43 protein-coding genes, 4 tRNA genes, 1 pseudogene and 1 other annotated feature are annotated in these 49,501 nt (G+C 44.2%); of the genes and pseudogenes, 32 read left to right on the top strand and 16 right to left on the bottom strand.

What is annotated here, in order from left to right; translation table 11 throughout:
- Window positions 1–48 precede the first annotated feature (48 nt).
- Both AB6C75_RS08710 and AB6C75_RS08705 read left to right on the top strand, forming a co-directional pair.
- A pseudogene (locus AB6C75_RS08710) lies at window positions 49–342 on the top strand (NfeD family protein); the annotation flags it as partial.
- An 82-nt stretch (window positions 343–424) separates the two neighbouring features.
- Entirely contained in the window at window positions 425–1,222 is a 798-nt protein-coding gene (locus AB6C75_RS08705) for a slipin family protein (protein WP_012604343.1), read from the top strand.
- A 116-nt stretch (window positions 1,223–1,338) separates the two neighbouring features.
- Here the strand turns inward: AB6C75_RS08705 and trpA are convergent, their stop codons facing one another.
- The 7 genes from trpA to AB6C75_RS08670 all read right to left on the bottom strand — a co-directional run bounded on the left by trpA (window position 1,339) and on the right by AB6C75_RS08670 (window position 8,491).
- A complete protein-coding gene (trpA, locus tag AB6C75_RS08700) occupies window positions 1,339–2,145 on the bottom strand; it encodes a tryptophan synthase subunit alpha (RefSeq protein ID WP_017080965.1) in 807 nt (268 codons plus the stop codon).
- Window positions 2,145–3,335 carry a tryptophan synthase subunit beta gene (trpB, locus tag AB6C75_RS08695; protein ID WP_009848758.1) on the bottom strand — a complete coding sequence of 397 codons (1,191 nt, stop codon included), beginning with the start codon at window positions 3,333–3,335 and terminating at the stop codon, window positions 2,145–2,147. Before trpB ends, trpA begins: the two co-directional genes overlap by 1 nt.
- 130 nt (window positions 3,336–3,465) lie before the next feature.
- Window positions 3,466–4,917 (bottom strand): bifunctional indole-3-glycerol-phosphate synthase TrpC/phosphoribosylanthranilate isomerase TrpF, encoded by a 1,452-nt coding sequence (gene trpCF / locus AB6C75_RS08690; protein WP_372107575.1) that lies wholly within the window; start codon window positions 4,915–4,917, stop codon window positions 3,466–3,468.
- A 20-nt stretch (window positions 4,918–4,937) separates the two neighbouring features.
- Window positions 4,938–5,933 (bottom strand): anthranilate phosphoribosyltransferase, encoded by a 996-nt coding sequence (trpD, locus tag AB6C75_RS08685; RefSeq protein WP_102332468.1) that lies wholly within the window; start codon window positions 5,931–5,933, stop codon window positions 4,938–4,940.
- Between the two features lie 9 nt (window positions 5,934–5,942).
- Entirely contained in the window at window positions 5,943–6,587 is a 645-nt protein-coding gene (locus AB6C75_RS08680) for an aminodeoxychorismate/anthranilate synthase component II (RefSeq protein WP_102507490.1), read from the bottom strand.
- 2 nt (window positions 6,588–6,589) lie between these two features.
- Window positions 6,590–8,179: an anthranilate synthase component 1 gene (locus AB6C75_RS08675; RefSeq protein ID WP_372047566.1), complete on the bottom strand. Its 1,590-nt coding sequence runs from the start codon at window positions 8,177–8,179 to the stop codon at window positions 6,590–6,592.
- Between the two features lie 125 nt (window positions 8,180–8,304).
- Window positions 8,305–8,419 (bottom strand) — a sequence feature (Trp leader region).
- The gene (locus AB6C75_RS08670) at window positions 8,366–8,491 is read right to left on the bottom strand and encodes a trp operon leader peptide (RefSeq protein ID WP_009848753.1); all 126 of its coding nucleotides are present in this window, start codon (window positions 8,489–8,491) and stop codon (window positions 8,366–8,368) included. (Overlaps the previous feature by 54 nt.)
- A 120-nt stretch (window positions 8,492–8,611) precedes the next feature.
- Here AB6C75_RS08670 and rnm point away from each other — a divergent pair, with 120 nt between their 5' ends.
- The 3 genes from rnm (at window position 8,612) to rluB (ending at window position 11,337) form a co-directional block, all read left to right on the top strand.
- Entirely contained in the window at window positions 8,612–9,466 is an 855-nt protein-coding gene (gene rnm / locus AB6C75_RS08665; RefSeq protein WP_009848752.1) for an RNase RNM, read from the top strand.
- Between the two features lie 62 nt (window positions 9,467–9,528).
- Window positions 9,529–10,149 carry an L-threonylcarbamoyladenylate synthase gene (locus AB6C75_RS08660; protein WP_371727286.1) on the top strand — a complete coding sequence of 207 codons (621 nt, stop codon included), beginning with the start codon at window positions 9,529–9,531 and terminating at the stop codon, window positions 10,147–10,149.
- 159 nt (window positions 10,150–10,308) lie between these two features.
- Window positions 10,309–11,337: a 23S rRNA pseudouridine(2605) synthase RluB gene (rluB, locus tag AB6C75_RS08655; RefSeq protein ID WP_017104066.1), complete on the top strand. Its 1,029-nt coding sequence runs from the start codon at window positions 10,309–10,311 to the stop codon at window positions 11,335–11,337.
- 181 nt (window positions 11,338–11,518) lie between these two features.
- On the opposite strand, the gene AB6C75_RS08650 is transcribed toward rluB, so the two are convergent.
- The 3 genes from AB6C75_RS08650 to yeiP form a co-directional block, all read right to left on the bottom strand.
- On the bottom strand, window positions 11,519–12,010 hold the full coding sequence (locus AB6C75_RS08650) for an RNA methyltransferase (RefSeq protein ID WP_004729783.1): 492 nt from the start codon (window positions 12,008–12,010) through the stop codon (window positions 11,519–11,521).
- An 89-nt stretch (window positions 12,011–12,099) separates the two neighbouring features.
- A complete protein-coding gene (locus tag AB6C75_RS08645) occupies window positions 12,100–12,429 on the bottom strand; it encodes an HI1450 family dsDNA-mimic protein (protein ID WP_372047565.1) in 330 nt (109 codons plus the stop codon).
- A gap of 10 nt (window positions 12,430–12,439) precedes the next feature.
- Entirely contained in the window at window positions 12,440–13,009 is a 570-nt protein-coding gene (yeiP, locus tag AB6C75_RS08640) for an elongation factor P-like protein YeiP (RefSeq protein WP_372047564.1), read from the bottom strand.
- A gap of 137 nt (window positions 13,010–13,146) precedes the next feature.
- Here yeiP and AB6C75_RS08635 point away from each other — a divergent pair, with 137 nt between their 5' ends.
- Window positions 13,147–13,914, top strand: coding sequence for a nucleotidyltransferase domain-containing protein (locus AB6C75_RS08635; protein WP_372047563.1), 768 nt, complete (start codon window positions 13,147–13,149; stop codon window positions 13,912–13,914).
- Window positions 13,915–14,047: 133 nt separating this feature from the next.
- On the opposite strand, the gene AB6C75_RS08630 is transcribed toward AB6C75_RS08635, so the two are convergent.
- Window positions 14,048–16,411: a DNA polymerase II gene (locus AB6C75_RS08630; RefSeq protein WP_372107574.1), complete on the bottom strand. Its 2,364-nt coding sequence runs from the start codon at window positions 16,409–16,411 to the stop codon at window positions 14,048–14,050.
- A 426-nt stretch (window positions 16,412–16,837) separates the two neighbouring features.
- Here AB6C75_RS08630 and uvrY point away from each other — a divergent pair, with 426 nt between their 5' ends.
- The 7 genes from uvrY (at window position 16,838) to AB6C75_RS08595 (ending at window position 20,683) form a co-directional block, all read left to right on the top strand.
- Window positions 16,838–17,482: a UvrY/SirA/GacA family response regulator transcription factor gene (gene uvrY / locus AB6C75_RS08625; RefSeq protein WP_004729778.1), complete on the top strand. Its 645-nt coding sequence runs from the start codon at window positions 16,838–16,840 to the stop codon at window positions 17,480–17,482.
- A gap of 15 nt (window positions 17,483–17,497) precedes the next feature.
- Window positions 17,498–19,330 (top strand): excinuclease ABC subunit UvrC, encoded by a 1,833-nt coding sequence (gene uvrC, locus AB6C75_RS08620; protein ID WP_141678316.1) that lies wholly within the window; start codon window positions 17,498–17,500, stop codon window positions 19,328–19,330.
- Window positions 19,331–19,376: 46 nt separating this feature from the next.
- Window positions 19,377–19,934, top strand: a complete 558-nt coding sequence (gene pgsA, locus AB6C75_RS08615; protein WP_012604331.1) for a CDP-diacylglycerol--glycerol-3-phosphate 3-phosphatidyltransferase — start codon at window positions 19,377–19,379, stop codon at window positions 19,932–19,934.
- A gap of 266 nt (window positions 19,935–20,200) precedes the next feature.
- Window positions 20,201–20,274, top strand: a tRNA-Cys gene (locus tag AB6C75_RS08610).
- Between the two features lie 27 nt (window positions 20,275–20,301).
- Window positions 20,302–20,377 (top strand) — tRNA-Gly (locus AB6C75_RS08605).
- An 80-nt stretch (window positions 20,378–20,457) separates the two neighbouring features.
- Window positions 20,458–20,544 (top strand) — tRNA-Leu (locus AB6C75_RS08600).
- Between the two features lie 65 nt (window positions 20,545–20,609).
- Window positions 20,610–20,683: transfer RNA gene (locus AB6C75_RS08595), tRNA-Cys, on the top strand.
- A 79-nt stretch (window positions 20,684–20,762) separates the two neighbouring features.
- On the opposite strand, the gene AB6C75_RS08590 is transcribed toward AB6C75_RS08595, so the two are convergent.
- Complete coding sequence (locus tag AB6C75_RS08590; RefSeq protein WP_372107573.1) at window positions 20,763–21,950, bottom strand: hypothetical protein; 1,188 nt, start codon at window positions 21,948–21,950, stop codon at window positions 20,763–20,765.
- 206 nt (window positions 21,951–22,156) lie between these two features.
- On the bottom strand, window positions 22,157–24,160 hold the full coding sequence (locus tag AB6C75_RS08585; RefSeq protein ID WP_372107572.1) for a hypothetical protein: 2,004 nt from the start codon (window positions 24,158–24,160) through the stop codon (window positions 22,157–22,159).
- Between the two features lie 134 nt (window positions 24,161–24,294).
- Between AB6C75_RS08585 and AB6C75_RS08580 the strand changes: the two genes are divergently transcribed.
- From AB6C75_RS08580 to AB6C75_RS08560, 5 genes are read left to right on the top strand one after another with little or no spacing between them, the layout of a single operon-like run.
- Window positions 24,295–25,368: a cytochrome-c peroxidase gene (locus AB6C75_RS08580; protein WP_371726773.1), complete on the top strand. Its 1,074-nt coding sequence runs from the start codon at window positions 24,295–24,297 to the stop codon at window positions 25,366–25,368.
- Entirely contained in the window at window positions 25,355–26,521 is a 1,167-nt protein-coding gene (locus AB6C75_RS08575) for a cytochrome-c peroxidase (RefSeq protein ID WP_372107571.1), read from the top strand. Before AB6C75_RS08580 ends, AB6C75_RS08575 begins: the two co-directional genes overlap by 14 nt.
- Window positions 26,518–27,102, top strand: a complete 585-nt coding sequence (locus tag AB6C75_RS08570) for an arsenate reductase (azurin) small subunit (RefSeq protein WP_372107570.1) — start codon at window positions 26,518–26,520, stop codon at window positions 27,100–27,102. The genes AB6C75_RS08575 and AB6C75_RS08570 overlap by 4 nt, the downstream gene beginning before the upstream one ends.
- Window positions 27,103–29,829 (top strand): molybdopterin-dependent oxidoreductase, encoded by a 2,727-nt coding sequence (locus AB6C75_RS08565; RefSeq protein WP_372107569.1) that lies wholly within the window; start codon window positions 27,103–27,105, stop codon window positions 29,827–29,829.
- Window positions 29,830–29,838: 9 nt separating this feature from the next.
- Entirely contained in the window at window positions 29,839–30,282 is a 444-nt protein-coding gene (locus AB6C75_RS08560) for a CopD family protein (RefSeq protein ID WP_372107568.1), read from the top strand.
- 180 nt (window positions 30,283–30,462) lie between these two features.
- Here the strand turns inward: AB6C75_RS08560 and AB6C75_RS08555 are convergent, their stop codons facing one another.
- The gene (locus AB6C75_RS08555) at window positions 30,463–30,918 is read right to left on the bottom strand and encodes a plastocyanin/azurin family copper-binding protein (RefSeq protein ID WP_102249622.1); all 456 of its coding nucleotides are present in this window, start codon (window positions 30,916–30,918) and stop codon (window positions 30,463–30,465) included.
- A 566-nt stretch (window positions 30,919–31,484) separates the two neighbouring features.
- Here AB6C75_RS08555 and nirB point away from each other — a divergent pair.
- The 4 genes from nirB (at window position 31,485) to cobA (ending at window position 36,414) form a co-directional block, all read left to right on the top strand.
- A complete protein-coding gene (gene nirB, locus AB6C75_RS08550; protein ID WP_372107567.1) occupies window positions 31,485–34,043 on the top strand; it encodes a nitrite reductase large subunit NirB in 2,559 nt (852 codons plus the stop codon).
- Window positions 34,044–34,058: 15 nt separating this feature from the next.
- Window positions 34,059–34,382 carry a nitrite reductase small subunit NirD gene (gene nirD, locus AB6C75_RS08545; protein ID WP_372107566.1) on the top strand — a complete coding sequence of 108 codons (324 nt, stop codon included), beginning with the start codon at window positions 34,059–34,061 and terminating at the stop codon, window positions 34,380–34,382.
- A gap of 123 nt (window positions 34,383–34,505) precedes the next feature.
- Window positions 34,506–35,321 (top strand): formate/nitrite transporter family protein, encoded by an 816-nt coding sequence (locus AB6C75_RS08540; protein ID WP_012600575.1) that lies wholly within the window; start codon window positions 34,506–34,508, stop codon window positions 35,319–35,321.
- A 316-nt stretch (window positions 35,322–35,637) separates the two neighbouring features.
- Window positions 35,638–36,414, top strand: a complete 777-nt coding sequence (gene cobA / locus AB6C75_RS08535) for a uroporphyrinogen-III C-methyltransferase (RefSeq protein ID WP_012600576.1) — start codon at window positions 35,638–35,640, stop codon at window positions 36,412–36,414.
- A gap of 120 nt (window positions 36,415–36,534) precedes the next feature.
- Here cobA and AB6C75_RS08530 read toward each other — a convergent pair whose 3' ends face one another.
- Entirely contained in the window at window positions 36,535–37,086 is a 552-nt protein-coding gene (locus AB6C75_RS08530; RefSeq protein ID WP_372107565.1) for a DUF4174 domain-containing protein, read from the bottom strand.
- 150 nt (window positions 37,087–37,236) lie between these two features.
- On the opposite strand from AB6C75_RS08530, the gene AB6C75_RS08525 reads away from it, so the two are divergent.
- From AB6C75_RS08525 to AB6C75_RS08515, 3 genes are all read left to right on the top strand, one after another.
- Window positions 37,237–37,710 carry an NYN domain-containing protein gene (locus AB6C75_RS08525; RefSeq protein ID WP_009845414.1) on the top strand — a complete coding sequence of 158 codons (474 nt, stop codon included), beginning with the start codon at window positions 37,237–37,239 and terminating at the stop codon, window positions 37,708–37,710.
- Window positions 37,711–37,790: 80 nt separating this feature from the next.
- Complete coding sequence (locus AB6C75_RS08520) at window positions 37,791–38,456, top strand: response regulator transcription factor (protein ID WP_009845413.1); 666 nt, start codon at window positions 37,791–37,793, stop codon at window positions 38,454–38,456.
- A complete protein-coding gene (locus AB6C75_RS08515; protein ID WP_009845412.1) occupies window positions 38,453–39,838 on the top strand; it encodes a sensor histidine kinase in 1,386 nt (461 codons plus the stop codon). The genes AB6C75_RS08520 and AB6C75_RS08515 overlap by 4 nt, the downstream gene beginning before the upstream one ends.
- 200 nt (window positions 39,839–40,038) lie before the next feature.
- Here the strand turns inward: AB6C75_RS08515 and AB6C75_RS08510 are convergent, their stop codons facing one another.
- On the bottom strand, window positions 40,039–41,343 hold the full coding sequence (locus AB6C75_RS08510) for a dicarboxylate/amino acid:cation symporter (protein ID WP_372107564.1): 1,305 nt from the start codon (window positions 41,341–41,343) through the stop codon (window positions 40,039–40,041).
- 559 nt (window positions 41,344–41,902) lie between these two features.
- On the opposite strand from AB6C75_RS08510, the gene AB6C75_RS08505 reads away from it, so the two are divergent.
- From AB6C75_RS08505 to AB6C75_RS08475, 7 genes are all read left to right on the top strand, one after another.
- Window positions 41,903–44,032 (top strand): TonB-dependent siderophore receptor, encoded by a 2,130-nt coding sequence (locus tag AB6C75_RS08505; protein ID WP_372107563.1) that lies wholly within the window; start codon window positions 41,903–41,905, stop codon window positions 44,030–44,032.
- Window positions 44,033–44,210: 178 nt separating this feature from the next.
- Window positions 44,211–44,978, top strand: coding sequence for a DUF3450 domain-containing protein (locus AB6C75_RS08500; protein WP_017102102.1), 768 nt, complete (start codon window positions 44,211–44,213; stop codon window positions 44,976–44,978).
- A complete protein-coding gene (locus tag AB6C75_RS08495) occupies window positions 44,978–46,354 on the top strand; it encodes a MotA/TolQ/ExbB proton channel family protein (RefSeq protein ID WP_102257988.1) in 1,377 nt (458 codons plus the stop codon). Before AB6C75_RS08500 ends, AB6C75_RS08495 begins: the two co-directional genes overlap by 1 nt.
- Entirely contained in the window at window positions 46,354–46,914 is a 561-nt protein-coding gene (locus AB6C75_RS08490; protein ID WP_372107562.1) for a MotA/TolQ/ExbB proton channel family protein, read from the top strand. The genes AB6C75_RS08495 and AB6C75_RS08490 overlap by 1 nt, the downstream gene beginning before the upstream one ends.
- Window positions 46,911–47,315 (top strand): ExbD/TolR family protein, encoded by a 405-nt coding sequence (locus AB6C75_RS08485; RefSeq protein ID WP_371726765.1) that lies wholly within the window; start codon window positions 46,911–46,913, stop codon window positions 47,313–47,315. Before AB6C75_RS08490 ends, AB6C75_RS08485 begins: the two co-directional genes overlap by 4 nt.
- A 19-nt stretch (window positions 47,316–47,334) precedes the next feature.
- Window positions 47,335–47,955, top strand: coding sequence for an energy transducer TonB (locus tag AB6C75_RS08480; protein WP_009845405.1), 621 nt, complete (start codon window positions 47,335–47,337; stop codon window positions 47,953–47,955).
- Window positions 47,952–49,130, top strand: coding sequence for a tetratricopeptide repeat protein (locus AB6C75_RS08475; protein WP_372107561.1), 1,179 nt, complete (start codon window positions 47,952–47,954; stop codon window positions 49,128–49,130). Before AB6C75_RS08480 ends, AB6C75_RS08475 begins: the two co-directional genes overlap by 4 nt.
- Window positions 49,131–49,501 lie beyond the last annotated feature (371 nt).

Here is a 49,501-nt window from a genome sequence, read left to right as displayed (position 1 = left end):
CCCTTAGAGGGCGTCACCCAATAAGCCTCCGGCTCCGCCGGAGGTCATTTAACTATCGGGATCAGTTTGTTCTCTGTTGCCTTTATCGTCGTAACAATATCAATGCTAGTCCGAGTGAGAAACAAACCAGTGACTACGGGGATGGAAGCGGTAGTAGGCGACACGGGCAAAGTTGTAAGCGGTTTCCCCGGTGTGGGGCGTGTGCTAGTCGAAGGTGAGATCTGGCAAGCCAAATGTGCGAGTGAATTGCAAGTGGGGCAGATCATCAGAGTGACCAAGCTGACGGGGCTATCTTTGGATGTTGAAGCGCTGCCCGATGATACATCATCGAAATCTAGCTAGCGCGGACTGTTAGCGTGGAATGCTAGAACAAACGTTATTGAATTATTAATTGCTTAACCATCGTTACCATTAGGGGGCGGTTATGTTTATACACACTATAGGTATTGTCATTGTGCTCGTTATCTTGTTGATAGCCAGCATGTTCAGAGTACTGCGCGAATATGAACGTGCAGTGGTGTTTTTCCTTGGGCGCTTTTACGGAGTGAAAGGACCGGGGTTAATTATCATCATTCCTTTCATCCAACAAATTGTGCGAGTGGATCTACGAACTATCGTGTTGGACGTGCCGACGCAAGATTTGATCACACGCGATAACGTGTCAGTGAAGGTGAATGCAGTGGTGTATTTCCGAGTGCTGGATCCGAAGATGGCGATCAACAACGTTGAGAATTACCTTGAAGCGACCAGCCAACTTTCACAAACAACGCTGCGTTCGGTGCTTGGGCAACATGAGTTGGACGAGCTATTGTCTGAGCGAGAAGAGCTCAATAGAGACTTACAAGCGATACTGGATCAACACACCGATAACTGGGGGATCAAGATTGCCAATGTCGAGATCAAGCATGTTGATCTGGATGACAGTATGGTGCGAGCCCTTGCTAAACAAGCGGAAGCCGAGCGTTCTCGTCGAGCTAAGGTAATACATGCAACAGGTGAGCTTGAAGCATCTTCAAAGTTACGTGAAGCGGCCGAAGTGCTGAATCAAGCGCCCAATGCCATTCAATTGCGATATATGCAAACGTTAACCGAGGTGGCCAACGAAAGAACCTCCACCATCATCTTTCCAATGCCCATCGATCTAGTGGAGAAGATAACCGACCCGATCAAAGCGACGCTCAATGAGGCTGCGATTAAGAAAGCGATGAAAGCTGATGAGTAGTTAGCGTGAATGACGAGTTATAAAAAAGGCTCCACAGTTGTGGAGCCTTTTAGTATTTGAATCGCTGGTTTTATTTAACGACCATTGATTACGAACGTCTATTTAATGACCGTCGATTATTTCTGCGTTGCCGCTTTCATTGGCGTAACAAACTCCGCAAGTGCTTTAAGCATTGCTTCTGGTTGTTCAACGTTGTTTTCAATGATTTTCACAACCGCTGAGCCAGAGATAGCACCTGCAGCGCCCGCTACAATCGCTTCTTTCACTTGTTCAGGAGCAGAGATACCGAAACCAAGCAGTGCTGGTGGCGCATCAAACTTGTTCAAACGATCAAGTAGGGCAGTTACAGGCATGTTTGCTTTTGTTTCTGCACCCGTTACGCCTGAGCGAGAAAGTAGGTATGTGTAACCGCCACCTAGCTCAGAAACTGATTGAAGTGTTTCATCGCTTGCTGTTGGCGGAGCAATAAAGATTGGGTGAACTCCAAACTTCTTCGCAGCAGCAACAAATTCGCCGCTTTCATTGGTTGGTACATCAGCAATCAATACTGAATCGATACCTGCTTTTGCGCAGCGTTCGTAGAAGTTCTCAATACCACGTGCGTAAACCAAGTTCGCGTACATCAGTAGGCCGATTGGCAGCTCTGGGTATTTAGCGCGAATTTGACCAATAAGATCAAAACACACATCTGGCGTTACTTTAGAATCTAAAGCACGAATGTTTGCGCCTTGGATTGTTGGGCCATCTGCAAGCGGATCAGAGAATGGAATACCAAGCTCAAGTGCATCTGCACCCGCTTCAACCAAGGTTTCCATGATCTTAAGTGATTGCTCAGGGTTAGGATCGCCAACCGTTACGAATGGTACAAATGCGCCCTGATTCTTTTCAGCTAAGCGAGTGAAGAGTGATTGATAGCGATCCATTATAATGCTCCTTTCTCTTTAAGAATGTCGTGTACAGAGAAAATGTCTTTGTCACCGCGACCAGATAAGTTAACGACTAATAGCTGTTCTTTCTCTGGGTCGTCGTGAGCCATTTTAACAGCATGAGCCAAAGCATGAGATGACTCTAGCGCTGCAATTATACCTTCTTTACGTGCAATCAATTGGAACGCTTCTAGCGCTTCGTCATCGGTCACGTTGTCGTATTCAGCACGGCCAATCGCATTTAGGTGCGCGTGTTGAGGACCAACTGATGGGAAATCTAGACCCGCAGATACAGAGTAAGACTCTTCTACTTGGCCGTTCTCATCTTGCATCAGTGGGGCTTTCATACCGAAGAAAATACCGGTTTTACCGTGTTTAAGCGGCGCGCCGTGTTGGTCAGTATCAATACCTTTACCAGCAGGCTCTACACCGATTAGGCGAACAGACTCTTCTTCAATGAAATCAGCGAACATGCCGATAGCGTTTGAACCACCGCCAACACAAGCGATAACGGCATCAGGAAGGCGACCTTCACGAGCTAGAATTTGGTTTTTCGTTTCTTCACCAATCATGCGTTGGAAATCACGAACAATCGTTGGGAATGGGTGAGGACCCGCTGCAGTACCCAATAGGTAGTGCGCGTCTTCATAAGTTGCAGACCAGTCACGTAGCGCTTCGTTACATGCATCTTTTAGCGTTGAAGAGCCAGAATGAACAGGGATAACCTCTGCGCCCATCAACTTCATGCGGAATACGTTCGGGCTTTGACGCTCAACGTCTTTTGCTCCCATGTAAACGCGACACTTAAGGCCTAATAGAGCACACGCTAGAGCCGTGGCAACACCGTGTTGGCCAGCTCCTGTTTCAGCGATGATTTCTTGCTTACCCATACGTTTTGCTAGCAGCGCTTGGCCAAGTACTTGGTTTGTTTTGTGAGCACCGCCGTGAAGTAGATCTTCACGCTTTAGGTACAGTTTGGTTTTTGTACCTTTAGTCAGGTTACGCGTTAGCGTTAGTGCCGTTGGACGGCCTGCGTACTCTTGCAGAAGCGTCATGAATTCACTGCGGAACTCAGGATCGGCTTGTGCATCGATAAATGCTTGTTCTAGTTGGTCTAGTGCTGGCACTAGGATCTGCGGTACGTATTGACCACCGTATTCACCGAAGTAGGCATCGAGTTTAGCCATTGTGTTATTCCTTCAATTCTATTGATGTGTCTTCACACCAAGTCATTTAATCTTGCTTGAGCTTCGCAAAAGGCAAAGCCCACAAATATGTTTTTAGTTTCTGCTTTCTAATTTCTAGCGCGAGCTTGTGCTAGTAATTACGAATCGCTGCAAAAGCGCGTTGCAGTTTGTCTGCGTCTTTTTTGCCCGGAGCAGATTCAACGCCAGAGTTTAGGTCTAATCCTAAGCAGCCCAACTTAGCTGCTTGGTTAGCATTTTCTGGGCTTAGGCCACCTGCCAACATGATTGCGCTTTGGTTGTTGATTAGGCTCCAATCGAACGCTTGGCCTGTACCGCCAGTTTGAGAACCCACTTTAGTATCTAGCAGGTGACGAGTCACGTTGCTTTTCAGTAATTCAGGTAGCGTAATTTGAGCGCCGTTTTCAGCAATGCAAGCCACACCGTAAGCTTTCCAAATCTCAACGTGTTCAGGTAGTGATTGTTTTAGTTCATCGACAAATGCTTGAGATTCGTCACCGTGCAGTTGCACCGCAAATAAACCTAGCTCAGAAACCGTTTTCGCAACGTCTGCTACGCTGTGGTTTTGGAACACACCCACGTAGTTCAAAGGTGCGCCGCTCATGGTTAAACGAGCTGCTTCGATATCCACATGACGCTTAGATGCTTCAACGAAAATCAGACCACCGAATACCGCACCGGCTTGATAAGCCTTTGCTGCATCGTCAGAGTGAGTTAAACCACACACCTTGTTTTCACCGAGCGTCACTTTACGCACTGCGAGTTCAAGGTTCTTCTCTGCCATTAAAGAGCTGCCGATTAGGAAGCCGTCTGCAAACGTTGAAAGGTCACGCACTTGTTGATGTGTGTAGATGCCAGACTCTGAAATCACGACTGCGTTTGTAGCCAGTTCGCGAATCAGCGGAGCCAACTCTTTGGTACGGTTCAAATCAGTCGAAAGGTCACGCAGGTTACGGTTATTAATGCCGATCACTTTTGCTTTTAAAGCGACTGCGCGGTGAAGCTCTTCTTCGTTGCTGACTTCGGTAAGTACACCCATGTTGAGTGAGTGAGCGACTTCCGCCAGTGCTTGGTACTCTTCGTCATCTAATACCGATAGCATCAACAAGATAGCATCAGCAGAGTAGTGACGAGCTAGGTAAACTTGGTAAGTATCAACCATGAAGTCTTTACACAGAATCGGTTGCTTAGCAATGCTGCGAACCTTTGGTAAAAACTCAAAGTCACCTTGGAAGTATTTCTCGTCGGTCAGAACTGAAATTGCATTTGCGTGGTTGTTGTACACCGATGCAATGTAGTCCAAATCAAACTCGTCACGGATCAACCCTTTTGACGGAGATGCCTTCTTACATTCAGTGATGAAAACCGTTTGTTCGCCGCTCAGTGCATCATAAAAGCTACGGTCTGTTGCGGTTAACGCTGCTTTAAACTCGTCCAATGGTTGAGTTTGCTTACGCGCTTCAACCCATTGGTATTTGTCACGAACGATTTTTGCTAATACTTCCGCCATTTCAGCTTCTTTGACTGAAACGTGGGTCGACAGTTTATCGGTAGTCTGTGTCATGTTCTTTGTCTCGTCGTTCGTTAGGCGTGTGCAGCAAGCTTTTGTACAAGCTCGTACGCTTTACCAGAGTTCATCGCGTCAATCGCTTGCTGTGCGTTGGCTTTTAGATCTTCGTGACCAAATAGACGCATCAATAGAGCAACGTTCACGGCTACTGCGCCAACTTGGGCATCAGTGCCTTTACCCGTTAGGATATCTGTTGTGATGGCTTTGTTTTCTTCTGGCTCGCCACCCTTGATTGCTTCAAGAGGGTGAGTGTTCAAACCAAAGTCAGCCGGTGTCACTGTGTACTCGTGAATTTTGCCATCTTTAATTTCAGCAACGATGGTTTCGCCATGAATCGCCACTTCATCAAGGCCACTACCATGCACAACGGCAGCACGCTTCATACCCATTTGCAGCATGGTTTCCGCGATAGGGCGGACGAGCTCTTTGCTGTAAACACCCATTAACTCGATATTAGGGCGAGCAGGGTTAATCAGTGGACCAAGGATGTTGAAGATAGTGCGCGTTTTCATCGTCTGACGAACAGGCATCGCGTGACGTACACCGACGTGATATTGCGGAGCAAATAGGAATGCTACGCCAAGCTCGTCGACTGCAGTACGAGTGTCTTCTGCTGTCATCGCTAGGTTAATACCGAACGAATCCAGTAAGTCAGAAGAGCCTGATTTGCTCGATACACTGCGGTTACCGTGTTTCGCGACTTTTAAGCCACACGCTGCTGCTACAAATGCAGAAGTTGTAGAAATGTTGATGGTGTTGTGACCATCGCCACCTGTACCTACGATGTCAGCGAAATCGTAATCAGGGCGTGGGAACGGGTTTGCATTGGCAAGCAGTGCTTTTGCCGCGCCAGCGATTTCGTCTGGCGTCTCGCCTTTGATCTTAAGTGCAGTCAGTGCAGAAGCCATCAGGATTGGGTCTAGTTCGCCCTTGATGATGACATCAAATAATTGTTGGCTTTCTTCTTGAGTAAGAGACTGCTGTTCGTAAAGTTTATTAATCTGTTCCATGATCGTTTCCTAGTTAGTCTTTTGGTCAAGAGTCGCTGTCTTCTCAAGGGGAGAGCTTTTCTCTAAATGAATAGGTTTCTCAAGAGCCCATTCGATAGCGTTCGCCAGAAGCGTTGCACCGTAGGTCGTCATAATTGATTCAGGGTGGAATTGGAATCCACAAACCTTGTCTTGTTCTTGAACCACAGACATTACCAAATCATCGACTTCAGCTGTCACTGTTAAGCTATCAGATACATGCGTTGCTACTAAAGAGTGGTAGCGAGCGATAGCCAGCGGCGAAGGTAAGCCTTGGTAAGTCGCATGATTTTGGTGTTCCATCATCGACACCTTACCATGAATGATTTCGCCAGCGCCTGCAACGGTGCCACCGTAGGCTTCAACAATCGCTTGGTGGCCTAAGCAAATACCAATCATTGGCACTTTGCCTTTTAGTAGCTGAATCAGCTCAGGCATACAGCCCGCATCAGCCGGAGCGCCAGGGCCTGGCGAAAGCAGTGCAACAGGGTTGTCTAGTTCGTTGATCGCCGCTTCAACAACCTTTGCAGGAATGTTGTTACGGTAAATTTTCACGCTGTGACCTAATGAACGGAACTGGTCTACAAGGTTGTAAGTGAATGAGTCGAAGTTATCGATGAATACAATATCAGCCATGATTACGACTCCTTCTTATTTGAGATGTTCTTAGTATGTGCAGCTTGAATCGCAGAGATGACCGCTTGAGCTTTGCCGCGAGTTTCATCTGCTTCTGCTTGTGGGTCTGAGTCGAATACCACACCTGCGCCCGCTTGTACTTGTGCCACGCCATCTTCAACGTAAGCAGAGCGAATCACGATACAAGTATCTAACGTGCCTTCACCAGTTAGGTAACCAACTGCACCGCCGTAGCTACCACGACGTGTTTTTTCTACGTCACGAATAAGCTGCATTGCACGGATTTTTGGTGCGCCTGTTAGCGTACCCATGTTCATACAAGCTTGGTAAGCGTGCAGGGCATCTAAGTCTTCACGTAGTTGACCAACAACACGAGAAACCAAGTGCATCACATGACTGTAGCGATCAACTTTCAGCAAGTCTGCTACGTGGCGAGTGCCAGCTTCTGCAATACGTGCCACATCGTTACGTGCTAGGTCGACCAGCATCATGTGTTCAGCGTTTTCTTTCTTGTCGGTACGCAGTTCAAGTTCGATACGGCTATCTAGGTCGAAATCAATTTGCCCATTCGGGCGCTTACCACGACGACGAGTACCAGCAATTGGGTAAATCTCGATTTGGTTGGTTTCAGTTTCGTACTTCAGCGCGCTTTCTGGAGAAGCACCAAACAGAGTAAACAGCTCATCTTGCATGTAGAACATGTAAGGGCTTGGGTTACTTTGCTTGAGTTCTTTGTAAGCCGCCAGTGGAGCAGGGCAAGGTAGCGTAAAGCGACGTGAAGGTACCACTTGGAATACATCGCCTTTAACGACGTATTCTTTTAAATCACGAACCGTTTGGCAGAAGTCTTCATCTGAAACACTCGGTACAGCGTCAACGTTGTCGAGTGGCGTAACTTCTGTGATGGCTTTCAATGACTGACACTGTGTTTGAATGTCGGCTAGGCGCTCTGTTAATTGCGCTTTGATGCTTTCATCTTGAGCAAACAAGCTCGCGTGAAGTAGGCCTTCGTTTTCTTGGTGGTCGAAACGTAATAGAGTCTCGGCAACGTAGAAAACAAAGTCAGGGCAGTTGTTGGTCGCTTCAGCATCGCCTAGCGGTTCAAAGTTCGCCACGATGTCGTAAGCGAATAGGCCAGCCATGAATAACGCATGTTTGTTATCCGCGTCTTGCTCAAAGCTATGCTGAACCAAACGCAGTGCATCGAATGAAGACGCTTCTCTTAACCGTGAGTCTTCGTCTAATTCGTTACTTGGCTCAACAAAAGTCAGTGTCAATACGTTATCCTCAAGGTCAGATTTGATCTCTGTTTTAACGTTTTGAGCTAGGTGTTCGATTAGCGCTTGACCATTTTGAGTCAACGCCTGAAAGGTTACTTCATGTCCGCGACATACGATGCGAACAGCAGAGTCGATAAGGAGTAGGCTTGTCAGGTTCTGTTTAGATTCAATCTCAGCCGATTCCAACAGCAAACTGTCTGTTTTGTTTTCACACAGAGTATGAAAAACGCTGGTTGGATCTTGCGAGTAAGGAACGGAAGAATTGATGACCTCAATGGTTCCCAGCTTTTTGATTTCAATGGCCTTGTTCACAAGACCTCCTTTATGATTCTTTAAATTTCCTGCCGTACATAGTCGCATAAAGATACCTTTCACCCAATCTAGAATATGGTCAATTCGTTGATTTGTTAGTCAGTTGAATGTGAGATGTTCGACAAATTAAAAAGCCCGCTATGAAAGCGGGCTTAGTGATAACTTTTTTATAAACAAACTGTTTAATTAGAAGTACACGTTGGCCCACCAAGAACTTGTCCAAGTGCGCCACCAATTAAGCTCTGAACTTGCTTCTACTGAAGAAAGTTCTAAAACTTTATCTTTATGGTTTTGGTTAAATTCTTGTAACATAGTGAACCTATCAAATGTGATATTTCGTATTTGCGTACTAGTTAACTAGTTTTGCGCTTGCAGGTCAAGTGCGTTGACACAAATATAACGATAAAAATTGAAAACAATGAAAAAGAATATATGAGAATTGATCTACATAGTCATACAACAGCCTCAGATGGCCGGCTTACTCCACCTGAACTGATTGACCGAGCGCTAGGCTTTAACATCGAAGCGTTAGCGATTACAGATCATGATACGACTGATGGGCTTGCAGAAGCACGCAGCTATATTGCTGATAACAATCTTCCTATTCAGTTGATTAACGGCATCGAGATCTCAACTGTTTGGCAAAACAAAGATATCCATATTGTTGGGTTAAACGTCGATCCTGAATCACCAGAATTGAAAGCGTTAATTGAACAACAGAAGCAACACCGTGTCGGACGTGCAGAGATGATTGCTCAACGTCTTGAGAAAGCGACTCGTGAAGGTGTGTTAGAAGAGGTTAAGTTGATTGCAGGTGATGCACCAATTACTCGAGCTCACTTTGCGAAATGGTTAGTCGACAATGGCTACGCGAAAACCATGCAGCAGGTGTTTAAAAAGTTTCTTACGCGCAATAACCCAGGCTATGTGCCGCCAACATGGTGCTCAATGAGTGATGCTGTCACGGCTATTCATGCTGCTGGTGGTCAAGCGGTATTAGCTCACCCTGCGCGATATGGCCTTACTGCCAAGTGGGTTAAACGCCTTCTCGCTGCATTTGTTGAAGCAAATGGTGACGCTATGGAAGTGGCTCAACCTCAGCAAGCACAACAAGAAAGACGCACACTTGCGGATTATGCTATACAATACAAACTATTAGCCTCCCAAGGCAGCGACTTCCATTACCCATCCCCATGGATGGAACTTGGACGTAATCTCTGGCTACCTTCTGGGGTCGAAGAAGTATGGAAAGATTGGGAGTTTCAAACGGTTTCACCATCTGAATAGTCTTTAGGTGAACCAGCTCCTTCTGATGATAGAGTCGAGAGATTCGATAACGAGGATCAACAATGAGCCAGTTTTTTTATGTACACCCAGATAACCCACAAGCGCGCTTAATTACTCAAGCGGTTGCGATTATTCGCAATGGCGGCGTTGTGGTTTATCCAACAGATTCAGGTTATGCACTGGGTTGTCAGCTTGAAAATAAACAAGCACTCGAACGCATCTGTAAAATTCGTCGAATCGATGATAAGCACAATTTCACTTTGTTATGCCGTGACCTTTCTGAGTTGTCACTGTATGCACGAGTAGATAACGTGGCTTTCCGTTTACTTAAGGCGCACACGCCAGGTGCTTACACGTTTATTTTCAAAGCAACAAAAGAAGTGCCAAAGCGTTTGATGAACGCTAAGCGTAGAACGATCGGTATTCGTGTACCGGACAACAAAATTGCCCTAGATCTTCTAGAAGCAATGGGCGAGCCATTGATGTCGACGTCTCTGATTCTTCCGGGTAACGAGACCACTGAATCGGATCCTGAAGAAATTCGTGACAGCCTAGAGCATGCGGTTGATGTCATTTTGAATGGCGGCTACTTAGGTGAACAACCAACCACGGTTATTGACTTCAGTGACGATGACGCCGTTGTTTTACGTCGTGGTGCCGGTGATCCAGCACCGTTTGAATAATAGCGTTACTGATTAACAGTCTGTAACGAAACAGCAAACCTGCCAGAGTAAATAACAAGTGCTTTTTGGCAGGTTATTTGCGATAATACGCGACCGCGATTTGGTCGCGAAAAATTCATTCGACGTCTGTGAAGACGACAATTAGGTAGAAAAGAGTAAATGAGCGAAAAATTACAGAAGGTTTTAGCGCGAGCTGGTCACGGTTCTCGTCGTGAACTAGAAGGTTTAATCAAATCTGGTCGTGTAAGTGTTAACGGTCAAGTTGCGAAATTGGGTGAGCGTCTTGAAGACGAGAACTCAGTGATCCGTATCGATGGCCACACTATTACAGGCAAAGCCTCTGAAGAAGTGGTTTGTCGTGTACTTGCTTACTACAAACCTGAAGGTGAGCTTTGTACTCGTCACGATCCTGAAGGTCGCCGTACTGTTTTCGATCGTCTACCTAAGATCCGTGGTTCTCGTTGGATTTCAGTTGGTCGTCTTGATGCAAACACATCTGGCCTACTGTTGTTCACAACCGATGGTGAACTAGCTAACCGTCTAATGCACCCAAGCCGTCAGGTTGAGCGTGAGTACCTAGTACGTGTATTTGGTGAAGTAACCGAGCAAAAAGTTAAGAACGTGACTCGTGGCGTTCAACTTGAAGATGGTATGGCTCGTTTCGAAGATGTGGTTTACGCTGGCGGTGAAGGTATGAACCATACTTTCTACGTAGCAATTAACGAAGGTCGTAACCGTGAGGTTCGTCGTCTTTGGGAATCACAAGAAACAACAGTAAGCCGTCTGAAACGTGTACGTTACGGTGATATCTACCTTGATAAGAAACTGCCTCGTGGCGGTTGGAAAGAGCTAGATCTTCAAGAAGTAAACTACTTGCGTGAGCTTGTTGAACTTCAGCCAGAAAAAGAGACTCTGTTGGATCTTGATCCTGCAAACACTTCTCGTAAGCGTGAGCGTTCTCGTAGCCAGAAAATTCGTCGTGCTGTTAAGCGTCACGAAGAGCGCGCAAATGCTCCTAAAGGCCGTAGTAACCAGACTAAGCGTAAGAAGCCTGCAACTCGCGGTACAACAACACCTGATTCAGGTCGTAGTGCTCCAGCGACCAATGGCAAACCTCAGTCTACCAAAAAGCCTAAACTGAACAACGGACGCCCGGCTAAACCGGCTAAGCCAAGATCACGTAAGTAATTACACCAGTAGTTGCTACAGTTCTTAAGCTTAAAGCTTAATCCAACGTTTCGAATACAAAAAAACCTGCTAACTTAGCAGGTTTTTTTTATGTCTTGAATATAGCGCAGTTCAAATCATGTGGAAGTGCTTGATCAGGTAGAAGTGCTTAGCCAGCTCGGCTGACTCGCTACGATTGATATTAGGTCACTTTCAAATGATTCGAGAAGTTGTCACCCTTCGCCATGCGGTCATACAAAATAACATTAACCGCAGCAGCAAGGTTCATGCAGCCATTAGTCGGAACGTAGATGGTTTCACGACAAAAATCCGTGATCTCTTTTTTCAGAGTCCCATCTTCAGGGCCGAAGATATAAAAAGCACGAGGTGGGTGCTTATAATCAGGCAGAGGCTTAGCGCCTTCTATCAAATCAACCGCGATGGGCACGCAGCCAACAGGAATAATATCTTTAAGATCTTCAACACCAATCAAAGGCAACTCAAGATGCTTTTCTTTGGTGTCGGTATGAAACTGTCGAGCGTGGTCATAACGGGTGCCAGTATAAAATACAGAGTTTGCTCCGTAGCAACCAGCTGCTCGCATTACTGAGCCAACATTTTCAGGGGTTTTGGGATTTACTAATCCAACACAGGCATAGCCTTTGGATAGGGTATCTGTCTTTGCTTTGGTCATAATTTTGTAGAGTTGCAGTTTGGTAAAGTGATGAGGCTATGAAGTCGTAAGAAAACCAGCTCAGTACTCTGAGCTGGTTTAAGAAGAGCCTAGTCGCGTTTCCACAAGATGTGACAGAACTTGTGTTCAGGGTCACGGCTGATCAGCAGACGAGCGAATACGTCATCTAAGACATCATCAACTTCATTTACAAGACCAATGCGTACTTCAGCGTAGATCTCTTTGTCGACTTCAAAGCCAACATGTTCAACCCAATCGTCACCAGTTTCAACGAGCTCTGCAGCGCCACGATCTTCAAACTGAGCAGTGAATAGGATCACGTCTGCTGGTTCAAGGTTATCAGGAGCCATCTCTAGAAAGATGTCGTATGCAGTGTCAATTGCGTCGTCGTAAGACATTAGGTCGTTAGCTTCGGTCATAATAAATATCTTAGCTTGCGCGGTTCATGTATTTACGTTCAGCAGTGTTTACAACTACTTTATCGCCAGTCGCGATGTACTCAGGTACTTGGATAGTAAGACCTGTAGAAAGACGAGCGGGCTTAGTACGAGCAGACGCTGATGCACCTTTGATGGAAGGGTCAGTCTCTTCGATAACTAGTTCAACAGATGTTGGTAGCTCAAGAGTTGCTGCGTTGCCGTCGATAAGGATAGCGTACATGCCTTGAGTGTCTTCGTTGATGAACAGCAGTTCGTCTTCGATAGTTTCTCCGTTGAAGATGAACTGTGAGTAATCTTCGTTATCCATGAAGATGTACTCGTTGCCGTCAACGTAAGAGAACATTACTGCTCGCTTAGTTACGTCGATAGTTTCAACGATTTCGTCAGCCTTGTGGCGAACTTCTGTTTTAACGCCAGTTGCTACATCGTGACCACGGAAGCGGTAAATCTTTTGACCGCCACGGCCACCTGGTGTTGTCACTTCGATATCTTTTACTAGTACTGTTTTGCCATCAACATTGATCGCAAAACCTTTTTTAATCTCACTTGCTCTAGGCATTTTGTGTTTGTCCTTATTGGGTCTATCCGTTGATTATATCTCGTAGACGCTATAAATAGGAATAGCTTGAATCATAAAGTCACCTAAGCGATCATAGAGAGACAGTTAAATCATTATTTTATTTACCGAAACGACCTATGCAGCTACCTGTTATTGACCCAACACAGCCATTTCAACCTGAATTTCAACCTGTGGTTAACGATCTGATTACCTTTCTAAAAGGTGGGTTAGGTTCTAATCTGCACAGTGTCTATGTTTATGGCAGTGTGGCACGCAAGCAAGCCGTTGTCGGTCGCTCGAATCTAGATGTGGTTGTGGTTACTCATCGTTCTTTCCCAGACCAACGAACCACGCTGCTGAATACCATTAAATGGCGCTTCCAAAAGAGCTTCCCTCAGGTCACACAAGTGGCGATCAAAACTACCTTGGTGAGCGAGATAGTTGATTTCGACAACATCTTTACGTGGGGCTTTATGCTCAAGCATTTAGCTGTGTGCGTGCATGGTGAAGACTTATCTGATTGTTATGGTGATTTTGAAACAAGTTGGGAAATCGCTAAGCACTGGAATATGGATGCGGAAAACTGGTTAGCGGTGTATCGCAATAAGATCGCCCGAGCAACAACACCAGAGCAGCAAGTCGCCGCGCAGGTGATTATTGCCAAGAAGCTTCTGCGAGCCTGTTATTCTTTGGTTATGTACCGAGACAAGAACTGGTTCGATGCGCCTATGGAGTGCGGTCAACAGTTCTTGAGATATCATCCAGAGAAAGAAGTCGAGATTCAAAGATTGGGTATTTTGCTGTCTGGGCGTGCGATTCCTAAACGTTCAGTAATAGGGATTCTTGATGGCTTTGGTGAATGGCTGGTTAAGCAGTATCAGAAAACTGAGTTTCGAATCGGATAGGGCTTCGTAAGCTATCCGTTGATATGAAAAAGCAGAGCGAGTTAAGAACTCCTCTGCTTTTTTCGTTTTGATGTCCGGTTCGAGTTTTAATAGATATCTCGAGTCTAATGTCGCCTCGAAAAGAGAATTAAATCTAGAACAGGCCTAGTTGCTGCCCGCTAACTCTTTCAAAATCTAAACCAATGAAGGGCAAAATCGCTTCTGCGACCGGTTTAATCTGCTTGTCGATGTAATGTTGATAATCGATGCCACTCTTTAAGTACTCCTTGGGCTCAGGACCACTCAGCGTAATCAAATATTCAATACGTCCTTTGTTTTGGTATTGAAGTGGGCGACCGAGCTGAGCATTGATCTCATCGGCTAATCTTGCTGCGCGAACCTGTGGCGGAATGTTCTTCTGGTATTCATGCAATTTACGGCGCAAGCGCTTTTGATAAACCAGTAGGTCATCGTGTTTGCCTGCGGATGTTTCATCGACAAACTGTCTAACATAATCACTTGGATCTTGGTCGTGAAAGACCATCTCATACAAGGTTTGTTGGAACTGTTGTGCGAGAGGCGTCCAATCGGTTCGTGCACTTTCAAGGCCTTTAAAAATGATCTTCTCTTGGTCACCTTGATTGATTAAGCCTGCATAACGTTTCTTCGATCCTGTCTCAGAGCCCCGAATTGTCGGCATTAGAAACTTGCGGTAATGGGTCTCGTATTCCAATTCAAGTATCGAGGTGAGGTTGTAGACCTCTTTCAGGTGATTCGTCCACCAGTCGTTGATGTAAGCCACAAGAGAGTGACCAATCTCGTCTGCTTGTTCTTGCTCAAAACTGCCATTAAGAGACACGAAAGTTGAATCGGTATCTCCGTAAATTACTTGATACCCTTTATCTTCGATCAGAACCTTGGTTTGCTTCATGATCTCATGACCACGCATGGTGATCGATGACGCCAATCGAGTATCAAAGAAACGACAACCAGAAGAACCCAGCACGCCATAGAAAGAGTTCATGATGATCTTAATCGCCTGAGAAAAAGCTTTCTCGTTGTTTTTCTTTGCGACATCACGCGCTGCCCAGAGATTTTCGATCATCTCTGGTAGAAAGTGCTTAGAGCGGTGGAATTGACCGCCACGAAATCCAGCCACTGCTTGGTCTTCTTCAGAGCCTAACTCTAACTTTAGCCCTTCAATTAACCCCATCGGGTCAATTAAGAAAGAACGAATGATCGATGGGTAAAGGCTCTTAAAATCGAGTACCAACACAGAGTCATAAAGGTTGGGAATCGAATCCATCACATAACCACCGGGGCTAGCGATCCAGTTCTCAGGCTCTAAGTTCGGCGCGACGTAACCTGCTCGGTGTATCTGAGGCATGTATAAGTTAGTAAACGCAGCGACAGAGCCGCCAACGCGATCAAGTTCAACACCGGTTAATCGAGAGCGCTCAATCGCGAAGTCGAGTAGGTGAGTGTGTTCGAAGATGCGATTTACTAGCACGCAGTCTTGAAGGTTGTACTTGGCGAGCGAAGGCTTATCGAACTTAAACATCCGGTTTATCTCATCCATGCGGTCGTGAACGTTATGGATGTCTTTGCCTTCGCCGAGTAGCTCTTGAGATACCGATTCAAGAGACCAAGAGCGGAAGTGGTAGGTCGCTGTCTTGAGCATATCGATACCATCCAAGACAACGCGGCCTGGAATCGTGATAAAACCTTGCTGATTTTGAGCGGAACTGCGGAAAAAGCTCGGTTGATTGTCTCTACCGATACTGAGTTTCACTTCGTTCCATTCCGAACGCTTGTGCAGCAGTCTAAAGTCGAAATCAATGACATTCCAACCGATGATGATGTCCGGGTCAAACTCGGAGAACCACGCAATCATAGCTTCAAGCAGCGCTTTCTCGTTGGTAACCCATTGGATATTGGTATCTGCTTCTTGTGGATCGCCAATCATTATCACTCGGCTATCCATTGGACTGTCTAGGCCGATGGAATAAAGCACACCTTTTTCCGAACACTCAATATCAAGCGAAACCACAGACAAGTTTGGCAAGTAATCGCCAGCTCGACATTTTGTGTTCGATACTCTGCGATGCTGTCTTTTTGGAGTGATGGTGCCTGTGAATTCGATACTGCCCTTGATAAAGCGTTCCATCAAGAAACGATCGGCCAGTCGAATATCACTTTCAAAGGTTTGGATCTCTTCACCGTTAAAGGCTTGAGCTAAACTAAAGCTGCTTCTCGATAAGGAAGTGTAACAAGCGGCTAAAGGGGTTTGGTCAAATGTGGCTAGTTCTAGGGACTTGAATTGGCAATCAATCGACTCTTTCGCTGCGATTGCCCGACATTCTTCAACATCAGATTGAGCAACAAAAAAGACAGGCTTTTCGTTTTGAATAGTCAGTAGCGTAGGGCCTTTAGGGGTGCTTAACCACAAGTCGATTTGTGTGCGTCCTGAAAAGTCTCTTGCTTGTCTTGTGAGTACAAAGCCTTGCTGAATATCCAATGTAGTAACCTATTGAAATTGGGAATCGAATACTACCACCTAGCGACCCTCAGCGCATAACAGGCAGCAAAAATACTAACTAAATTCTAGTTAACAGAGGCAAATAACAGGACTCTATAAGCAAATAAGTGAAATTGTCGCGAATGGCTATTCAATGGTATTGAAAATATCTTTATCTTGTGTAATTTTATTGGGTGTTGTTTTAACTGGTTGATTTTTAGAAAAAGCTTGTTGTTTTAGTTGGCTTATTTGTTAATAAGTACTTGCTAAAGTTCGTGTTTCAGCACATATTCAACAGAGCTTTTTTTTAGTAATTAAGTTAAGATGTACTCAATGCTGCGATTCACTGTTCCTTTGTTCAATTGTTTCAAACAGATGAAATGACACAGTGGTTGCAGAGCCAATTAATAGTGTGGAGATACAAGTTTGATAAATGTTTTCCTTGTAGATGATCACGAGCTGGTTCGCACAGGGATACGACGTATTATTGAAGACGTCCGTGGAATGAACGTAGCAGGGGAAGCTGAAAGCGGTGAAGATGCTGCAAAATGGTGTCGTACTAACAATACTGACGTTATTTTGATGGATATGAATATGCCTGGTATTGGTGGCTTAGAAGCAACCAAGAAAATCTTGCGTTTCAACCCTGATGTTAAAATCATCGTTTTAACTGTTCATACGGAAAATCCGTTTCCAACTAAAGTGATGCAAGCTGGAGCTGCTGGTTACCTTACTAAAGGGGCAGGTCCGGATGAAATGGTAAATGCAATTCGAGTGGTTAATAGTGGCCAACGATACATTTCGCCAGAAATTGCGCAGCAGATGGCTTTGAGCCAATTCTCGCCTGCGTCTGAAAATCCATTCGCAGACTTATCTGAACGTGAACTTCAAATCATGATGATGATTACCAAAGGTCAGAAAGTGACGGATATTTCAGAACAACTCAATCTAAGTCCTAAAACAGTCAACAGTTACCGCTACCGCTTGTTCAGTAAGCTGGATATCAGTGGCGATGTAGAGCTGACGCATTTAGCGATTAGACATGGAATGTTAGACACTGAGACCCTTTAACACTGAGATCGTATAGTGACCAACTTGTTTGACTCAGTCTCATTCCTCAAGACAGTAACAGAGCAGCCCGGCGTTTATCGAATGTATAACGCCGAGGCTGTTGTTATTTACGTCGGTAAAGCTAAGAACCTCAAAAAACGCCTTTCCAGTTATTTCCGTAAAAAAGTCGACAGTGAAAAAACACGCGCTTTAGTCAGCAATATTGACAAGATCGATGTCACTGTAACGCACACGGAAACAGAAGCGCTCATCCTTGAGCATAACTACATCAAGCAGTACTTGCCTAAATACAACGTACTTTTGCGTGATGATAAGTCGTACCCTTATATTTTTATTAGCGGTCACAAGCATCCTCGTTTGTCGATGCATCGTGGTGCTAAAAAGAAAAAGGGCGAATACTTTGGTCCTTACCCTGATTCCGGCGCTGTGCGTGAGACGTTGCACCTACTACAAAAAATCTTTCCTGCTCGCCAGTGTGAAGATACGGTTTATGCCAACAGAACGCGCCCGTGTTTGATGTATCAGATTGGCCGTTGTGCTGCGCCATGTGTCAGCTCAATCATCTCTGATGAAGAGTACAGTGAACTTATCGACTACGTTCGTCTGTTCTTGCAAGGGAAGGACAAGTTAGTCCTTGAGACGCTCATCGAAAAGATGGACACAGCAAGCCGAGAGCTTCGCTTTGAGCAAGCTGCCGCGTTCCGTGACCAAATCCAAGCGATTCGACGCGTGCAAGAACAACAATATGTATCCGACGATTCAATGGAAGATATGGACGTGTTGGGCTTTGCTCAAGAGAATGGCGTAGCGTGTATTCATATCTTGATGATTCGCCAAGGCAAGGTTTTAGGCAGTAGAAGCCATTTCCCGAAAATTCCCAACAATACGGTGCGAGAAGAGGTTTTTTCGAGCTTTTTAAGCCAATATTATCTTGCGCATAATGAAGCGAGAACCATCCCAACTCGTTTGATTCTCAATGCCGATTTGATGGAAGATATCACACCGATTCAAGAAGCCTTGTGTGAAGTGGCGGGTCGTAAGATTCACTTCAATACCAACCCTTCAGGTACTCGAGGTCGTTACCTTAAACTGTCGAATACCAATGCATTGACGGCTATTACCACCAAGATTAATCACAAGATGACCATCAACCAGCGCTTTAAAGAGCTTCAAGAAGTGTTGTCGATGGATGCGATTAAACGAATGGAATGTTTCGATATCAGTCATACCATGGGTGAAAGCACAATTGCGTCTTGTGTGGTGTTCAATCAAGAAGGGCCGGTTAAACCCGAATACCGTCGTTACAACATCACCGGGATTACTGGTGGTGATGACTATGCGGCCATGGCTCAGGCTCTTGAGAGGCGTTACTCGAAGCAACTTGATGTCGATAAAATTCCAGACATCATCTTCATTGATGGTGGTAAGGGGCAACTGAATCGCGCTCACGAGATTGTTTCTCAATATTGGGGTGATTGGCCATTTCGACCAAGAATGATGGGTATCGCGAAAGGTGTGACCCGTAAGCCGGGTTTAGAAACCTTAGTTACTCTTGAAGGTGAGGAATTTAACTTACCAAGCGATGCACCAGCGTTGCACCTTATCCAGCACATTCGTGATGAAAGCCATAATCACGCGATAGCAGGGCACAGAGCGAAACGAGGTAAAACTCGCCGAACCAGTGCTTTGGAAGGAATCGAAGGGGTAGGACCGAAACGTCGTCAATCTTTGTTGAAATATATGGGTGGCTTACAAGAACTTAAGCGTGCAACTGTCGAAGAAATAGCCAAAGTGCCGGGCATTAGTCATTCTTTGGCAGAAAACATTTATCAAGCATTGAAACAATAGTAAAAATCCCGCACCATTAAAGCGCAATTGATAAGAGCCTAATAATATGCGTTTGAATATACCTAACATTTTGTCCTTACTGAGACTATTTTTAATCCCAGTATTCGTTGTTGTTTTTTACCTACCTTATGAATGGGCTCCTTTTGCTGCTGCAATGGTGTTTTGGGTAGCGGGTTTTACTGACTGGCTAGATGGCATGCTGGCTCGTAAACTAGGACAAACGTCTCGCTTTGGTGCCTTTATTGACCCCGTGGCGGATAAGGTGCTCGTTGCTACTGCTCTTATCTTAGTTACCGAGCATTATCACTCGATCTGGGTGACTATTCCTGCTGTGACCATGATTGGTCGTGAAATTATCATCTCGGCGCTTCGTGAATGGATGGCTGAAATCGGCAAACGTGCAAGCGTTGCGGTATCTTGGGTTGGTAAAGTGAAAACCGTTTCTCAGATGTTTGCTCTTTGGGTACTTATCTGGCGATACGACGACTGGATGGTTTGGGTGGGTTACATTGCACTCTATGTTGCAACCGTTCTTACTTACTGGTCAATGGCGCAATACTTGATGGCCGCCAAAGATGATTTGTTAGACGAAAAACACCATTGATGAAGAAGCGAGCTGAGGCTCGCTTTTTTGATCTTTAACCTAAGGTTAAATTATCAATAGTGGATATCTAATGTGATATAGATCTCCTTTGAATAGCCTGTCCACAAAGTGCTTTGCACACAAAGTCAGCTATTTAGCCTGTTTCGTATAAAATCTATTCAAACGAATTAAAAATACAAAAATAATATTGACTCAAACGCTCGAATCCGTAGAATGCATCCCGTACCCAAGAGGATGGCAATAAGCGATTCGATTGGAGTTATTAAGGCGCCTTGGCAGAGTGGCTATGCAGCGGATTGCAAATCCGTGGACCTCGGTTCGACTCCGGGAGGCGCCTCCATTATCTCTTTCGTAGAGTAATGAAAATGCGATACTAGCTCAGTTGGTAGAGCGCAACCTTGCCAAGGTTGAGGTCATCGGTTCGAACCCGATGTATCGCTCCAAAATTTGTAATGTTGATTCATTTTGACATTAAGATGGTGTTTTACTTTTCAGTAATCGGCATCGCAATAAAGAATTGCGTGCCCTGGTGGTGGAATTGGTAGACACAAGGGATTTAAAATCCCTCGACGTTCGCGTTGTGCCGGTTCAAGTCCGGCCCGGGGCACCATCTATTTGATTGTTACCTTGTTGGGTAGTAATCAACAGAGTCGTTCTCTTAAAACACGACTTGAAGGCGCCTTGGCAGAGTGGCTATGCAGCGGATTGCAAATCCGTGGACCTCGGTTCGACTCCGGGAGGCGCCTCCATCACTTAGAAAGCCCGATCAGAAATGGTCGGGCTTTTTTACGTCTTTAGGAAAGTGATTTGGCTTTTGAGTGTTGCTAGTTAAAAGGTCCAAAGCTGATCAGTGAACTGTACTTTTTCGATACTGGATAACACGTTCAAGCCGTCACGCGAAACAACGGTATCATTTAGCTGAAATTTACCATTCCCCAGATCATGAATTTGGTATTCACTTTTAGGGCCATGAGCGATCACTGTATTTACCCCCGCGTTTCCGGTTACGCGGTTGTCATGCTCGTTGATCTCAATATTCGCATCATTGTTACCTGATAGCGTTAGTTTAGTCAGATATTGAGAGTGATGAGTATAGGACGTCGCTGGGTCATACTTCATTTTAAATGTTCCGGTGAATGTATCGGCAAGGTATGCATCGTAAGTCAAGGTTGGAGAGAAAATCTGTTCTACTATCGCTTGTGCATCGGGGTCTTCTTTTGAGAAATCGTCGCGGGTTTTAACTTGGTATAACCCCCACATACCTTTGCCGTTGTATGCTCCCCAAAGCCCGTAGTAGCTATCAATTACAGCGGCAAAGTACTCTTGATCAACACTGACTTCTTCTTGCCACTCTTCTAAAATATCACGGGGTGGTGTGTAAGCATGGTGTAATGCTTGTCTCTGTATCGCATTAAATTCTTTTTGAAATTCAGGTAATGCGGTTACTGCATCTTCAGGCGCGTTAAAAACCCCGATGCCATAGTCATGGACTAAATGCAGTATTTCCTCATAAGAGGCGTCACGATGTTCTTCATAATCTTGTTGGACATACCATTCACCGCCTTCAACCTGAATCTCTTCTTCGAACAAGGGCTGCCCGGGCAAGTCATCGTTGTATCGTGGCTCATCGTAATAATTCATTAGCTTTAGTATTGCGCCATTGTTGGCCATCGCGTTTGCAATCTCGCGTTTTGAGTCAGTGCTCCCATACTTAGTGCCATCAACAGGGGTTAGATAGTGGTTGAGAACATTGACGGCTTTGACTATTTGATAATCGCTCAGGCGATCCATAATCAAAATATGGATAGATTTGCCATTCGGGGCATTGACCGCTACATATCGGTTGTAGCCTGCTTGAGAGTATTCAACGAATTGAGAGGGAACGGCTTCAATCGTGACCCCATGTACAACTGACGGTGCTGCGTTTGCCTGATTGAATAGCGATTTATTGTGATTTGAACCGCATCCAATGAGAAAGATAGCTGTCGCTAAGGTAGCTAAAGATAGAGTTTTCATGACACACCTTATTATTCATACTAAGTATCAATATACGGAACTGCAGTGCGTTGTTTAGTGACAGAAGTTGCTGTTAGACAAACCCATACAATACCTTACAAATCGAGGCTAAATTCGTTGCTACTAACTTTACCGGCTGCGAGTGAAGTAAAAATGAAAGCCTCAAATAAATGGGCTTGATTTTGCTACCAAATTTGAGTTCTTTGTTAGGGGTGATTACTTGTCGTTTCAAGATACGTGAGAGTGGCTTGAAGAGTCGTTGAGGATCGGTGATCTAATTCACTTTCAAGTATTTCATAAACAGTATGTGCTTCAAAGTTTGCCAACTGTGGATAAAGTAACGGCTCTTCCAAAAGCAACCCAATCAGTTTCTTATGGGGACACACACCACTAAGCGCAAGTTGATTGAGCGCTGCGTGCTGAATGCCGATATACGAATGTTTGATTAATTCTAATAATTGTTGCTCGTCATTGATGTGTTTTATTAAGCCGACTCTTAAAGATAAGCAGGGTGATGACATCAGTGACAAACGGTTCTGTTGTATCCAATCATCGCCAAGCCAGACGAGGATGTCGCCGATATTTTCGGATTGCTCATCTAGCAAGAGTTCTAACACGAGTAGATTAAAGCGTGATGTTTGTACATCGGAAAAGCTTATGCTGTGTCTACATAAGGCATGAATCAAGGCGTAAAACGCCGCTTTGGTTAGATAACTTATTTTGTCGTCAGAGCAAAGGCTGCGCAGCCATGTTTTGTTTGAGCAAAACTCTAGAGCGATCGCTTGATTTTCTAGAGCCTCTATCTTTGCAGATCTGTTAGAACGCTTCTTTACTGAAGTAGAAGTAGATGCGACCGTAGAGATAGCTGGTGAGTGAGCTTGTTTTAATGCATCAAGTGTTGATGTAATAAGTGCTGGTTGAGCATTAGCGTCAATGATTTCCGCGCTAATCATTTCATTTATAGGGGCAATGTTCGTTGCTGTTCTACTTTTTACTGAAGAAGCCGCAACTATGATACCTGATGTCCCTAAAGTGAGTTCTTTTAAATAGCTTTGGTGGCTAGTTTTTGGGTTTTTCGAAAGGTGTTCAATTAACAGTCGCTTGATAGAGTTACTGCAAGCTTCCTGCTGAAGTTGTTGACGAATAAAGGCGACGCTAAGTTGTTCGAAAGTTTCAGTTAATAAGCTGTTTAGGCTGTCGAGTTGTTCTGACTCTTCCAACTTTGAAAACACTTGATAGAAAATGGGTATAAAGTGGTTAAGTTGCAGCTGTTTGTGCTGACTCTCCAAACTGCAAATCAGCAGAATAACCGACGTGGCTACATTCGGTTTATTTTGAAGTTGGTCAATGACATGCAGTTTATCTTTGTTACTCAGTAGCCCTGTGAGTGAGTTGAGCGGCATACCAGATAGGAGCAATTCAAAATTAAGGTGCTTTATATCTACTAGGTAATTCCATTTCGCTAATTGATGTACGGAACTTTTTCTTATTGATGGATCTGAATGAGACAGGCCGTTTAAAAACACCTGCAGATATTCACGACAATCCATTTCAGATAGACGCTGAAATGCCACTTTTTGGCAGCTAATATCAGGGTGTTGTGTGGCTTTGTATAATACGACTTTGTCTTGAGTGTTTCTCAAAAAAATCCGAGTATCAGCGGTGCTTTTGAGTACGTTGTTTTCATTTAGCAGAGTCGGGAAGTGGCGAGAAAGTAAAGCAATGAGTTTGCCTTTTAGATCTGGCTCGGGGTCATTCTGAAGTCGGTGTAGTAAACGCAGAGACTGTTCGTGATCTAGTTGGTGTTTGTGATTGTCTAAAATCCGCGCAGCTATCAAGCTGATGTCATCTCCGTCATTCCAACCTCCATCCCAGTAGTCATTTTCGTCGCATACTGCTTCTAATAATACAGGAACAGCGAGTAGAGAGTGTTGGTTGTTCTCAATAGCCATTAACGATGACAATTTAATTTCGCTGTCGTCCCAGTATTGATAGCAGTTGAGGATGGGCTCAATAGGCGCTCCATTATCTAAAGCGAGGCATTCAAGACTCGTGAGAACAAGGTCAGGATTCTGGGACTCTAACCTTTCTATAATCAGATATTTAGTGTTTTGAAAACGGCTTAATATTTGTGCTGCCAATACCTGTTCGGATAGGTTTCCAGTCAAGTAGATGTGTTTAACTTTGTGAAGTAATTTATCTAGAGACATATATTCAAGCACCACTGAATTAACAAGTTTGAATAATAACTCTTATCATTTCTAATTGTATGATCCTAATCATATCTTTAATGTTTCATGTGTTAATAATAGGGGTAGATGATAGTAACCCCGAAGGAATGTCGATGAGCATCGCACTAAAAAGCTTGGTAGGAGTGTGTGCCCTTTTCTCTGCAACTCTATACGCCGCTCTGCCCCCTATGAGTATAAATACGGCGAAGGCAGAACTCGGTAAACGACTGTTTTTTGATACGCGCTTGTCCGGGGACGACTCGATATCGTGCTCCAGTTGCCACATTCCATCTAATGGTTTTTCTTACCCTGAACCGTTGAGCCCTGCCTATACGGGGAGTGATGGATTTCGCAATGCTCCAACACTTATTAATACAGCCTATAAAGAGGTGTGGTTTCACGATGGTCGTATTGGCACCAACCTAAACGATGTGGTGCGGGAGAATATCACTGAAGACTGGCTGATGAATATGGACATGCGTTTGATGCAGGAACGCCTCAAACAAGATCCAATATACGTCGAGATGTTTAAAGCGGCCAATCTTGGAGAACCGTCAAATGGCGGAGTACGCAAAGCTCTGCCTGAATACCTAAAAACATTGACTTCGAAAAACGTCCCTTTTGACAAGGGTGAGCTTAGCGACTTAGCGAGCCAGGGAGAAAAACTGTTCACAGGCAAAGCGGGGTGCAGCCAATGCCATAGTGGCGCGCTGTTTTCGGACGGAAAGGCACACAATACCGGAGTGCCAGAAAATCATGAGATATTTTTAGACCCCATGCGACATCAATCTTTTCTTGCCTACAACATGTTTATGGGTGTGCAAGATTACTTAACGTTAAAGCGCGATGTTGGTGCGCATGTTCAAACTCATAAAGCGGATGGTAGCGATCGCGGTAAGTTCATAACGCCAACGCTGCGAGAGCTCAGTCAAACTGCGCCGTATATGCACAATGGCATGCTTGCCACGCTTGAAGATGTGGTTGAATTTTATAATCAAGGTGGTGGCGAAGACTCAAACAAAGACTCTCGACTTACCACGCTTTCCCTAACGGACTATGAAAAAAAGGCGCTGGTGGCTTTTTTGGAATCGTTATCTGGAGACGCCCTTATAGGCGAAGAATACGAATGGTTAGACTATGACTTCGGCTACGAATACACGGAGGATTGGTCAAATGCTCGTAACTAAACGCTCTGTATTAAAGGCAGCACTCTTTATTCTTATTGGGATGACGGGGCTTCCCAATGTTGTTAATGCAAAGGTACAGCTTGAGCCTCTAGGGGAGGTGCCTGTGCCTGCGGATAATAAACAAACACCCGAAAAAATTGAGTTGGGAAAGATCTTATTTTATGACGGTCGGCTAAGTGGCGATACGACTAGCCCATGTGCTGGTTGCCATATTCAATCTCAGGGCTGGGGTTTTCCTGATGACTTATCCATGGGATATCCGGGTACGGTACATTGGCGTAATAGCCAAACGATTATTAATGCGGCTTATTATGACAAATTTTTCTGGGCGGGCAGCGCTATGTCATTGGAAGCGCAAGCCAAAGATGCTGCGAAGGGCGCGGTCGCGGGTAATGGTGAAGATGACATCATGGAAGCGCGTTTAGCGTTAGTACCTGAGTATGTTGAACGTTTTAAGCGAGTGTTTGGTGATGATACTCCGAAAATACACAACGCTTGGCGTGCTATAGCCGCGTTTGAACGTACGATGATTCAACGCGACACACCAATAGACAACTATTTACTCGGTGACAAAACCGCTTTGTCTGAGTCCCAATTGAAGGGTAAAGCACTGTTTGAGGGCAAAGCGAATTGCATAGCTTGTCACAACGGGGCTTTGGCTTCTGACCAGAAATTCTACAACATTGGCGTGCCGCCAAGCCCTTGGTGGAATGATGATGGACTGGCACAGATAACGTTTCGATTTGAGCTTTATTCTAAAGGTGTCTCCGAAGAGATGTACCGCACTACAAAGGCTGATCCCGGTGCTTACTTTCGTGCAAAACGTAAAGAGATGTTAGGTAAGTTTCGCACGCCAAGCCTACGTTATACAAAATACACTGCGCCCTACATGCACAATGGCACTATTCCAACGTTAGAAGCGGTGATTGATTTCTACGACCGAGGTGGTGTGGCGGATGACGGACGTACTACTGGTTACCCTCAGACAAAATCTGCTTTGATTCAACCTCTCGGTTTAACGGAGCAAGATAAAAAGAACTTACTGAGCTTTATCGAAGCATTTTCAGGTGAACAGATTTTTATTGAAGAGCCGACAATTCCAGAATACCAACCGTTATTTACTAAAGAAGAACTTGCTGGAGCAGAAAAATGATCGCCAACTCAGAGCAACATTCGAGTAATCGACACAACAAATGCATGATGTCACGACGTGATTTTTTACTCTATTCCGGCGCGGCGACTGCCGTCTCTATGGTTCCTCTTACCTTATTTGCAGGAACGGATTCTGAAACTCAGGTTGAAGGTCGTATTGTTGGTTACCCGCGTAAGAAAATCGCAAAGTTAAGTCAACTCAGTAACCACATTCCGGTTCACTTTCAATATCCAGATGAAGGAAAAAATTCGATTGCGATGCTGGTTAAATCCAACATCGAATGTGGCGGTGGGATAGGGTTACAGCGAGATATTGTGGCGTACTCGATGACGTGTACTCATCAAGGTGGGCCTTTAACCGGTGCTTATAAAGCAACAGGGGAGCATCGCATTGTCGGGCAGTGTCCATTCCACCTCTCTACATTTGATTTACGACGTCATGGCATTATGGTTTCTGGTCAAGCCTTTGAGAGCTTACCTCAAGTACTGCTGGAGCTAGAAGGTGATGATATCTATGCGGTCGGGGTTATGGGATTGATCTTTGGTCGCATGGAAAACCTGATCGATGTGGAGGTAATCTAGATGACTCAATCTCCTGCAAACAATCAATTTAATCAAAACCATTCATACCTTCAACCGAGCAGTACTTTATTGCCGCCTGCTGGTGCGGAAGTCATCACAACAGCATGTGACTATTGTATTGTTGCGTGTGGTTACAAAGTCTATCGTTGGCCTGTGAGTAGCCCTTCAGGAGGGCCTGCTGCAAGTGAAAATGCATTTGGTGTCGATTTCCCGGTTCATGCTCTGCAAGCTTGGGTTTCGCCACAGCAACATAATATTGTTTCGCATAATGGCAAACCACACCATGTGGTTGTAGTGGCAGACAAAGACATACAGGTCGTCAATAAAGGCGGTGATTCTTCGGTTCGTGGTGGACTGCTCGCAAGAAAGCTTTATAACCCAGAAACACCAACCAAAGATCGATTGAAGCAACCACTTGTTCGAATTAACGGTCAGTTACAACCGGTAGAATGGGATTTTGCGTTGGATATAGCAGCCCAAGTCGGCCGTCATGTGATTGATACGCACGGTTCAAACAGTTACTGCGTAAAAACCTATTCCTATCAGTATATTGAAAACACCTATGCAATAACAAAGTATGCATTGCGCCATGTCAATACCGCGAATTTTTCGTTTCATGACACGCCGTCAGATGTCACTGCAACCCCAGGGTTTCGAGATGCGGGTTTTGATAATTTTGCTCCAAGTTATGATGATTGGGGCGCGGCAGATACTTTGATGATCTGCGGAACAGATCCGTATGAGACAAAAACCATCATCTTTACGCAGTTTATTATGCCAGCGGTGCATCGTGGGATGAAAACCGTGATTTTGAACCCTCGTGAAACCGCTGGAATAGCGTGGCTTAAAGCTCAAGGTGGATTGCACCTCGATATCAATCCCGGTAGCGATAATCTTGTGATTGGTGCAATTGCTCGAGTGATCTTAGAGCAAGGCTGGCAAGACAATGAGTGGATTGAAAACTGGGTCAATAATAAATGGGAATCGAGCTCAGGTTTTGGTCAGGGTACTCGTAATACGCCATGGCAATGGAGAACCACTTGGGGCAAATTCCAAACGAATGGCTTTGATGATTATAAGCAATGGAATTTGGAGCAGAAAGAGTACGCACCTGAGTATGCCGCATCGATCGCGGGTATTGATGTGGAGAAGATCCACAAAGCCGCTGAGATGTTGGCAATGCCAGTCAACGGTCAACGAGTTAAAGCCTCAATTGGTATAGAGAAGGGCTTTTATTGGTCGAATAATACAGGGAATACCAACGCCATCGCCTCCCTTGCAACGATAATCGGTACTGGTGGCCGAGAAGGGCGTGTGATTGGTCGATTTGGTGGGCATCAACGTGGTGGACTAGCCGGTGGGAAACTACCAAGGAATAAGTCACCTGAAAAAGTCGCAGGTAGGCGCAGGCGCTCAATAGACACCGATAGATATCTCTATTCCGGGCATACCCGTATGGCCCATGTCATTGGTACAACATGGATTCAAGCTATGTGTGGTAGTTATGGGTTGAAAGAGAAATTCACCGACTTAACAACACGTAATCCTCACCAAGCGATGCGACGTGATAAACAGCACATTATAGATACACTCAAAAAGCGTGCAGATTCCGGTGGAATGGTCGTCATCAATCAAGATATTTATTTACGTGATCCTATTGGTAAACAATTCGCTGATATCATCTTTCCGGCCGCGACTTGGGGGGAAGAGGATTTCATGCGTGCTAATGGTGAGCGTCGTCTACGCCTTTACCAAAAGTTCGCTGATGCGCCGGGTCAGGCTAAGCCAGACTGGTGGATTGTTGCTCAAATGGCTTCGCGAATGGGGTACGACGGGTTTGATTGGCAAAACTCAAATGACGTAGCTGAAGAGTCATCACGATTTAGCCGTGGTAGCCGTAAAGATTTCAATATGATTAAAGTCGCAGCACATGCTGAAGGAAAAACTCTTCATCAAAAGCTCGCTGAATTTGGTACCGAAGGAATCCAAGGGCCTGTTTTTTATAACTATGACACCAAAAAGCTGATTGGCACTAAGCGCCTACATGACACTGAAATGAGTTGGGATGATCTGGTCGATAAAGGGCTGCAAGATGGCCCTCAAGGCGCCAATATTATGCGTAAACAGCTCACTCAATTTAATAGTCAGACGGGGAAGGTCAATCTTCAAAAACATCCTTGGGATCTGTTTAGTGATTTTCATCGTTGGCTTACCCCAAAACAGGACGAGTTATGGTTTTCGAATGGTCGTATTAACGAGATTTGGCAGTCAGGGTTTGATGATACCGAACGCAGGCCTTACATCACTCATCGTTGGCCTGAAAACTGGATTGAAGTACACCCGGAAGATGCGGACAAACGGGGCATAGAAGCCGGAGATGAAGTACTGGTGTACTCGGAGCGGGTGGCCAATTTTAAAGATACGATTCTGGGTATCGAGTCAGACGATTTTCAGTTTAGTAACCTAATGAAAAATGGTCACATTCAACTGGATTACGCGGAGATTAAAGCCGTTGCGATTGTCACCTCAGCCACGAAAAAAGGTGTGTTGTATTGTAATATGATGGACATGAAGAACCCAGCGAATGCTTTAACAACAAGGGTAGTTGACCAAATCAGTGGTAACTACAACTACAAAATGGGCGTCGCCAAAATAAAGAAAATTGGCGAATCAAAATATAAGCGTGAGTTTGAAGGGTTCTCCTTTGCACCACGTAACATTGTGTAAGGGAAGTTTATGTTTGGCGTATTATTGGTTTTGCATGTATTGGCTGCCACCATTTGGACGGGAGGGCACATTATTCTCAGCGTCGTTATCCTTCCTAAAGTCTTGAAACACCGTTCTCCAGAAATGTTATTGGAATTTGAGCAAGGGTACGAAAAGGTGGGAATACCTGCTTTGGTAGTTCAAGTGGTGACCGGGTTGATGCTCGCTTATCACATGTTACCGGACGTTAGCTTATGGTTTGATATGTCGATTCCACTGGCTCATGGCATTGCCGCTAAATTGACGTTGCTGTCTCTGACGGTATTGCTAGCCCTAGACGCACGCTTTCGTGTGATTCCAAAACTATCGAAGGACAACTTGGTTGATATGGCGCTGCACATTGTGCCGGTGACCATTATTTCAGTTTTGTTTGTGGTTGTCGGAGTGTCATTTAGAACGGGTTGGCTAGTTTGATCTGTTTTTACGTTTAGTGCGGAATATTTGACAATGTCTAAGTTAGATAAGTTAGATAAGTAACAAGAAACAGCGCCAATTCGGCGCTGTTTCTTGTTACTGACCCCTTAGCCTGTCTTCAGGCTGGCATTCCTATCTCACATCAACAGAGAGCTGATGTGTGATAGGCAGGGACAAAGGTTATTGAACCTTTTGCTCTGCTTGATCGAGCAAGCCTTGCATCTTTTTCTGAGCTCTGCGACTCACACGTTTTTTGGCCGCGGTGCGAGCTTCTTCTAAGTTAACACTAGGATCACCAACAACCACAAGTGCCACCATTCCGTGTCGGTGATGTACTTTACATTTTATGCCATAAACTCCGGGCTTATCAAAAGTGACTTCCTGAGCGTTTGACCCGGATATCATAAGAGGTTTAGCACCGTCAGGAAGCATCCCTTGAATGCTATGAGCAGTATGAGAGCCAACGGTTCCTTTAAAAAGCACCTTGTCACCAGGTTCGATTTCTACGTAATCAGGAATGAATTGATACATCTTGTCGATGTTTTCAGAATTCATGTCCATCACTTGTTTGATGACCTTTGTTTCAGCAAACGCAGGGGCTGCAATAATAGATAGGATTAGTAAAATTAGGCGCATCGTATTCACTCTGTTAAATAAGAATTATTTTCAACAATGCTAATTTATTCAGGGTTTGGTTGGAAGTTGATTTTTACATCACACATGTGAATCAAAAGGGTTCTTGTGTTAGATCAAGCAAACAAACCGATGACCCAAGTTATAAACTGAGTTCATCTCGACATTAAAGGGCGAACAGCTTTGTTTACATTACGAATAGGTAGGAGTGGTTTTCACAATTACACATAGTTTTTCACGCAAACGGTGTTCTACATGTATTTATAGGCTTCTATATATATTTATAAGAAGCCAAATGAAAATGATTGTCATTTACTTACGTTGTTGGTAACCTATTGTGAAACTTTACAACATTCCGCTTAGTGCACTGAAGTGTATATAAAACCCCGCTAAACCCTATCTAAACTATGGTTATTCGTTTGCTTTGCTTGTTAATTAAGCATATCTACCTCTTTTGTTCTACCCCTTTAGGGTAGTTTGTTTTCGTAATTGATTTACATCATATTTTCATTTTCTTTCATAATTCATTATTCGCTTAGTTAAGAAATATATAACCTTCAGGAATTCTTATGAGCAAGATGAAGCTAGTCGTAATCGGTAACGGGATGGTCGGTCATCGCTATATCGAAGATTTAGTCGAGAAGACAGATGTTGCAAACATGGACATCACGGTGTTCTGTGAAGAACCACGTGTTGCGTATGACCGTGTGCACCTTTCTTCTTACTTTTCACACCATACTGCAGATGAACTTTCTTTGGTAAAAGAAGGCTTCTACGAGAAACACGGCATCAACATGCTGATCGGTGAACGTGCTATCAACGTTAACCGTGAAAAGAAAACAGTTTGCTCAAGCACGGGTCGTGAAATTCAATACGACAAACTTGTTCTTGCTACTGGTTCTTTCCCGTTTGTACCGCCAATTAAAGGCCACGAAGGTAAAGACTGTTTTGTTTACCGTACTATCGAAGACTTAAAAGCTATCGAAGCGACGGCAAAGAATTCTAAATCTGGTGTTGTTGTTGGTGGTGGTCTACTTGGTCTTGAAGCGGCTGGTGCACTAAAGGCATTAGGTGTGACGACTCACGTTGTAGAGTTTGCTCCGAAGCTTATGGCAGAGCAGCTTGATCTTGCGGGTGGTAATCAACTTCGTCAAAAAATCGAACGTATGGGCGTAAACGTTCATACAAGTAAGAACACGCTTGAAATTGCTCCTGAAGGCACTGAAGCTCGTAACGTAATGCGTTTTGCAGACGGTACAGAGCTAGAAACTGATTTCATCGTATTCTCTGCTGGTATTCGCCCACAAGACAAACTTGCTCGTCAAATGGGCCTAGGTATTGCGCCTCGCGGTGGTATCGAGATTAACGATCACTGTCAAACGACAGACAAAGATATCTACGCTATCGGTGAGTGTGCATCTTGGAACCAAACGTTCTACGGTCTAGTGGCTCCTGGTTACAAAATGGCGACCGTTGCGGTTGACCACGTTGTTGGTAACGAAAGCACATTTGAAGGTGCAGACATGTCTGCGAAGCTTAAGCTTCTTGGCGTGAAAGTAGGTTCTATCGGTGATGCTAACGGCCGCACTCCAGGTTGTAAGAGCTACGTTTACCAAAACGAAGAACAAGAAATTTACAAGCGACTAATCGTTTCTGAAGACAACAAGAAGCTGCTTGGTGCGGTAATGGTCGGTGATACGTCTGACTATGGTGATCTTCTTCAGCTAATGCTGAATGAAATCGACCTGCCAGAGCATCCAGATGCATTGATTCTTCCTGCTCACGCGGGTGCTGAAAAGCCAACACTTGGCGCGGATTCTCTTCCTGAGTCTGCTGTTATCTGTTCTTGTTTCGATGTAACTAAAGGCAAGATTGCACAAGCCGTTGCTGAAGGTCACCACACCATTGGTGATATCAAAGCAGTAACTGGTGCTGGTACTGGCTGTGGTGGTTGTATTCCACTTGTGACTTCAGTACTGAACGCTGAACTTGCTAAAGCCGGTGTTGAAGTGAAGAACGACGTATGTGAGCACTTTGCTTACTCTCGCCAAGAGCTTTTCCACCTGATTCGTATCGAAGAAATCAAAACATTTGATGAGTTACTAGAGAAATACGGTAAAGGCTACGGCTGTGAAGTATGTAAGCCTCTAGCGGGTTCTATTCTTGCTTCTTGCTGGGGTGAGCACATCCTTAAGCCTGAGCTAGTGAAACTGCATGATACCAACGATAACTTCCTAGGTAACATCCAAAAAGACGGTACTTACTCTGTTATCCCTCGTATGGCAGGTGGTGAAGTAACGCCTCAAGCACTAAGCGTTCTTGCTGATGTAGCGGCTGAATACAACCTGTACACCAAGATCACAGGTGCACAGCGTATCGGTCTATTCGGTGCTCAAAAAGATGACTTACCAGCAATCTGGAAGAAGTTAGTTGCTGCGGGCTACGAAACAGGTCAAGCGTACGCGAAGGCGCTACGTATGGCTAAGACATGTGTCGGTTCAACTTGGTGTCGTTACGGCGTTCAAGATTCAGTTGGCCTAGGTGTGATGATCGAGAACCGTTACAAAGGCATCCGTACTCCTCATAAGATGAAGTTTGGTGTGTCTGGCTGTACTCGTGAGTGTGCTGAAGCTCAAGGTAAAGATTTAGGTATTATCGCGACTGACGCAGGTTGGAACATGTACGTATGTGGTAACGGTGGTATGAAACCTCGTCACGCAGACTTACTTGCAAGCGACCTAGACCAAGAAACGCTGATCAAATACATCGACCGTTTCATGATGTTCTACATCCGCACGGCTGCGCCACTACAACGTACTTCGGTATGGATGGACAACCTAGAAGGCGGTGTCGATTACCTACGTGAAGTGATTGTCGACAACAAGCTTGGCATCAATGACCAACTTGAAGCGGACGTAGCTGGCCTTGTGGGTAACTTTGCTTGTGAGTGGACTGACACTATCAACGACGAAGCTCAACTTAAGCGCTTCTCACACTTCATCAATGCTGATGACCGTGATGAAAACGTTGTGTTTGTTGACGATGGCCGTGAACAACACCGCCCAGCAACATTCCCAGAAAAACACCCAGAAGCGAAGGGCGACATCCTTCACGTTGAACTGGTTTAATTGGGAGACGACATCATGGCATTTACCAAAGTTTGTAAGATCGAAGACATTATTCCAGGTACCGGTGTTTGTGCGTTGGTTGGTGGTGAGCAAGTTGCTATTTTCCGCCCAACTAAAGCCGAAGAAGTGTTCGCTATTAGTAACACTGACCCGTTTTTTCAATCAAACGTTTTATCTCGCGGTTTAACGGTTGAGCACAAAGGTGAGCTTTGGGTGGCAAGCCCACTTAAGAAGCAACGCTTTAACCTAGCAACAGGTGTGTGCATGGAAGACGAGAACTTCAACGTGAAAGCGTACAAAGCTCGTGTTACCAAGGGTGCTGTAGAAATCTCTGCTTAATCTTTGGATGAGTAAGATTTGATAGATCAAGGGTTCTAGTTATCGACATTGCCTTAATTCGGCAATTAGAACCTTTTCCTATCCGATTTCAACTTTTAATTTTAACTTTTTAAGGACAATCTTATGTCTACTGATTTTAAACCAGCAGAATTCGTTCAAACAATGATCGATGTAGGTGAAGCGAAAACGAAAACGAGTACTCGTGATCTTCTGATTCGAAGCACAATGGCTGGTATCATCCTTTCTCTAGCTGTTGTAGTCGCTATCACGACCATCGTACAAACCGGCATTGGTATTGTTGGCGCTCTTGTGTTCCCAGTGGGCTTCGTCATTCTAAGTGTAATGGGCTATGACCTAGTAACCGGTGTATTTGGCCTTGCTCCTTTAGCGAAATTTGATAACCGTCCAGGTATTACTTGGGGTCGTATCCTACGTTGTTGGGGTCTTGTTGGTCTTGGTAACCTTATCGGTTCTTTAATTGTTGCAGTGTTAGTGGCAATTTCACTTACAGGTAACTTCTCTTTAGAACCAAACGCAGTTGCTCAAAAGTTCATTGCTGTTTCTACAGGTCGTAGCCTAGGGTTTGAAAACATGGGCATGGACGGCTGGATCACATGTTTCGTGCGCGGCATCTTCTGTAACCTAATGGTTTGTCTAGGTGTGATTGGTAACATGACTGCACGCACAGTTGCTGGTCGTGTAGCAATGATGTGGTTCCCGATCTTCATCTTCTTCGCACTTGTATTTGAGCACACAGTTGTAAACATGTTCCTATTCCCACTGGGTATGATTCTTGGCGCTGACTTCGGTATCGCGACATGGTTGAACTTCAACCTTATCCCAACAATCTTAGGTAACATCGTTGGTGGCTTACTGTTAACGTGTGTTCCTCTATACCTGACTCATGCTAAAACAGCTCCTTCTCTAGGCGCGAAGTAATACGGTAAACGTAAGTTAGTATGAGATTGAAAGCCCCAACAACGTGTTTGGGGCTTTTTTAGTTGGAAAGCTGCCAATGTATTCTCGGGCAGACAACACCTTAGTTATCATAGATGCGTTGTTTGCTATTGAGCAAAACATCCGCAATAGATTGTTTTGTTATAATTATTTCTATCTTCGTTAGTATTTAGACTGAATATTTATTTCAACACCTGATAGTCTAAGAGTTAAGGATTTTGATAAGTCATCATGAATACAGTGACTTATCACATAGATTGAAGCTTGAGATAAAACAAGCAAACCTTCGGAGCGCAGAATGTCAGAAGTATCGTCATCGAATGTTAAAGAAGTAAGCAATGGATTTGTTTCATTGGTAGGTGCAGGTCCGGGCGACCCAGACTTACTTACACTAAAAGCCGCACGAGTGATTCAACAAGCAGACGTTTTGGTTTATGACCGCTTGGTATCAAAAGATATCTTAGCGATGGCTAATCCAGAAGCTGAAATGTTGTATGTGGGTAAAAAGCTTGATCATCACTGCGTACCACAAGATCAGATCAACCAACTACTGGTCACTAAAGCGCAAGAGAACAAGCACGTAGTACGCTTAAAAGGTGGTGACTCGTTTATCTTTGGCCGTGGTGGTGAAGAGTGTGAAACGTTAGCTGAGAATGACGTGAGATTTGAAGTGATTCCGGGCATCACAGCAGCTGCAGGCGCAACTGCTTATGCGGGCATTCCGTTGACGCACCGTGATCACGCGCAAAGCGTACAGTTTATTACGGGTCATTTGAAGAAAGATGGCGAAGATATTGACTGGCGTTCTCTTGCTCAACACAATCACACGATCGTGTTTTACATGGGCTTGAAAGAGAGTCCTAATATTCAGAAGAATTTACTCGATAACGGTATGCGAGAAGACATGCCAGTTGCGATTATCGAAAATGGCACTCGCCAAGAGCAGAAAGTGTTTAGAGGTGGGCTACGTGACCTAGCTGATCTTGCTGGCGTTGCAAAGAGCCCTGCACTGATTGTGGTTGGAAGTGTTGCTCAGCTTCATGAAAAACTGGCTTGGTTTAATAAGCAAGCTTAAGTGATTGATGATCAAGCTTAGCTTGTTAGCTTGTTAGCTTGTTAGCTTGTTAGCTTGTTAGCTTGTTTGTTTGTTTGTTTGCTTGCTGGATGGTTAACCAAAGACTTAGCTGACTAAGAATCAAATACTGCAGCGGCTACTCTGTCGCTGCATTTCTTGTTGGCGCATGGGCATTTCGTCAATAATATTGGTGATTAAACTCCAGTCGGTTTTACCACTCCACCTGTGTTTCTCTTTCCCGTCTTTACCAATCAACACGGCAGTGTGTGAACCTTTGGGTATTCCATAACTGTTAGTCACTGCATCCAAATTAAACTCTTCAACTAACCATGCAGGAACGGTGTAGCCGCTTTCGGCGATGACCATGATAACTACATCTCGCTCGTCCAATTGACAATTGTTAATCAAGACTTCATTGAGAAACTCTTTTACGATCGAATCTTCTGTTGGAGCGAAATAAATAACACTGCGGTGTGGCAGAGCTTTGGAATGAGAGTAGGCTGGATAGGCGTGTAACGAGTTGTCTGACAGAATCATAAACATAACCGCGCTTGTTAATAGAGTTTTCAATGGTTTGGATATTGCTTTGGTTATCCCTGAACAGCAAAAGGCCAACACTGAGCCATTGGTGTCGCTGCCAAGGTATGATCTGATTATTTGTCGGTACTGCATGTTCCACCTTCCTTGATAAACTCAAACAAGCGATGAGTTAATAACAACTACGTTAAGCATAGCTAATGAGTTCATTTTTATTAAAGAAAGCGACTCGCATTTTAGAAGTGAATAGAATAGGGTATACGGAAAATCTAAAGGTATGAATTTATGGAAAACATAGCAATTTTGGTCGACGTTCAGAACGTTTACTATACAACACGCGATAAATACCGTTCTAACTTCGACTATAACCAGTTTTGGTATGTTGCCACGGAAGGACGTAACGTTGTCGAAGCCAATGCTTACGCAATCTCAAGCCAAGATCCTAAACAGCGTCAATTCCACCATATTCTTCGTGGTGTTGGTTTTAATGTGAAGCTAAAACCGTTTATTCAGCGTCGTGATGGTAGCGCCAAAGGGGATTGGGATGTCGGTATCGCGTTAGATGCGATAGAGCTTGCGGAGACGGTTGATACGATTGTTTTGGTATCGGGTGATGGCGATTTTGAAATCTTGGTAGAACGAATCAAAGAGCGCTTTGGAAAACCTGTTGAAGTGTATGGCGTTCCTGGGTTAACAGCTCAAAATCTTATCGATTCTGCCTCAAAATTTGTACCGATTGAAAAAGATTTTCTTCTATAGAGGAAATCACGCACTTTATAATTGAAATCAATAATAACGATAATTAGAATGCAAACAGTTCTTATTTATCGGTGTGTGAAATGTCTCGTGTTTTAGTTGTTGATGATGATATTCAGTTGTGTGAGTTACTGGGTGAAGTGTTGGAAAATGAAGGGTATCACGTTGATACCGTTCATTGCGGTGAATCAGCTCTAGAGTTTATTCAATCAAATCCTGTTGATTTAGTCTTACTCGATGTGATGCTCCCCAATTTAAGTGGTATTCAAGTCGCAAGACGTATTTGTCAGCGTTTTGCTACTCCTATCCTTATGCTAACTGCGCTTAATGATGATGCCTCCATGCTAGATGGCTATCAAGCCGGGGCAGATCAATACATCGCTAAGCCTTTCAATGTTCCTGAGCTTTTGACCCGGATTAAGGTGATCTTACGCCGAGTTGGGTTTGAGCGACAAAGACAATCAATGGCTTCATCTAATCAAGGTTTGTGCGAGCAACTTACCCGTTTACCTTTAACGGGCACTGAAAAAGAGTTGCTCGATTATCTGATCAAAAATAATGGCATCGTTGTATCAAAATCTGACTTGCAAATACATGTCTTGAAGAAAGAGCTGTGCCCCTTCGATCGTAATCTAGATATGCATATCAGCAATATACGTCGAAAATTGGTGCAGGCTGGCTTATCAAAGCAACATATTAAAACTGTGCGCGGTCAAGGCTACAGTTACCTGGAGTCGGTAGGAGTATGAGTAACTGGTTTCTACGGTGCCCTGATTTTGTTATCAAGCGTAAGGATGGCTTAACGTTTCAGCTGTTCAGTTGCCTGACAGTGATTTTAGTCAGCATACTCATCCTTCAAGGTGTCGCAGAACGAGCGCTGATGAAAGCTTTGTTGAAGGTACCTGAACCTGTCAAAGCTGAAATGTTGGATTTGGCTTATCAAGCTAATGTACTGATCGAAGAAGGAGACATGGATGAGCTTGCCGACTGGGGCAATGCCCAACGTTATTATTTATTCATTATCGATGAAAACAACCGACCTATTACCCACCGACACATGCATCCGCATTTTGAATTTAAGTTGAAGTACCTGCGTACATTAGACCATCAACTCAGTGATCGTGTGAGTAAGCCTATCTTCGGCTTGCCACTTGATAACGGCAATACACTCGTGATCCAACTGCCAGGCCAGTTTCATCCAGCAAAATCCTTTGCACCGTATTCCTACGCGCTGAAAGCTGTGATTGCTTTGATCGTGTTATCGCTGTTTTCCATTATTATGGCGAAAAGTCTGCAGCAGCCACTCGATCGTTTAAGGGAGGCCAGTCGAAGGCTCGCACAAGGAGATTTTTCAGTGAGTGTTGTGTCTGAGTTGGATTCAACTACACGTGAATTCAATGAGCTTGCCAATGATTTTGACCATATGACCTTTGAGATTAAGTCTCTGGCTGAAAAGCAGCGTCGTTTGATTCGTGATGTATCACATGAGTTGAGGACACCGTTAGCAAGGCAGAATCTCGCATTACATTTACTACGTAGTAAGGTCGATGAAAAAAGTATGGGTTTACTCGAACGGATGGAAAGCGAAACGGAAGAGATGAATAAGCTGGTGGGTGAAATTCTTGAGTTCAGCCGGCTAGAAACCTCTCGTTATGATTCTAAGTTAACTCCAATGCATCTTGAGCAGTATTGCTCAATGCTAATTGTACAGATGCAAAATGACTTGAAACCTAATCAAACTTTGACTGGTGATTTGGAAACTGCAACATCAATGGTTAATGTTGACGAGAGGCTACTTTTGAGGGTGATCAGTAACCTTGTAGGAAATGCGATCAAATACGCAGGGGGCAATGCGGATATTGTCGTCAAGACCTATGGGCAGGTCAATGATAAGCGTTACAGTGTCATTTCTGTGGAGGATGATGGTGAAGGTATCCCAGATAACAAGATTGCAGATATCTTTGACCCGTTTACCCGCATCGAGTCAGCCAGAGATAAACAGTCTGGTGGTTACGGTCTTGGACTCGCGATCGTTAAGGAAGCCATGGGAGTGATGAATGGGCATGTTACCGCTGAGAACAGAGAAGGTGGGGGACTTAGAGTGAACCTTATGTTTCCTATCGTAGATTAAGCGTTAGGCTCGGCACTCAACGCTCAGCCCCTGTAACGAGAAGATAGATGAGAGTTGAATCGTTTCGGCTCAAAGAGAACCCAATAAAAAACGCCACTGCAGATGCAGTGGTGTTTTTGTTTATACGCTTTTCATTATCAGCTAAGGCATAGCCATTAATTACGCCTTAGCTTGGAGATAAGAGCGACAGAGTAGCTAGATTATGCCTGTTGGCGTGCTAGCTTAACTTCTTCTTCTTTCTCACCAGCTGCCGGGTCATTGAAGCGAGACTCATCAAGAGAACCTTCAGACTTAGCAACGATGATAGTTACGGCACTATCACCTGTGATGTTTACAGCGGTACGAATCATATCAAGAAGGCGGTCAACACCCATGATTAGAGCAATACCTTCAAGCGGTAGACCAACTTGGTTCAATACCATCGCTAGCATAACAAGACCAACACCAGGAACACCTGCGGTACCAACAGACGCCAATGTCGCTGTTAGGATAACCATTAGGTAATCACCCATAGTCAGGTCGATGTTGTAAGCTTGTGCAATAAACGCAGTTGCAACACCTTGCATGATAGCTGTGCCATCCATGTTCACTGTTGCACCTAGTGGTACGGTGAATGAAGCGACTTTGTTGTCTACGCCCATGCGGTTTTTAGCCGTTTCCATTGTTACTGGAATCGTTGCGTTCGAAGAGGCAGTTGAAAACGCAAACATGATTGCATCTTCCATCTTACGTAAGAACGTAATCGGACTTAGGCCTGTGAATCCTTTAAGCATCGCGCTGTAGGTAACCAAACCGTGTAGAAATAGGGTACCCGCAAGCACTAAGAAGTATTCTGCTAGGTTCCAAATTGCGCTTAAACCAAGGCCAGAGAACAGCTTCGCCATTAAGAAGAATACGCCGTAAGGCGCAAGGTTCATTAGTAGCGCAACTAGCTTCATGATCACTTCGTTTAGATCAGAGAAAACCGCAGCGATACGCTCACCTGGTTTACCCGCTGCACTGATTGCAATACCAAACAACACAGCAAATACGATAACTTGTAGCGTTTTGCCCTCAGCCATCGCCTGAATAGGGTTGGTCGGGAACATGTCGATGATGACTTGGCCCAAAGAAGGAGCATCAGCTGATTTGAAAGAGCTCGCAGCCGTAAGATCCGCACCCGCTCCAGGTTGGAACAAATTACCGATAGTCAGTGCTAGAGTGATAGCTACAGCAGTTGTACCGATATAAAGTGCAAGTGTTTTGCCCCCCATACGGCCAAGAGTTGATAAGTCTTTAAGAGAGCTTGTACCGCACACGAGTGAAACGAAGACGAGTGGTACAACAAGCATTTTTAAACTGGCGACAAAGATCTGTCCGCCTACTTCAAAGAGTCCGTTAACGATGTAGTTGTTAACAAATCCGCTGTCTGCAAAAAGGGATTGAATGGCAAATCCCGTTAATATACCTACGACCATACCGAGGATAACTCGGCCAGTCAGAGACATAGGTTTCTTGGTATTCATTTAGAACACTCCTTATTATTTATAACTTTGATACCTTTCCAAAGTGAGAAGGAGATTAGCAGTCGGTTGATTAAATCGAAAAACAAAAAATGAGTTTGGAATTACAGATGTGATCATAATCACTGATAATTGTTCAAATAAAACAAAATAAAACAAAATAATTCACCAGTCCTTTACATTTATCGAGTGTTTTATACAAAAAATCGTCGTTCTGAAGGTAATAAATAAGATAAGAGGATTTTGTTATAGATGTTTGCTTATTACATTGACTGCGCAAATGGCGGTGTTTCAAAAAGTTTGGCGCAGAGAGCCGATTTTTAATTCAAGTGCTCGTTAAATGACTGTATTGAATTGGTTTCTTTTAACTGCAGGTTAACGACTCGTCAGCTCGTCTTTACAAAACTTTACGAATGCAAAAAATGTAAATTTAATGCAAATAGTAATAGTTATCACTTATATTCCCCATCGAAATAATTCAGTGGTACCGGAAACGGTCTAACGGACACATCGAATAAATAACAAAGTGTTCGTCTAAAAGAATAAAAGTGGAGAAAAGGACATGTTTTCAAAAAAGCCATTGGCTTTAGTGATCGGCGCAGTATTAGCTTCACCAGCAGTATTGGCAGAAGCAGTAAAAACTGACGAGCATATGGTTGTTGAAGGTCGTGATTACGGTTATAAAGCCGACACGAATACAACAGCAATGCGCATGAAGGCGACTCAATTAGAGACTCCAGGACAAGTTACGATTATCAGTGAGCAAATCATTGATGAGCAACGCGCAAGCACGCTTGGCGAAGTATTAAAAAATGATGCGTCAATTTCAGCGGGTTCTAAATCAACAAACCGTGAGCGCTTCAACCTACGTGGTTTCTCTCTAGGAAGCAGTTCTGGTTACTTGCGCGATGGCGTTCAACACTGGTCTCATTACCGTCAACCGGTAGAACTACTAGAACGTGTTGAAGTACTAAAAGGTCCTGCAGGTTTGCTCTACGGTAAATCAGCACCTGGTGGCCTTGTTAACATGGTTGCTAAGAAGCCTACGTATGAAACTCAAGTTAGCGTAAGCCAAGACATTGGTTCTGACAGTTACACACGTACTACCGCTGATGTAAGCGGTTCATTGAACGATGATCAAACTCTACGTGCTCGTCTTATTGTTTCACAAGAAAACCAAGACTCTTACCGCACACGTTTTGACGGCACAGATGTAGAGACTGACCGCTTTGTTGGTGGCCTATTTGTTGATTACGATATCAACGAAGATGTGATGCTATCTGCGCATTACGACCGTACTCAAGAGTTGGGTGATCTAGATAACGGCTCAAAGATTGATACGAAAACAGGTAAAGCGATTACCCCAAATACGGTTAATGACCAACGCTTCGCACAAACAGACAACGACGTAGCAAACTACGGTGTGGCTGTTACAGCAAACTTGAGCGATACATGGGCAGTTAAATCGGGTATCAGTCGTCAGTTTTACGAACGTCGCCGTACTGAATCAGATAACGTTATTGATTCAAAGAAAGACAGAAAAACCAAGAAAACACTAGGTTATGGTTACAAAGTATCAGACCGTCATGATGAGTGGACGTTTGATACGGCTTACGTGGATTTTACTGGTGATGTTGATGCATTTGGTGTGAATCACCGTCTGTTGGTGGGTGCAAATGGGTTGCACTACGATTACAAGCGCCTGTACGTATCAGACTACGCTTGTTTTAACGCTTCAGAAGCAGACACAATGAAAGAGTGTGGCAAAGGCTTTGATATGCCTGCAGACATTCACTATAACAACGATGATTCAGTATCACACTCGAAGAGCCAACACTACGGTCTATATCTTCAAGATTTAGTGACGTTCAATGAGCAGTGGCAAGCACTTGCTGGTGTTCGTTTCGCTTACGATGATACAACGAGCAGTTCTGGTAAAGAAGAGAGCTACAATAACATCCTACCTAAGTTCGGTGCGATTTACTCTCCGGCGCCAAACGGTTCTATTTACGCGGTTTACTCTGAAAGTTTTGAACCTGTAAGTGAGATTTCTGATAAAGATGATGTGAACTTCGGCCAGTCTCAAGATGCGAAGAAAGGTACACTTTATGAGCTAGGCTCAAAGTGGGAACTGTTTGATGAGCGTTTATTCGTATCAGGAGCAGTATTCCAGATCACACAAACGAACATGCAAGTTACAGAAGACCTTCCTGCATCTCATGCAAAAGATACTCGTACTACACAGGTGGGTGAGCAAGTTCACACTGGTGTGGAGCTAGCTGCGACGGGCTACGTGACGGATGCGTTCTCTGTAAGTGCATCAACAATGTTCTTAGATGCTGAATATAAGAATGACCCTGCTCTTAATGGTAAAACACCAGCAGACGTACCTGAATTTACGGCAAGCATCTGGTCTACTTACGCATTCAACAACGGTACTGATGTAAACCTAGGTGTGTATCACGTAGGTGAGCGTTACACTGAAAGTGCTAACACGTTTAAGAAAGACGCTTACACTCGTGTAGATGCTGGTGTTGCACATACGATTAAGTACGATGAAAACTTAGACTTTGTTGCACGCTTTAATGTAGAGAACTTATTCGATACAGATTACCTAGAAGGTGGCAGCACTCGCGGCGTTGTTGTTGGCGAAGGTCGTAACTACATGGCTACGTTACAGGTAAAATACTAATTTGTTAGTAGGGTACTATTGGTAGCTTAAATATTAAGGGGAAGGTTTCGACTTTCCCCTTTCTTGATTCTGCTATTTAGTAAAAATACCCCTAGCAATGCGAGTGGTTTTTAATGATAATGAGACTGCTTATCAATAAAACTCATTTGTTCTTCTTCTAAAGTAAATGACTACAATTATGAATCTTTTAAAAACTAGCCTAGCACTTGCCATCAGTTTGGTTGCAACGTCATCGATGGCAAACAGCTTGGATCAAGCTCAATCAATTCAAAACAAGACCAATAACGCGTCGGCTTCGAGCCAAAAGGTTATTGATAAAAGCTCACAAGCAACATTATTGCTGCAAGCTGAGGTTGAGCGTCTGCAAGAAGAAGTGAAAAATTTAGAAATCTATCACGATCATCTTGCCGCATTGGTTAAGAGCCAAGATCAAGAAGCGCAGAGTATTGAAGGGCAGATCGACGAAATCAAACTAACACGTCAAGGTGTTGTGCCTTTAATGTACAAGATGATCGATGGTCTCCAGGAAGTTATTGAAAGCGATCTACCTTTCAAGACAAATAGCCGTCTGCGTCGCGTTGAAAAGCTGAAAGCGATGATGACTCGTGCTGATGTCAGTGATGCTGAAAAATATCGCCGTATTTTAGAGGCGTACCAAATTGAAGTGGATTACGGTATTAAGCTAAGTTCTTATTCAAGCCGTGTCGAGTTAAGTCAAGATAAAGTGCTTGAAGTTGATATTTTGCATCTTGGCCGCATTTCACTGGTCGCTCGTAACTTAAATGGTACCCAATATTGGTCTTGGGACCAAAATAGCGATCAATGGCAAGAGTTGGATTCTTCGATGAAATCTGAGTTGGACAAAGCGTACGATATTGCTAATAAGCAAGCGTCTCCAAGCTTAATTACTTTACCTGTTTCTTTAACTGTTGCGGAGGTTAAGTAATGAACTTAAAGCCATTAGCAGCATTGCTTTGCATTACGTCAATTTCATTTTCTGCTTTCTCTGCATCAGACACGACAGCTCAGCTTGTTAACAAAGCAAAATCAGAGAGTCGCACGCAAGCGTCTCATAACGTAATTCGTGAAGCTGACTTTAAAAAGACAGAACAACAACTCAAAGCGATCAAAGCACAGCTTGAAGCTAAACGTAGCTCTATTCAAGGTGCGACCGATGTTCTGACTCAGACATTCAGTGATAACGAAAACAAGCTTGCTCGTTTAGAAGAGAAACTGCGTTTAGAAACAGGTAGCTTAGGTGAGTTGTTTGGCGTTGTAAGACAAAATGCAAAAGACCTTGAACATGAGCTTACGGATACAGTAACTAACGTAGATCGCGCAGCGTATACAGAAACTGTTTATCAAATCGTGGACGCAAAATCATTACCGTCAATGCCCCAGTTAACAGGTCTTTGGTTGAGCATGATGGAGCAAATTCAAGCAAGTTCAGAGATAAGCAAGTCGACAGTTTCACTAGTTAATAGTGAAGGGGTCACTGAAAAGGCAGAAGCTTATCGACTGGGTTCTATTGGCTTAGTTGCTGAGTCAGGTTACGTATGGTGGGATGCTAGACATCAAGATGCAATAGTTTACTTGAAGCAGCCTTCACAAGGTCCAACACTGGCGTCGCTTTCTACTTTAGCTAATGGCGAAGTGTCTAACGTGGTCGTCGATCCTTCTCGTGGATTCATGCTAGAACAATTAGCTTTGGAACCAAGCCTAGCTGATCGTCTGCAAGCCGGTGGCCTAGTAGGTAAAGTTATTCTTGGCTTGTTGGCAATTGGCTTAATCATCGCATTGGTTCGTGGTATTTCTTTGGCTATCGCTCGTCAGAAGATTCGCGCTCAACTTAAAAAACCTGAACAAGCGGGAGACAACCCTCTGGGTCGTGTTCTTGCGGTTTACAGCAAAGAGAAAAATCAAACAGTAGAAGCATTAGAACTGCGACTTTTAGAAGCGGTAGTGGATGAACAAACTCACCTAGAGAAAGGTTTATCAATGCTGAAGCTTCTAGCTGCGCTAGCACCAATGCTTGGCTTGCTAGGTACCGTAACCGGCATGATAGAAACATTCCAAGTGATCACACAGTTTGGTAATGGTGACCCTAAAGTAATGGCGGGCGGCATTTCGATGGCACTTGTTACAACGGTACTTGGCCTTGTTGCTGCAATGCCACTGCTATTGGCACACAACATTCTGAGTACTCAGTCAGAGAACATTCGTAATATTTTGGAGAAACAGGGCATTGGCCTTGTTGCTGAGCAGGCAGAGAAGTCTATTGAACCAAGCGCTGTTGTTTCACAAGTTGGGACTGCCGCGTAATGGATATTTTGTCGGGTTCTCTATTACCAGCGAGTTGGTTAACGAGTAACTGGCTGCTGTCTTTATCAAACTTTATGGAGCAGGGCGGTTTCGTCCTGTGGTGGCTAGCGGCTGTCGTCCTCGTTTTTTGGGTACTTGTGGTAGAACGTGTGCTTTATCTCGCGTTCGACTTTCCAAAGCAGCGTCAAGCTTGGATTAATCAGTGGCATGAAAGAGAAGAACACTCTTCTTGGTATGCGAAAGCCATTCGTGAAGGTTGGTTGGGGCAAGCGAGTATTTTACTTAACCAAAACTTGAACTTTATTAAGCTGTTAGTTGCTATTTGTCCGATGTTGGGTTTGCTCGGTACCGTAACCGGTATGATCTCCGTTTTTGATGTCATGGCGACTCAAGGAAGCAGTGATCCTAAATTGATGGCCTCAGGTATCTCGTTGGCAACTTTACCAACGATGGCGGGTATGGTTGCTGCATTAGCTGGCATGTTTGTTCATGCTCGTTTAGCGAAAGTCTGTAACCGCTTAGAATTGAAATTAGAAAAATCTTTAAGGAGTCAACGATGAGACTCGGTCGACGTCATTCTAAAAACGAAGAGGCTCAAATAGACCTTACTTCGATGCTTGATATCGTATTCATCATGCTTATTTTCTTCATTGTGACGAGTTCATTTGTTCGTGAATCTGGTGTTGAAGTCAATCGCCCGCAAGCTTCAAATGTAGTGAGCCAAAAAGATGCAGGTATCTTTGTCGCGATTACTTCTTCGAATGACATTTTCATAGATAAACGTGTTGTGGATGTTGAACGTGTTCAAGCGACGTTAGAACACTTGTTGCTAGAACAACCTGATGCTTCTTTGGTTATTCAGGCGGACGAGCATGCTTATAACGGTACGGTTGTTAAAGTGATGGACGCTGCCAAAGGTGCGGGTGTTAAAAATATTGCGCTTGCAGCTGAAAAGCGATGATCTTGGAGGATCTTAATCAATGATTCGCCTATTTCTTGCATTACCTTTAGCGGGAGCGTTGGGTTTAGCACTATTTTCTTTCATGGCTTGGATGGTCGATAATGGACACCAACGTTCGCCAGACAACAGTGAGACGTTAAGTTTCAACATGGTGATGGTTGAACAAGAACAAGAAGTACAGAGAAGACAACGTGCAGTCCCGGAACAACCCGAAATGCCAGAGCCGCCACCGCAAGCGCAAACGTCTCAGTCGCAAGCTGAAGTAACGCCTCTGAATTCAATGTCTTCACTGTCTTCACTGGATTTGAATACTTCAATTGAAGGCCTAGCGATTAACGCTCCAACATTTTCTGATTTTGGGTCAAATCAACAGGTAATGCCGCTTTATCGAGTTGAACCTCGTTATCCAGCAAAAGCGCTCAAGCGTGGCGCTGAAGGGTATGTCATTTTGTCTTTTACAATCGATGAAACAGGACGTTCTGTTGATATTCAAGTTACGGATGCAAATCCACGTCGTATGTTTGAACGTGAAGCGATAAGAGCACTTAAAAAATGGAAGTATCAACCCAAAGTCGTCGATGGAAAAGCGGTTGCTCAGGTTGGTCAAACCGTGAAACTAGAGTTTAAGTTGGCAAAATGATGAAACAGATATGGATATTAGTGGGCTTGTTGATAATGCCCCTTACAGTACCGGCAAAAGAGCTAACCCAATACACCGTTATTCGTGTTCAAAAGGCGAATAAACTTGCTCAAGAGGAGCACGTTAAACAGGCGATTGAGGTTTTGGCTAGTTTAGAGTTATCTAAAGGCTATGACAAAGCCTATGTCGCTCGCATGCTTGGTGTGTTTTACTGGCAAGATGGTAAAACAGAGACGGCAATCAAGCAGCTTACTTATGCAGTGGATAGTGGCTTATTGGTCGATGAGCAAGCTTGGGTAACGAAACGTATGTTAGCTGATTTGCTGCTTAGCGAGCAGCATTTTAAAGCGGCATTACCACACTATTATGAGCTCGTTAAAACAGCACCGGAAACTGAAAAGAAAGACACGCTATGGATGCGAATTGCTCAAGCTGAATACCAAATTGAAAACTGGACGAAAGTACTGGCGGCTATAGGTAATCATAACAAGTTTAATTCAAAACCACAGTTGTCGCCTCTCTCGTTAAAGCTGGGTGCTCAACTACAGTTAAAACAATGGAAGCAATCAATTCCTACGTTAGAAAGTTTAGTTGAACTTCAACCCGAAAAAGACAACTGGTGGCGTCAACTGGTCGGGATTCAGTTAAGGCTAGAGCGTAGCCGAGATGCGTTGAATACCTTAGCGCTTGCTGAGCTACAAGGTGTTGAACTGAATAATTCAGACCGTAGGCTACTTGCTCAACTGTACGCGAAACGAGGCATCCCTGAGCGCGCTGCGCAAGAAATTAGCAAGTTAGATGACGCAAACAGCGATGTCCAACTTCTGGCTGAGCAAGCAACCTACTGGCAGCTAGCGAAAGAGTGGGACAATGCTATTGAAGTGTGGACGTTAGCGTCGAACATGAATACTCGATACCATTGGAATGTTGCTCAATTATTGGTTCAGCAAGGTTACTACGAGCGAGCTCTGGTTGTTTTAGACAAAGTGAAAGACAAGAACAAGCAAGCTGACGTTGCATTAGCGAAAGTACGTTCATGGTATAAGTTGAAGAACTTAGATAATGCTCTCGCTCAAGCTAAGCGGGCGAACAACATTGAACCGTCTCCTGAGGCTAAAGGGTGGATCAAATATTTGACCCAGCTGAGAACGGTAAGCGAAAGTGGAAACGCCTAATCACATATAGTTAGAAGCTAGAAAACAGAGTACTAAATAAGACAGTGAAAGGGTGTCATTTGAATGTTCAAATGACACCCTTTTTTTGTATTCAATAGACTTAAACCTTAAACTTAGGTGCCTGAGCGGTGCTGTTGTTTGACTGAGGTAAGAATAATACCAATCACAGTAAGTCAGTGATCATAAATAGCGCAGGAAAAATGCTTGAGAACAAGGCGGAAATTTTCGATAAGTAGTTATTCTAAAATGAAAATTTCTAACGATGTTATCGAGTGTTTTAACTAGCTAGGATGAACAGTTATTTACTACGATTGGTATAAAGATAAAGATAAAGATAAAGATAAAGATAAAGATAAAGATAAAGATAAAGA

This window comes from Vibrio sp. 10N.237.312.B06 (assembly GCF_041464685.1).
GTDB classification, from domain to species: domain Bacteria; phylum Pseudomonadota; class Gammaproteobacteria; order Enterobacterales; family Vibrionaceae; genus Vibrio; species Vibrio tasmaniensis_A.
The sequence above is the reverse complement of the archived record's forward strand: the minus strand, read 5'-3'. Positions and strand labels throughout refer to the sequence as shown.

What these genes read in the sequence shown, in the direction of transcription:
- AB6C75_RS08705 (WP_012604343.1), top strand. Translation starts at nt 425, where the DNA reads ATGTTTATACACACTATAGGTATTGTCATTGTGCTCGTTATCTTGTTG.
- trpA (WP_017080965.1), bottom strand. Translation starts at nt 2,145, where the DNA reads ATGGATCGCTATCAATCACTCTTCACTCGCTTAGCTGAAAAGAATCAG.
- trpB (WP_009848758.1), bottom strand. Translation starts at nt 3,335, where the DNA reads ATGGCTAAACTCGATGCCTACTTCGGTGAATACGGTGGTCAATACGTA.
- trpCF (WP_372107575.1), bottom strand. Translation starts at nt 4,917, where the DNA reads ATGACACAGACTACCGATAAACTGTCGACCCACGTTTCAGTCAAAGAA.
- trpD (WP_102332468.1), bottom strand. Translation starts at nt 5,933, where the DNA reads ATGGAACAGATTAATAAACTTTACGAACAGCAGTCTCTTACTCAAGAA.
- AB6C75_RS08680 (WP_102507490.1), bottom strand. Translation starts at nt 6,587, where the DNA reads ATGGCTGATATTGTATTCATCGATAACTTCGACTCATTCACTTACAAC.
- AB6C75_RS08670 (WP_009848753.1), bottom strand. Translation starts at nt 8,491, where the DNA reads ATGTTACAAGAATTTAACCAAAACCATAAAGATAAAGTTTTAGAACTT.
- rnm (WP_009848752.1), top strand. Translation starts at nt 8,612, where the DNA reads ATGAGAATTGATCTACATAGTCATACAACAGCCTCAGATGGCCGGCTT.
- AB6C75_RS08660 (WP_371727286.1), top strand. Translation starts at nt 9,529, where the DNA reads ATGAGCCAGTTTTTTTATGTACACCCAGATAACCCACAAGCGCGCTTA.
- rluB (WP_017104066.1), top strand. Translation starts at nt 10,309, where the DNA reads ATGAGCGAAAAATTACAGAAGGTTTTAGCGCGAGCTGGTCACGGTTCT.
- AB6C75_RS08650 (WP_004729783.1), bottom strand. Translation starts at nt 12,010, where the DNA reads ATGACCAAAGCAAAGACAGATACCCTATCCAAAGGCTATGCCTGTGTT.
- AB6C75_RS08645 (WP_372047565.1), bottom strand. Translation starts at nt 12,429, where the DNA reads ATGACCGAAGCTAACGACCTAATGTCTTACGACGACGCAATTGACACT.
- yeiP (WP_372047564.1), bottom strand. Translation starts at nt 13,009, where the DNA reads ATGCCTAGAGCAAGTGAGATTAAAAAAGGTTTTGCGATCAATGTTGAT.
- AB6C75_RS08635 (WP_372047563.1), top strand. Translation starts at nt 13,147, where the DNA reads ATGCAGCTACCTGTTATTGACCCAACACAGCCATTTCAACCTGAATTT.
- pgsA (WP_012604331.1), top strand. Translation starts at nt 19,377, where the DNA reads ATGCGTTTGAATATACCTAACATTTTGTCCTTACTGAGACTATTTTTA.
- AB6C75_RS08590 (WP_372107573.1), bottom strand. Translation starts at nt 21,950, where the DNA reads ATGAAAACTCTATCTTTAGCTACCTTAGCGACAGCTATCTTTCTCATT.
- AB6C75_RS08585 (WP_372107572.1), bottom strand. Translation starts at nt 24,160, where the DNA reads ATGTCTCTAGATAAATTACTTCACAAAGTTAAACACATCTACTTGACT.
- AB6C75_RS08580 (WP_371726773.1), top strand. Translation starts at nt 24,295, where the DNA reads ATGAGCATCGCACTAAAAAGCTTGGTAGGAGTGTGTGCCCTTTTCTCT.
- AB6C75_RS08575 (WP_372107571.1), top strand. Translation starts at nt 25,355, where the DNA reads ATGCTCGTAACTAAACGCTCTGTATTAAAGGCAGCACTCTTTATTCTT.
- AB6C75_RS08570 (WP_372107570.1), top strand. Translation starts at nt 26,518, where the DNA reads ATGATCGCCAACTCAGAGCAACATTCGAGTAATCGACACAACAAATGC.
- AB6C75_RS08565 (WP_372107569.1), top strand. Translation starts at nt 27,103, where the DNA reads ATGACTCAATCTCCTGCAAACAATCAATTTAATCAAAACCATTCATAC.
- AB6C75_RS08560 (WP_372107568.1), top strand. Translation starts at nt 29,839, where the DNA reads ATGTTTGGCGTATTATTGGTTTTGCATGTATTGGCTGCCACCATTTGG.
- AB6C75_RS08555 (WP_102249622.1), bottom strand. Translation starts at nt 30,918, where the DNA reads ATGCGCCTAATTTTACTAATCCTATCTATTATTGCAGCCCCTGCGTTT.
- nirB (WP_372107567.1), top strand. Translation starts at nt 31,485, where the DNA reads ATGAGCAAGATGAAGCTAGTCGTAATCGGTAACGGGATGGTCGGTCAT.
- nirD (WP_372107566.1), top strand. Translation starts at nt 34,059, where the DNA reads ATGGCATTTACCAAAGTTTGTAAGATCGAAGACATTATTCCAGGTACC.
- AB6C75_RS08540 (WP_012600575.1), top strand. Translation starts at nt 34,506, where the DNA reads ATGTCTACTGATTTTAAACCAGCAGAATTCGTTCAAACAATGATCGAT.
- cobA (WP_012600576.1), top strand. Translation starts at nt 35,638, where the DNA reads ATGTCAGAAGTATCGTCATCGAATGTTAAAGAAGTAAGCAATGGATTT.
- AB6C75_RS08530 (WP_372107565.1), bottom strand. Translation starts at nt 37,086, where the DNA reads ATGCAGTACCGACAAATAATCAGATCATACCTTGGCAGCGACACCAAT.
- AB6C75_RS08525 (WP_009845414.1), top strand. Translation starts at nt 37,237, where the DNA reads ATGGAAAACATAGCAATTTTGGTCGACGTTCAGAACGTTTACTATACA.
- AB6C75_RS08520 (WP_009845413.1), top strand. Translation starts at nt 37,791, where the DNA reads ATGTCTCGTGTTTTAGTTGTTGATGATGATATTCAGTTGTGTGAGTTA.
- AB6C75_RS08515 (WP_009845412.1), top strand. Translation starts at nt 38,453, where the DNA reads ATGAGTAACTGGTTTCTACGGTGCCCTGATTTTGTTATCAAGCGTAAG.
- AB6C75_RS08510 (WP_372107564.1), bottom strand. Translation starts at nt 41,343, where the DNA reads ATGAATACCAAGAAACCTATGTCTCTGACTGGCCGAGTTATCCTCGGT.
- AB6C75_RS08505 (WP_372107563.1), top strand. Translation starts at nt 41,903, where the DNA reads ATGTTTTCAAAAAAGCCATTGGCTTTAGTGATCGGCGCAGTATTAGCT.
- AB6C75_RS08500 (WP_017102102.1), top strand. Translation starts at nt 44,211, where the DNA reads ATGAATCTTTTAAAAACTAGCCTAGCACTTGCCATCAGTTTGGTTGCA.
- AB6C75_RS08495 (WP_102257988.1), top strand. Translation starts at nt 44,978, where the DNA reads ATGAACTTAAAGCCATTAGCAGCATTGCTTTGCATTACGTCAATTTCA.
- AB6C75_RS08490 (WP_372107562.1), top strand. Translation starts at nt 46,354, where the DNA reads ATGGATATTTTGTCGGGTTCTCTATTACCAGCGAGTTGGTTAACGAGT.
- AB6C75_RS08485 (WP_371726765.1), top strand. Translation starts at nt 46,911, where the DNA reads ATGAGACTCGGTCGACGTCATTCTAAAAACGAAGAGGCTCAAATAGAC.
- AB6C75_RS08480 (WP_009845405.1), top strand. Translation starts at nt 47,335, where the DNA reads ATGATTCGCCTATTTCTTGCATTACCTTTAGCGGGAGCGTTGGGTTTA.
- AB6C75_RS08475 (WP_372107561.1), top strand. Translation starts at nt 47,952, where the DNA reads ATGATGAAACAGATATGGATATTAGTGGGCTTGTTGATAATGCCCCTT.